Annotated in this window: 53 protein-coding genes and 2 tRNA genes; 40 read left to right on the top strand and 15 right to left on the bottom strand. The window is 63.0% G+C overall.

Annotation, left to right across the window (positions count from 1 at the left end; all coding sequences use genetic code 11):
- Window positions 1-325 precede the first annotated feature (325 nt).
- From HMPREF3170_RS05860 to HMPREF3170_RS05840, 5 genes are all read left to right on the top strand, one after another.
- On the top strand, window positions 326-2344 hold the full coding sequence (locus HMPREF3170_RS05860) for a bifunctional copper resistance protein CopD/cytochrome c oxidase assembly protein (RefSeq protein WP_070478430.1): 2019 nt from the start codon (window positions 326-328) through the stop codon (window positions 2342-2344).
- 134 nt (window positions 2345-2478) lie between these two features.
- On the top strand, window positions 2479-3087 hold the full coding sequence (locus HMPREF3170_RS05855; RefSeq protein WP_070478429.1) for a single-stranded DNA-binding protein: 609 nt from the start codon (window positions 2479-2481) through the stop codon (window positions 3085-3087).
- Between the two features lie 106 nt (window positions 3088-3193).
- The gene (ettA, locus tag HMPREF3170_RS05850) at window positions 3194-4864 is read left to right on the top strand and encodes an energy-dependent translational throttle protein EttA (RefSeq protein ID WP_070478427.1); all 1671 of its coding nucleotides are present in this window, start codon (window positions 3194-3196) and stop codon (window positions 4862-4864) included.
- Window positions 4865-4888: 24 nt separating this feature from the next.
- A complete protein-coding gene (locus HMPREF3170_RS05845; RefSeq protein ID WP_070362015.1) occupies window positions 4889-5341 on the top strand; it encodes an acyl-CoA thioesterase in 453 nt (150 codons plus the stop codon).
- The gene (locus HMPREF3170_RS05840) at window positions 5342-5980 is read left to right on the top strand and encodes a DUF8185 domain-containing protein (RefSeq protein ID WP_070362016.1); all 639 of its coding nucleotides are present in this window, start codon (window positions 5342-5344) and stop codon (window positions 5978-5980) included.
- Here HMPREF3170_RS05840 and HMPREF3170_RS05835 read toward each other — a convergent pair.
- Both HMPREF3170_RS05835 and HMPREF3170_RS05830 read right to left on the bottom strand, forming a co-directional pair.
- The gene (locus HMPREF3170_RS05835; RefSeq protein WP_070478425.1) at window positions 5969-6391 is read right to left on the bottom strand and encodes a globin; all 423 of its coding nucleotides are present in this window, start codon (window positions 6389-6391) and stop codon (window positions 5969-5971) included. The genes HMPREF3170_RS05840 and HMPREF3170_RS05835 overlap by 12 nt on opposite strands.
- Entirely contained in the window at window positions 6375-7403 is a 1029-nt protein-coding gene (locus HMPREF3170_RS05830) for a mechanosensitive ion channel family protein (RefSeq protein WP_070478424.1), read from the bottom strand. Before HMPREF3170_RS05830 ends, HMPREF3170_RS05835 begins: the two co-directional genes overlap by 17 nt.
- Before the next feature lie 336 nt (window positions 7404-7739).
- Here HMPREF3170_RS05830 and HMPREF3170_RS05825 point away from each other — a divergent pair, with 336 nt between their 5' ends.
- Complete coding sequence (locus HMPREF3170_RS05825) at window positions 7740-8453, top strand: GntR family transcriptional regulator (RefSeq protein WP_070478422.1); 714 nt, start codon at window positions 7740-7742, stop codon at window positions 8451-8453.
- Window positions 8454-8456: 3 nt separating this feature from the next.
- On the opposite strand, the gene pepN is transcribed toward HMPREF3170_RS05825, so the two are convergent.
- Entirely contained in the window at window positions 8457-10865 is a 2409-nt protein-coding gene (gene pepN / locus HMPREF3170_RS05820) for an aminopeptidase N (protein WP_070478484.1), read from the bottom strand.
- A gap of 82 nt (window positions 10866-10947) precedes the next feature.
- Between pepN and HMPREF3170_RS05815 the strand changes: the two genes are divergently transcribed.
- Together HMPREF3170_RS05815 and HMPREF3170_RS05810 are read left to right on the top strand one after the other, a co-directional pair.
- Window positions 10948-11565, top strand: a complete 618-nt coding sequence (locus HMPREF3170_RS05815) for a mycothiol-dependent nitroreductase Rv2466c family protein (RefSeq protein WP_070362020.1) — start codon at window positions 10948-10950, stop codon at window positions 11563-11565.
- A gap of 21 nt (window positions 11566-11586) precedes the next feature.
- Entirely contained in the window at window positions 11587-12051 is a 465-nt protein-coding gene (locus tag HMPREF3170_RS05810; RefSeq protein WP_070362021.1) for a ribose-5-phosphate isomerase, read from the top strand.
- Here HMPREF3170_RS05810 and HMPREF3170_RS05805 read toward each other — a convergent pair.
- From HMPREF3170_RS05805 to HMPREF3170_RS05785, 5 genes are read right to left on the bottom strand one after another with little or no spacing between them, the layout of a single operon-like run.
- The gene (locus HMPREF3170_RS05805) at window positions 12048-12881 is read right to left on the bottom strand and encodes an aldo/keto reductase (protein ID WP_070362022.1); all 834 of its coding nucleotides are present in this window, start codon (window positions 12879-12881) and stop codon (window positions 12048-12050) included. The two genes, HMPREF3170_RS05810 and HMPREF3170_RS05805, sit on opposite strands and share 4 nt — an antisense overlap.
- Before the next feature lie 10 nt (window positions 12882-12891).
- Window positions 12892-14310 (bottom strand): cytochrome b/b6 domain-containing protein, encoded by a 1419-nt coding sequence (locus HMPREF3170_RS05800; protein ID WP_083290889.1) that lies wholly within the window; start codon window positions 14308-14310, stop codon window positions 12892-12894.
- Entirely contained in the window at window positions 14310-15290 is a 981-nt protein-coding gene (locus HMPREF3170_RS05795) for an electron transfer flavoprotein subunit alpha/FixB family protein (RefSeq protein WP_070478421.1), read from the bottom strand. The genes HMPREF3170_RS05800 and HMPREF3170_RS05795 overlap by 1 nt, the downstream gene beginning before the upstream one ends.
- A gap of 23 nt (window positions 15291-15313) precedes the next feature.
- Complete coding sequence (locus tag HMPREF3170_RS05790; protein ID WP_070478419.1) at window positions 15314-16093, bottom strand: electron transfer flavoprotein subunit beta/FixA family protein; 780 nt, start codon at window positions 16091-16093, stop codon at window positions 15314-15316.
- A gap of 59 nt (window positions 16094-16152) precedes the next feature.
- A complete protein-coding gene (locus HMPREF3170_RS05785; protein WP_070478417.1) occupies window positions 16153-16962 on the bottom strand; it encodes a hypothetical protein in 810 nt (269 codons plus the stop codon).
- Between the two features lie 152 nt (window positions 16963-17114).
- Here HMPREF3170_RS05785 and HMPREF3170_RS05780 point away from each other — a divergent pair.
- The 6 genes from HMPREF3170_RS05780 to HMPREF3170_RS05755 all read left to right on the top strand — a co-directional run bounded on the left by HMPREF3170_RS05780 (window position 17115) and on the right by HMPREF3170_RS05755 (window position 21742).
- Window positions 17115-17189, top strand: a tRNA-Gly gene (locus tag HMPREF3170_RS05780).
- A 149-nt stretch (window positions 17190-17338) separates the two neighbouring features.
- Window positions 17339-17412, top strand: a tRNA-Pro gene (locus tag HMPREF3170_RS05775).
- A 77-nt stretch (window positions 17413-17489) separates the two neighbouring features.
- Window positions 17490-18842, top strand: coding sequence for a trigger factor (tig, locus tag HMPREF3170_RS05770; protein WP_070362026.1), 1353 nt, complete (start codon window positions 17490-17492; stop codon window positions 18840-18842).
- 191 nt (window positions 18843-19033) lie between these two features.
- Complete coding sequence (locus HMPREF3170_RS05765) at window positions 19034-19615, top strand: ATP-dependent Clp protease proteolytic subunit (protein WP_070362027.1); 582 nt, start codon at window positions 19034-19036, stop codon at window positions 19613-19615.
- Between the two features lie 20 nt (window positions 19616-19635).
- Entirely contained in the window at window positions 19636-20256 is a 621-nt protein-coding gene (locus HMPREF3170_RS05760) for an ATP-dependent Clp protease proteolytic subunit (RefSeq protein WP_070478415.1), read from the top strand.
- Between the two features lie 157 nt (window positions 20257-20413).
- Complete coding sequence (locus tag HMPREF3170_RS05755) at window positions 20414-21742, top strand: MFS transporter (protein WP_070478413.1); 1329 nt, start codon at window positions 20414-20416, stop codon at window positions 21740-21742.
- On the opposite strand, the gene HMPREF3170_RS11830 is transcribed toward HMPREF3170_RS05755, so the two are convergent.
- Window positions 21739-22326 carry a hypothetical protein gene (locus HMPREF3170_RS11830; RefSeq protein WP_176754779.1) on the bottom strand — a complete coding sequence of 196 codons (588 nt, stop codon included), beginning with the start codon at window positions 22324-22326 and terminating at the stop codon, window positions 21739-21741. The genes HMPREF3170_RS05755 and HMPREF3170_RS11830 overlap by 4 nt on opposite strands.
- 49 nt (window positions 22327-22375) lie before the next feature.
- Entirely contained in the window at window positions 22376-23185 is an 810-nt protein-coding gene (locus HMPREF3170_RS05745) for an alpha/beta fold hydrolase (protein ID WP_246814927.1), read from the bottom strand.
- Window positions 23186-23272: 87 nt separating this feature from the next.
- Here HMPREF3170_RS05745 and clpX point away from each other — a divergent pair, with 87 nt between their 5' ends.
- Complete coding sequence (gene clpX, locus HMPREF3170_RS05740) at window positions 23273-24550, top strand: ATP-dependent Clp protease ATP-binding subunit ClpX (protein WP_070478409.1); 1278 nt, start codon at window positions 23273-23275, stop codon at window positions 24548-24550.
- A 16-nt stretch (window positions 24551-24566) separates the two neighbouring features.
- Here clpX and HMPREF3170_RS05735 read toward each other — a convergent pair whose 3' ends face one another.
- The gene (locus tag HMPREF3170_RS05735; RefSeq protein ID WP_083290888.1) at window positions 24567-25364 is read right to left on the bottom strand and encodes a TetR/AcrR family transcriptional regulator; all 798 of its coding nucleotides are present in this window, start codon (window positions 25362-25364) and stop codon (window positions 24567-24569) included.
- 193 nt (window positions 25365-25557) lie between these two features.
- On the opposite strand from HMPREF3170_RS05735, the gene HMPREF3170_RS05730 reads away from it, so the two are divergent.
- From HMPREF3170_RS05730 to HMPREF3170_RS05715, 4 genes are read left to right on the top strand one after another with little or no spacing between them, the layout of a single operon-like run.
- Complete coding sequence (locus tag HMPREF3170_RS05730) at window positions 25558-26544, top strand: malate dehydrogenase (protein ID WP_070362033.1); 987 nt, start codon at window positions 25558-25560, stop codon at window positions 26542-26544.
- Window positions 26545-26586: 42 nt separating this feature from the next.
- A complete protein-coding gene (locus tag HMPREF3170_RS05725) occupies window positions 26587-29295 on the top strand; it encodes a valine--tRNA ligase (RefSeq protein ID WP_070478408.1) in 2709 nt (902 codons plus the stop codon).
- Window positions 29296-30792, top strand: a complete 1497-nt coding sequence (locus HMPREF3170_RS05720) for a bifunctional tetrahydrofolate synthase/dihydrofolate synthase (protein WP_070362035.1) — start codon at window positions 29296-29298, stop codon at window positions 30790-30792.
- Window positions 30789-31223 (top strand): DUF4233 domain-containing protein, encoded by a 435-nt coding sequence (locus HMPREF3170_RS05715; protein ID WP_070362036.1) that lies wholly within the window; start codon window positions 30789-30791, stop codon window positions 31221-31223. Before HMPREF3170_RS05720 ends, HMPREF3170_RS05715 begins: the two co-directional genes overlap by 4 nt.
- Here HMPREF3170_RS05715 and HMPREF3170_RS05710 read toward each other — a convergent pair.
- The gene (locus HMPREF3170_RS05710) at window positions 31220-32686 is read right to left on the bottom strand and encodes an AMP-binding protein (protein WP_070478406.1); all 1467 of its coding nucleotides are present in this window, start codon (window positions 32684-32686) and stop codon (window positions 31220-31222) included. The two genes, HMPREF3170_RS05715 and HMPREF3170_RS05710, sit on opposite strands and share 4 nt — an antisense overlap.
- A 72-nt stretch (window positions 32687-32758) precedes the next feature.
- Between HMPREF3170_RS05710 and ndk the strand changes: the two genes are divergently transcribed.
- From ndk to HMPREF3170_RS05615, 19 genes are all read left to right on the top strand, one after another.
- Complete coding sequence (gene ndk / locus HMPREF3170_RS05705; RefSeq protein WP_070478404.1) at window positions 32759-33169, top strand: nucleoside-diphosphate kinase; 411 nt, start codon at window positions 32759-32761, stop codon at window positions 33167-33169.
- A gap of 195 nt (window positions 33170-33364) precedes the next feature.
- Window positions 33365-36112: a translation initiation factor IF-2 N-terminal domain-containing protein gene (locus HMPREF3170_RS05700; RefSeq protein ID WP_083290887.1), complete on the top strand. Its 2748-nt coding sequence runs from the start codon at window positions 33365-33367 to the stop codon at window positions 36110-36112.
- Between the two features lie 200 nt (window positions 36113-36312).
- Window positions 36313-36618, top strand: coding sequence for a 50S ribosomal protein L21 (gene rplU, locus HMPREF3170_RS05695; protein ID WP_070478400.1), 306 nt, complete (start codon window positions 36313-36315; stop codon window positions 36616-36618).
- A 25-nt stretch (window positions 36619-36643) separates the two neighbouring features.
- On the top strand, window positions 36644-36964 hold the full coding sequence (gene rpmA / locus HMPREF3170_RS05690) for a 50S ribosomal protein L27 (protein ID WP_070478398.1): 321 nt from the start codon (window positions 36644-36646) through the stop codon (window positions 36962-36964).
- Between the two features lie 112 nt (window positions 36965-37076).
- On the top strand, window positions 37077-38597 hold the full coding sequence (gene obgE / locus HMPREF3170_RS05685; RefSeq protein WP_070362042.1) for a GTPase ObgE: 1521 nt from the start codon (window positions 37077-37079) through the stop codon (window positions 38595-38597).
- Between the two features lie 17 nt (window positions 38598-38614).
- Window positions 38615-39751, top strand: a complete 1137-nt coding sequence (gene proB / locus HMPREF3170_RS05680; protein WP_070478397.1) for a glutamate 5-kinase — start codon at window positions 38615-38617, stop codon at window positions 39749-39751.
- Between the two features lie 21 nt (window positions 39752-39772).
- Window positions 39773-40681 (top strand): D-isomer specific 2-hydroxyacid dehydrogenase family protein, encoded by a 909-nt coding sequence (locus tag HMPREF3170_RS05675; RefSeq protein ID WP_070478395.1) that lies wholly within the window; start codon window positions 39773-39775, stop codon window positions 40679-40681.
- Window positions 40681-41946 (top strand): glutamate-5-semialdehyde dehydrogenase, encoded by a 1266-nt coding sequence (locus HMPREF3170_RS05670; RefSeq protein WP_070478393.1) that lies wholly within the window; start codon window positions 40681-40683, stop codon window positions 41944-41946. Before HMPREF3170_RS05675 ends, HMPREF3170_RS05670 begins: the two co-directional genes overlap by 1 nt.
- A 98-nt stretch (window positions 41947-42044) precedes the next feature.
- Window positions 42045-42974, top strand: a complete 930-nt coding sequence (locus HMPREF3170_RS05665; protein WP_070478481.1) for a cutinase family protein — start codon at window positions 42045-42047, stop codon at window positions 42972-42974.
- Window positions 42975-43002: 28 nt separating this feature from the next.
- Window positions 43003-43419, top strand: a complete 417-nt coding sequence (locus HMPREF3170_RS05660; RefSeq protein ID WP_070362046.1) for a hypothetical protein — start codon at window positions 43003-43005, stop codon at window positions 43417-43419.
- Between the two features lie 4 nt (window positions 43420-43423).
- Window positions 43424-44065 (top strand): nicotinate-nucleotide adenylyltransferase, encoded by a 642-nt coding sequence (nadD, locus tag HMPREF3170_RS05655; protein WP_371327490.1) that lies wholly within the window; start codon window positions 43424-43426, stop codon window positions 44063-44065.
- A gap of 56 nt (window positions 44066-44121) precedes the next feature.
- Window positions 44122-44592, top strand: a complete 471-nt coding sequence (gene rsfS / locus HMPREF3170_RS05650) for a ribosome silencing factor (protein ID WP_070478390.1) — start codon at window positions 44122-44124, stop codon at window positions 44590-44592.
- Between the two features lie 4 nt (window positions 44593-44596).
- Window positions 44597-45235 (top strand): histidine phosphatase family protein, encoded by a 639-nt coding sequence (locus HMPREF3170_RS05645; RefSeq protein ID WP_070478388.1) that lies wholly within the window; start codon window positions 44597-44599, stop codon window positions 45233-45235.
- A complete protein-coding gene (locus tag HMPREF3170_RS05640; RefSeq protein WP_070478387.1) occupies window positions 45236-46033 on the top strand; it encodes a DegV family protein in 798 nt (265 codons plus the stop codon).
- Window positions 46034-46160: 127 nt separating this feature from the next.
- Window positions 46161-46817, top strand: coding sequence for a ComEA family DNA-binding protein (locus tag HMPREF3170_RS05635; protein WP_070478385.1), 657 nt, complete (start codon window positions 46161-46163; stop codon window positions 46815-46817).
- Window positions 46818-46820: 3 nt separating this feature from the next.
- Window positions 46821-48455 (top strand): ComEC/Rec2 family competence protein, encoded by a 1635-nt coding sequence (locus HMPREF3170_RS05630; RefSeq protein ID WP_070478384.1) that lies wholly within the window; start codon window positions 46821-46823, stop codon window positions 48453-48455.
- Window positions 48456-48460: 5 nt separating this feature from the next.
- Window positions 48461-49387: a DNA polymerase III subunit delta gene (gene holA, locus HMPREF3170_RS05625; protein WP_070362053.1), complete on the top strand. Its 927-nt coding sequence runs from the start codon at window positions 48461-48463 to the stop codon at window positions 49385-49387.
- Window positions 49388-49402: 15 nt separating this feature from the next.
- Window positions 49403-49807 carry an ankyrin repeat domain-containing protein gene (locus tag HMPREF3170_RS05620; RefSeq protein WP_070478382.1) on the top strand — a complete coding sequence of 135 codons (405 nt, stop codon included), beginning with the start codon at window positions 49403-49405 and terminating at the stop codon, window positions 49805-49807.
- A complete protein-coding gene (locus HMPREF3170_RS05615) occupies window positions 49807-50451 on the top strand; it encodes a LysE family translocator (protein WP_070478479.1) in 645 nt (214 codons plus the stop codon). The genes HMPREF3170_RS05620 and HMPREF3170_RS05615 overlap by 1 nt, the downstream gene beginning before the upstream one ends.
- Here HMPREF3170_RS05615 and HMPREF3170_RS05610 read toward each other — a convergent pair.
- The 3 genes from HMPREF3170_RS05610 to HMPREF3170_RS05600 all read right to left on the bottom strand — a co-directional run bounded on the left by HMPREF3170_RS05610 (window position 50438) and on the right by HMPREF3170_RS05600 (window position 52522).
- Window positions 50438-51454 carry a CE1 family esterase gene (locus HMPREF3170_RS05610; RefSeq protein WP_141742220.1) on the bottom strand — a complete coding sequence of 339 codons (1017 nt, stop codon included), beginning with the start codon at window positions 51452-51454 and terminating at the stop codon, window positions 50438-50440. The two genes, HMPREF3170_RS05615 and HMPREF3170_RS05610, sit on opposite strands and share 14 nt — an antisense overlap.
- Before the next feature lie 98 nt (window positions 51455-51552).
- Window positions 51553-51816: a 30S ribosomal protein S20 gene (rpsT, locus tag HMPREF3170_RS05605; protein ID WP_070362056.1), complete on the bottom strand. Its 264-nt coding sequence runs from the start codon at window positions 51814-51816 to the stop codon at window positions 51553-51555.
- Window positions 51817-52006: 190 nt separating this feature from the next.
- Window positions 52007-52522 carry a type II toxin-antitoxin system PemK/MazF family toxin gene (locus HMPREF3170_RS05600; protein ID WP_070362057.1) on the bottom strand — a complete coding sequence of 172 codons (516 nt, stop codon included), beginning with the start codon at window positions 52520-52522 and terminating at the stop codon, window positions 52007-52009.
- Between the two features lie 81 nt (window positions 52523-52603).
- Here HMPREF3170_RS05600 and lepA point away from each other — a divergent pair, with 81 nt between their 5' ends.
- Together lepA and HMPREF3170_RS05590 are read left to right on the top strand one after the other, a co-directional pair.
- Window positions 52604-54460 (top strand): translation elongation factor 4, encoded by a 1857-nt coding sequence (gene lepA / locus HMPREF3170_RS05595; protein ID WP_070362058.1) that lies wholly within the window; start codon window positions 52604-52606, stop codon window positions 54458-54460.
- Between the two features lie 310 nt (window positions 54461-54770).
- Window positions 54771-56953 (top strand): Rib/alpha-like domain-containing protein (locus HMPREF3170_RS05590; RefSeq protein ID WP_141742219.1); only part of this gene is annotated, 2183 nt, incomplete at its 3' end.

The raw sequence follows: 56953 nt of genomic DNA, 5'->3' as shown, positions 1-56953 counted from the left end.
GTTGAGACATCATCGGGTGAGTGTCCGCGAGGCGGACAGCAGAACGCAGTCCGAGTGTCCGCGGGGCGGACAGGGTAAATGGTTGGTTCTGCTCAATCCGCCAGGTAGGAGGGGCGCCGCGGACAGACTGTGGCAAGCCGAGTGTCCGCGGGGCGGAATCGGCGAACGGTGGATGGCAGCGTTCTTTTAAGTGAACTGTCCCCGACAGGTCAGAGTCCTGGTGGGGCAGAGCAGGAAGCTATTGCTCACACTTGTGACGTGGAGGTGGAGAAGTAGGCGTCGAAAAACTTGGGAACAGGCAGATTTCGAACGTAGGGTAGTGAGCATGTCAAATGCGCAGGTTGCCTCAAAGTCGGCGGTGAAAGCGGCGTTTCCGTTGTATCTTGCGGCGGGGCTCGTCGCGGCGCTCATCGCCGGGGTGATTTCGGAGATGTTCGCGGGCGCCTCGCTCGCGGCGTTGGGCATTCCGGATCCGGGGGCGTTGACGACGTTCGGTCTGCCGGCGCTGCGGGGCGCAGCGTGGGTGCTGGCCGCGCTGGCTGCCGGGTCCTTCCTCTTTTCTGCGTGGTTGCTGCCGCCGAAGCAGACGGGCTCTGACCTCAACGGCGCGCGCCTGACCGTTGATGGGGTGATTGCGTCGCGGACGGGGGCGGCATCATCCGCGGGGTTGGCGCTGATCGGTGTGGTGATGGTGCCGCTGGTGCTTTCCGACGTCTCAGGCCAGCCGCTGAGCACCGTGATGTTTGAGGTCGACGCCTGGGCCCTGGCGCTGGACAAGGTTGCTGACGCCCGCGTCTGGCTGATTGTCGCGGCAATCGCGGCGTGTGTGGCCGTGGCGGGGTACCGGGTGTCGTGCTGGTGGTCGCAAGTGGCTTTGTTCATCGGCTCGTTGTTGGCGATTATGCCGCTGGCGCTGACTGGTCACTCCGCGACCGGTGGCGATCACGACTTCGGCACGAACTCCTTCATCTGGCACCTGGTATTCCTGCTGGTGTGGGTTGGTGCCCTGATGGCGCTGGTGGCGCACGGTTTCAGGTTGGGGCCGAACTTGGCGCCAGCGGTGCGCAGATATTCGCGCATCGCGCTGTTCGCGTTCGTAGCGATGGCGGTGTCGGGCGTGATTAACGGCGCGATCCGCGTGCACCTGGACGACATCACCCGCTACGCCTACGGCTGGGTGCTGGTGGGCAAGCTGGTCGGCATCCTGGTGCTTGGCTTTATGGGGTATGCGCACCGCGAGCGCACGATTCCGGCGCTTGAGGCGGAGGGGCCGTCGCAACGCAGAGCGTTCGTACGGCTCGGCGCGGTGGAAGTGCTGGTGATGGCCGCTGTGACCGGCCTAGCGGTGACGCTCGGGCGCACTCCGCCGCCACCGCCGCGGGACCCGAACCTCACCCCGATGCAGATCCAGATGGGCTACAACCTCGAGGACCCACTGACCTGGTCGAACTGGGTCGGGCTGTGGCGTTTCGAGCTGCTCTACAGCGTGATCGCGATCCTGCTGGCCGTCTACTACCTGCACCTGACGCGCCGGGTGAGCGGATGGTCGAAGGGGCGCACGGCGTGGTGGCTGCTGGGTTGCGCGACCGTCGTAGTCACGATGTGCTCCGGCATTGGGCTGCACATGCCAGCCTCCTACTCGGCGCACATGACGGTCCACATGATTCTGTCGATGGGGGTGCCGGTGTTCCTCGTGCTGGGCGCGCCGCTGTCGCTCATTATCGACGCCTACCCGTCCGGCGAGTTCAACCCCCGGCTGTGGGCGCAGTCCTTCCAGCGCAGTAAGTTCCTGCGCATCGTGACGTACCCGCCGGTGTCCGCGGTGCAGTTCCTGGTGTTCTTCTACGTCATGTACGTGTTCACTGATCTCTACGAACTGATGATTTCGGAGCACGCCGGCCACGTCATCATGAACGCGGTGTTCCTGGTGTCGGGCTACTTTTACTTCTGGGAGCTCATCGGCCCGGACTACATCGAGGGGCGCGTGACGGCGAAGACGCGTCTGCTGTGGCTGTGGATCTCCATGCCAGTGCACCTCTTTATGGGCGTGTACCTCATGCAGCTCAACACCGTGATGGGCGAGGAGTTCTACCGCTCGCTGCTGCTGCCGTGGGACCCGGATCTGCTGGCGGACCAGAAGGTGGGCGGCGGTATCGCCTGGGCGTCGGGCTCGTTCCCGCTGGTCATCGTGTTCGGTGTGCTGTTCATCCTGTGGTGGCGCGAGGACCGCGCAGAAACCGCGGAGGTCGACCGCATCGCGGACGAGACTGACGACGCCGAGTGGCGCGCCTACAACGAAATGCTCGCACAGTACACGTCGGATACCCCGCAGCACAAGGGCTAATCGACGATTCCCTGGGATCTGTGGAATTCCAAAAATCAATCCACAGGCTGCAAGGCCGCATCCTTTCTTTTCTGTTTCTGCACTGGAAAGCTCCGAGTTGTACCAGTTCAGCAAACAATTGAAAGGACACAACAATGAGCCAGATGAACGTCACCGTATGCGGAAACTTGACGGCAGCACCGTACTTTAAGTGGTTCCCGGCGTCGGGAAACTCGGTGTGCAAGATGCGCATCGCGTCCTCCCGCAGGCGGCGCACGGGCGAGCAGGACAACCAAGGCCGCGACATTTGGGAGGACACGGACCAGCTCTACATCGACGTCGAGTGTTGGAACCAGCTCGCCATCAACGCGCGCACCTCACTGTTCCGTGGCGCGCCGGTGATGGTCTCCGGCCGGTTGGTCACGGAGACCTGGGTAGAAACTAACGACGCGGGCGAGAAACTCAACCGGTACCGCACCGTGCTGAAAGCCGACAAGGTCGCGTTCGAGCTCGGCATGCACCAGATCTCCTCCTGGAAGATCACCGAGAACGGCCACACACTCGAGGGTCAGCCCGCGGTGAAGATCAAGACGGCGGTCGACTTCATGACGGAAGAGGAGCGCGAGTTCTACTTCGAGCAAATGAAGATGCAGGCGTCGGACTCGGCGGCGGCTACGGAACCACAACCGCAGTCGCCTGAACTCGAGCCGGTAGCTGTGGGTGCTGGCAGCGGCGAAAGTGACGACGGCCCCGCGCCGTTCTGACGCCCGCGGTTGCGCTCCCGCTCGGCGCCGGGGAAGCGCACGTTCACCTTTCGCTGATGTACCCTGTGAAACGATGTATGTCCGCTTCAGTTAAAGGGGTTTTTACGTGGCTGAGTTCATCTACACGATGAAAAACGTTCGCAGGGCCATCGGTGACAAGGTCATTTTGGACAATGTCACCATGGCCTTTTATCCCGGCGCCAAGATTGGTGTCGTTGGGCCAAACGGCGCAGGTAAGTCCTCGCTACTCAAGATCATGGCGGGGATTGACCAGCCAAACAACGGCGAAGCATTCCTGGATCCCGGCGCAACGGTCGGCATCCTCCTGCAGGAGCCACCGCTGAACGAGGAAAAGACCGTTCGCGAGAACGTCGAAGAGGGCCTCGGCGACATCTTCGATAAGAAGCAGCGCTTCGAAGAAATCGCTGAAGAGATGGCGACGAACTACACCGACGAGCTCATGGAAGAAATGGGCAAGCTCCAGGAGGAGCTCGACGCCGCTGACGCCTGGGAGGTCGATTCCAAGATTGAGCAGGCGATGGAAGCACTGCGCTGCCCGCCATCCGATAGCCCGGTGACCAAGCTTTCCGGTGGTGAGCGCCGCCGCGTCGCGCTGGCGAAGCTGCTGCTGTCCGAACCGGACCTGCTACTGCTCGACGAGCCAACGAACCACCTGGACGCCGAGTCCGTCCTGTGGCTGGAGAAGCACCTGCAGAACTACCCGGGCGCCGTCCTGGCAATTACCCACGACCGCTACTTCCTGGACAACGTTGCCGAGTGGATCTGTGAGGTCGACCGCGGCAAGCTCTACCCATACGAGGGCAACTACTCCACCTACCTGGAGAAGAAGGCCGAGCGCCTCGAGGTTGCTGGCAAGAAGGACCAGAAACTGCAGAAGCGTCTGAAGAACGAGCTCGAGTGGGTACGATCCTCGCCGAAGGCGCGCCAGGCGAAGAACAAAGCGCGTCTGGAACGCTACGAGGAAATGGCTGCCGAGGCAGAGCAGTACAAGAAGCTGGACTTCGAAGAAATCCAGATCCCGACGCCTCCACGCCTGGGCAACAAGGTCGTCGAGGTCGAGCACCTGGACAAGGGCTTCGACGGCCGCGTCCTGATCAAGGACCTGTCCTTCACGCTGCCGCGCAACGGCATCGTGGGCGTGATCGGCCCGAACGGTGTGGGTAAGTCCACCCTGTTCAAGACCATCGTTGGGCTGGAAGAGCCAGACGCAGGCACCGTCGTGGTCGGTGAGACCGTGAAGCTGTCCTACGTCGACCAGAACCGCGAAAACATCGACCCGGAAAAGACGGTGTGGGAAGTAGTCTCGGACGGCCTCGACTACATCGTGGTCGGCCAGAACGAAATGCCGTCGCGGGCCTACCTCTCGGCGTTCGGTTTCAAGGGCGCTGACCAGCAGAAGCCGTCCAAGGTGCTCTCCGGTGGTGAGCGTAACCGCCTGAACCTGGCGCTGACGCTGAAGCAGGGCGGCAACCTGATCCTGCTCGACGAGCCGACCAACGACTTGGACGTCGAAACCCTTGGCTCGCTTGAGAATGCGCTGCAAAAGTTCCCAGGTTGCGCTGTTGTGATTTCGCACGACCGCTGGTTCCTGGACCGCACCTGTACCCACATCCTCGCCTGGGAAGGCAACGTTGAGGAAGGCAAGTGGTACTGGTTCGAGGGCAACTTCGGCGACTACGAGAAGAACAAGGTTGAGCGCCTCGGTGAGGAAGCGGCGAAGCCGTCGCGCGTCACCCACCGCAAGCTCAGCCGCTAACAGCGGAAAAGGTAGGAATTGGCTATGTCGGAACAGAATATGCGCGGCAGGATTCACACGCACTCCATCTCGCTGAGGTGGAACGATTTTGACCGGTACGGCCATGTGACAAACTCGGCTTACATCGAGATCGCTCAGCAGGCACGACTCGCGTTTGCCCAGGAGTTCTTCGAGTCTCAGGGGTACGAGTTTGTGGTGTTCGTTCGGCGCATCGAAGCGGACTACGTTCGCCCGGTGCTGCCGAACACGCAGGCAGTGACCGTTGATACGCAGGTGATCCACCTCGGCAACACGTCGTTTACGACGCGTCAGGAGATCAAGGACGCACAAGGCAGCGTCTGTTGCGTGATTGATTGCGTGCAGGTCACCGTGGATAAGCGGACGGCGACCCCGCGAGCAATCACCTCGCAGGAGCTCGGCATCCTTGCCCGCGCCTACACAACGCTCGACGGAGACGACGAGCTGGGGCAGGCATAGGTGGCTACCACCGAAACGCTGACTGTTGAGCAGGGGGAGCGCGGACTGCGCGCCTTGCTGCAGCGCGCCCTCGCACTCCAGGATGACGCCTACGCGCGGTTCCAACGAGTCGGGGAACACGATGTCGACGTCTTCGTCACCACCCCGTTCGACTGCGTCGTCTCGCGCCGGGTCCGGGGTACCGTCTCCCGCGACGGCGCGGTGGTGCCTGCGCGCCGGGTTCTCGAGGCACTCGATACGGCGCCGGGAACACTTGGCGCGGCGCAGGATCAGAACTGGCCCGGGGCACTGCCACCGGCGGAGGGATTTACGCTGCGCGAAGAGGTGCCGATTTCTACAGCGCGCCAGCTTGCCGACGAAGGCCGCAACCTCACGCGTCAGTTCGCGGGCCCGCTCGGCCCGCCGGTTTCACTTCTCGACGCCGTGGTCATCACCGTCGACGCGGACGACCGCGGCCCGAAACTTGAAATACCCATGCGTGCGGTGTTTACCTGCACCTCGCTTGGGCTCATTCCGGGGTTCGAAGCCCCGGTCGAAGTGCCTCGCTACCTGCGGGTTTCGAGCGCAGGCAGGTGGGTGCGTATCGACGCCCCCTTCGGCACCGTCTACCACAGCAAGTCGCTGAGCCTATTCGTATGACCGCGGGCCCTGGTTGATCATCATGTACGCGACTCGCTGCATGTGATTCCACATGGCGGCGCGGTAGGGCTGGGGCAGGGTGGCGTCGTCAAACTCGGCCATTGCCTTGCCCATCAGCTCGAGCCAGCGGTCCGCCTCAGCCTCCCCGATTGCAAACGGGAAGTGGCGGCGGCGCAGCATTGGGTTGCCACGGCGCTCCTGGTAGGTGCGTGGCCCGCCCCAGTATTGGGTGAGGAACCAACGCAAGCGGGATTCGGCGCCTTCCCAGTCCTCGTCGGGGTACATGGGGCCGATGAGGTCATCTTCTTTGACCTGGGCGTAGAAGCGGTGCACGAGCGTGTGGAAGAACTCCTCGCCGCCGACGGCTTCGTAGAGCGTTTGCTGTGCCTCGTTGCTATTGCTGATCTGCATCGTTGTTCTCGCCTCCAGGGGTGCGGTCCAGGTGTCGGATGTAGGTCGGCTCCGTGCCAGGCAGCGGCACGCCGTGCGTGTGAAGCGCCTCGAGGATGACCGCGGTCATGAAACGGGAGACGCCCCACTGCTCGCCAGGCAGCGTATTGACCATCACGCGCAGGGTTGCGCACTCCGGGTCGAACTTGGAAATGCCCAGCATGGTGGCCTCACCGACGAGTTTGTCCTTGATCTCGGGGCGCGTCACTGCGTCCTGCATTGCGGCCTCGACGACGCTGGCTGCCTGCTCCGGATCAGCCTGGATGGAAACAGGGATCTCGAGGCGGGCAACGGAGAAGACGTCGCTCTGGTTGCCAAGCAGATCGATGTTACCGTTTCGGACGTACCAGAGGGTGCCGTCAATATCGCGGACGGTGGTGATGCGCATCGTGACGTGCTCTACAGTGCCCTCAATGTCGTTGACCGCGATGACGTCACCGACACCGTACTGGTTTTCCAGCAACATGAAGATGCCGCTGAGGAAGTCTTTCACAAGGGACTGCGCGCCGAAGCCGAGGGCGACGCCGACGACGCCCGCAGAGGCCACGAGCGGGGCGACGTTGACCCCGAGTTGGTCGAGCACCGCGAGGACCGCCCACACCCAAATCACAATTGCTGCCGCGGAGCGTCCTACGTTCGCCAGCGTGAGGATGCGCTGCTGGCGGCGCTGCTCCCGCGAGCGCGAATGCGCAGTGTCGGGTTTCACGGCGCCAGCGCGGCGGCGGAAGGGGAGAGCCGCGCTGGAGGAGTTGATGGCGTTGTTCGCGGCCTTCGTAATGATTCTGCGCACCACGATGTGCAACACAAGGGCAATGGCCAGGATGACCAGGATCCACAGGGGGCGGGTCACAAAGATGTCTCGCGTGGCGGGGTCATTCCACCACGAGGTGACGGAGTCGACGGCTTCGTCGACATCTGGAACGCTCACGGATTTGGCTAAGACTGATGGAGAAAACTGCGTAAGAGAAAACATTGTGCTCTAGTTTACGCGCTACGTCTCGAGCAGCCGTCGAGCACCCGGGTTACCGCAAATGGGGGTATTGGCCGTGGCTTGGGCGATGTTGTAATTGGCGTTGGAGATTCCTGAATTTGGCACGTCGATAGGGTTCAACTGAAAGTATGACTTTGCAATTTATGGACGTGTCAAGTGTCGCGCACTTTGTTCAAATTTATTGTTAGGTACTTTTATGGTCCAATGAACTATATTAGAAACAACTGAGATTTTGGTGTTGTACCTTTTGGCGTCACACCTGGAGTTATGGGCGGGCGGCAGTGAACCTAAACGTAGCCGCAAAAATAGGAGGAATTTATGGCGAAAAAGCCAGCGTATGTAGCGATTGCTGATGCTCTGCGGAGCCAGATCGAATCGCGCGAGCTCGAACCCGGCGACAAGCTACCGCCAGAACGCGAACTTGTAGACATGTACGGGGTGGCACGCATGACCGTGCGCCATGCACTGGACCTATTGCAGCTCGAAGGAATTATTGAGCGTAAGCGTGGCCGCACCGGTGGCACATTCGTTCGCGCGCTGCCTCCGATCATCGACTTGACGGGCAAGGTATCGCTGACGGAGCAGCTTATCGCGCATGGTCTGGACGTCTCTTCCGAACTGATTTCGGAGACCGCTGCGCCCGCACCGCAGATCGTCGTCTCTGCATTCGGCGTAGACTCCCGCGATAAGTTGCTCACCAGCGAGCTCGTTCACTTTGCCAACGGTAACCCGGTGTTCGCTGAAACCACGTACGTTCGCCCCGGTTATGAGTCCAAGTACAGCCGTAGCTCCGACGACTACGCATGTGGCCAGCGTACCGACCTGGGTGGCGTGACTCCTCACCTGCGCCGCGAGGACATCCTGTTCCCGGCCAACCCGACCGATAAGGAGCGCGAGAGCCTCTCCTTGGCGGCGAACACCCCGGTGCACCGCATCACGCGCAAGCTCTTTGAGGGTGACACGCTGGTCATGTTCGCCTCTATCGTGGCTCGCACGGATGCGGCGCAGATCCGCATCGTCGAGGAGCTCTAGCCTCTAGCGCAGCGTTTTCGCTGCGCCTTCCGCGCCTGCGTCACCAACACGGTTGCGCAGCGCGCGCTCCACGCGGGCCTTACCCTCCGAAACGATGCGGCGCAGGCCCGCCGGAATGTCCTCCCGCGCAAGGAGCGCCTCGGCGCGCTCGACTGTAGCAATCGAAATATCCCACAGCGGGAACAGGCCCTCGAGCGTGTTCTGAGCCATCTCGTTGGTCAGTTTGTCCCACAGCTCTGGCGCGATCTCGAAGTAGCGCTCGGCCAAGCCGTCCATGCCTTCGGAGGTGAAGGTGAGGCCGTCGATAAGGAAGCGCACCTCAAGGTTTGTGCGTGTACCGCTGACGATCTCATCCCACGCCCACTGTTTGTTCGTGACGGCGTCGATGCGCAGGCGCGACAGCGCACCCTCGGAGGACGGATCCTCCTCGTTCTTGGCGGTCTTGGCCAGCATGGCGCCGCCTGCGACAAGGTTCGTGAGCACGAGCCAGCGAATCTCCTGGTTATCCAGCGACTGTAGGAGTTCGTGGAAGTACGTCGTGTTCTGCTTCGAAGGCTGCAGGCGGGCGAGCGCGCGCTGGTAGATACCTGCAGGCTCCTGGCCGCGGAATGCCTCGCTGAGCATGTAGAAGCCGGTGCGCTGCCAGGACCATGCCACGTACTGCTTGACCGCCAGCGTCGCCTGCGCGAGGAGGCGCTCCTGCACACTCGGCTGGTCTTCGAGGCGGCTGAAGTTTGCCACGGCCATCACGAACTTGCGAGCCGGAAGCAGCGTGTCGCGGACGGCCTCCCACAGGGATGACCAGCACAGGGTGCGCGCAAGCGGGTCCTCGATCTGCCCGATGTGCTCCAGAACGAACTCAGTGTGTTCCGGCGTGAGGCGCATCTTGCAGTACGTGAGGTCCTCGTCGTTGACCAGCGCGAGGTCGTGGTCGATGCCGGCGAGCTCGGGAACCTCAGTGCGAGCCCCCTCGATGTCCACCTTCACGTGGTGGGTGCGCACGACCTTGTCGCCGTCCAACTTGTACAAGCCGATTCCGACACGGTGGGTGCGCATGACGTCGGATTCCTGCACGACTGCGAAGGAATCCTCAGTGATTTCGGGGCGAAGGGTGGACACACCAGTGGTGCGCAGCCACTGCTGGGACCACTCGCTCAAATCGCGGCCCGACGACTTCTCCAACGCGCCCAGCAGGTCGTCGAAGGTAGCGTTGCTGAACTTATGGTTGTTGAAGTGATCGCGCACGCCCGCGAAGAACTCGTCGCGGCCAACGTATGCCTGCAGCTGCTTCAGCACGGACGCGCCCTTGGCGTAGGTGATCCCGTCGAAGTTCTGCTCGGCGGTCTCGATGTCCGGGGCGTCAGCGGCGATTGGGTGGGTCGTCGGTAGCTGATCTTGCTGGTAGGCCCATGCCTTCTCGACGGCCGCGAACGTCGTCCACGCATTCGGGTACTCGCCGATCTCGGTCTGGGCAATGGCTGCGGACCAGGTTGCGAAGGACTCGTTGAGCCACAAGTCGTCCCACCACTGCATCGTGACGAGGTCGCCGAACCACATGTGCGCCATCTCGTGCAGGATCGTGTCGTTGCGGCGCTCGAGGCGATACGGGGTTGGCTCGGAAGTAAAGACGTACTCATCGCGGAACGTCACCGCGCCGGCGTTCTCCATTGCGCCCATGTTGTACTCGGGGCAGAAAATCTGGTCGTACTTGCCGAACGGGTACGCAATCGCAAAATTCTTGTGGTAGTACGCGAAGCCGTCTTTCGTCTGGCGGAACAAGCGTTCCGCGTCGAGGTGCTCCATGAGTGAGGCGCGGGCAAAGATGCGAAGCGGGATACGCTTCAGATCGTCGACGTACTCGTCTTCGACGAACTCGTACTCGCCGGCGCAGATTGCCACCAGGTACGTCGACAGTGGGTAATCAATGGTGCAGGACCACACGTTGCCCTCATGGGTCGCCTCCTCGTTGAGTACGACCGTGTAGGCCTCTGGCGCGTCGACGGCAATCTTATACGTGGCCTTGATGTCCGGCTGGTCGAAGCAAGCAAACACCTTCATCGCCATCGCGGGTTCGAACTGGGTGTAGAGGTAATCTTTGTTGTCCACCGGGTCGACGAACTTGTGCAGGCCTTCTCCGGTGTGGTTGTAGGTAATGGTGGCGTCGACAACTAAGGTGTGCTCGCCCTCGGTGAGCGTGAGGGTGCGGCCGTCGACGGGGCGGCCGTCGAGCGTTGCGGAGAACTCGTCGGCGACCAGGTCGAAGAAGGTCTCGCCTGCGCCCGAGCGGAACGTGACCGTGGTGGTCGACGTGAACTGCTCTGCTCCGTTGACATCGAGCGCAATATCGTAATGGACATCTGAGATAAGTTGTGCGCGAAATTGTGCGTCGCTGCGCTTGAGGTTTGTCTTCATGTCCTCCAACATACTCGCCGTACCTGTGTGTTTTTCGCTATGGTGGCTGCATAATTTCCGGAACAAATGGAGGAATGATTCTGTGACTGCACCAGTTACCTTTTGGTTCGACGTAAGCTGCCCATTTTGCTGGCTCACTTCGCGCTGGATGAAGGAAGTAGAAAAGGTCCGCGACATCACGGTCGAGTGGGTGCCGATGTCACTGTCCATTCTTAACGACGGCCGTGACATCCCCGCCGACTACGCCAAGATGATGGAGGCTAACTGGGGTCCCGCGCGCGTGTTCGCAGCGGTGAAGCGCGACCACCCAGAGAAGATCGACGCGCTCTACACCGCGATGGGCACCGCCATTCACGCCGGGGAGCAGGGCGGCAAAAAGGGCTACGGCGCCTACGACGAGATCATCGCGGCAGCACTCGAAGAGGTAGGTCTCGACGCCAGCTACGCCGACCTTGCCAACACGAACGAGATGGACGAGCTGCTTGGCACCTACCACCAGGGTGCGATGGACGCCGTCGGTGACGAGGTGGGCACCCCGGTGGTCAAGCTAGGAGACACCGCATTCTTTGGGCCGGTCATCACCCGCGTCCCAACGGGTGAGGAGGCAGGCAAGCTTTTCGACGCCTCCCTGGCACTGAGCGAATACCCCTACTTCTTCGAACTGAAGCGTTCCCGCACGGAACCGCCGCAGGTGAGCTAGCAGGAAGGTAGGGTAGAGCGCATGCGAATTTACCTTGGGGCAGATCATGCCGGTTTCGAACGAAAGAATCAGATTAAGGCCCACCTGGAAAAGCAGGGCCATGAAGTCATCGACTGTGGTGCGCACGAGTATGACGCCCTCGACGACTACCCAGCGTTCTGCATCGCCGCAGCTGAGCGGACGGTAGCGGACGAAGGCTCCCTCGGCATCGTGCTGGGCGGCTCTGGCAATGGTGAGCAGATCGCCGCGAACAAGGTGAAGGGCGCTCGCTGCGCCTTGGCGTGGTCTGAGGAGACCGCGCGCCTGGCACGCGAGCACAACAACGCGCAGCTCATCGGTATCGGTGGGCGCATGCACACCGAGGAAGAAGCGCTGAAGATCGTCGACGCGTTCATTGGTCAGGAGTGGAGCAACGAGGAGCGCCACCAGCGCCGCATCGACATCCTGTCCAAGTACGAGGAGACGGGCGAAGCCCCGGCTATCTAGCCCAGTTCTTCGTAGTCCGCGGGGTGCGGGCCGTGGCGCCCAAACTCCTCCTCGTCGAGCGCGACGATGGCGGACATTTCTTCGGGGCTGAGCGTGAAGTCGAAAATGTCCATGTTTTCACGCATGCGCTCCGCGGACGTGGTTTTGGGGAACACGATCACGTCGTTTTGTAGATGCCAGCGCAGCACCACCTGCGCTGGCGTTTTGCCGTGTGCCTCGGCGGCGTCAGTAATTTCGGGGAAGTCCGTGAGGTCGTAGGCGCCGCCACCGAGCGGAGCCCAGCCCTCGATTGCGATATTGTGCACACGCATCGCGTCGAGCTCTTTCCAGTTCTGGAACAGCGGGTGCAGCTCAACCTGGTTGACCACGGGGGTGACGTCGGTGTGCATCTCAATCTGCTCAATGTGCTCTGGCAGGAAGTTTGAGACGCCGATGGAGGTCGTGAGTTTAGCCTCGCGGAGTCCAATGAGGGATTTCCACGCATCCACGTATGCGCCCTGTCCGGGCAGAGGCCAGTGAATGAGGTAAAGATCCACGTGGTCAAGCCCGAGTTTCTCCAGTGACTCCTCGAGCGCCGCCGGGGCATCGTGGTGGCGGTTGTTCCACAGCTTCGTGGTGATGTACAGCTCCTCGCGCGGGATCCCCGACTTCGCGATTGCCTTGCCGACGCCCTCTTCGTTCCCATAAATGTGGGCGGTGTCGAAGTGTCTGTAACCTGCCTCCAGCGCTTCGCTGACCAACCGCTCGGCCTCCTGCGGATCTACGCGGTGGAGGCCGTAGCCGAGCTGGGGGATTGATGTGCCGTCGTGAAGCGCAAACATGGGTACCATGCGCTTTACTTTAGCGGCTTGTCACCTTGCCAGTCGCTTGCGCCACCGGGGCTACCAGTGCGGGGCGAGCCAGCCTGCACACCACCGCGATCACGGCTGCCGCAACGAGGAACACGATGACGCCAGTCCAGCTCGTACCGTACACGTCTGGGTCGACGTCGCCGGAGGCAGCGAACATCGCGTTCATGTTCCTGCGCAGACCCGTGGTGAGCACCAGGAAGACGTGTACCACGGTGAACAGGACGAAGAACAGCATGGTGGGGAAGTGAATAGCGCGTGCAGCCTTCAGCGAGAAGAAGGACCAGGACTTCGGCCACCACTCGCTCATGCGAGCGCCGGAGAGGATCGCCAGCGGGGCAGCGATGAACACCACCGCAAAGTACGACAGCTCCTGCAGCGCGTTGTAGTGCACCCACGGGTTCTCCGTCGGCCAGTCCAGGCTGAGGTACTGGATCCCCGCGGAGACCGCTTGCGGGATGACCTCCCAGCTCGTGGGCACGATTCGCATCCACTGGCCAGTGGCGAACAGGACGATGTAGAACGCCACGCCGAGCGCCACCCACAGCACGTCAATAGTGAGGTGCAGCCACAGGGTAAGAGAAATCTTCTTCTTGGGGTTTGTGCGCGGCGCCCAATACGCCTCGGGTTTGCGCTCGTGGCGCACGGTCATACCAGTCTTGATGATGAGCGCCATGAACAGCATGTTGAAGAAGTGCGACCACCCCAACCATGCGGGCAGCCCAACAGGTGCGCCTTCCGGCAGGGGCTGCTGGCCGGTGTAGCGCTCGATGAAGCTGCTGCCCGTCGGGGTGCTGACGAACCAGCGCGCCACCAGGACCGCGACTACGACCGCAGCGAGCAGCGCGACGCCACCGTACGCCCACCAGCGACGCGATGGAGTTTGAGTCGGCGCAGGCACGGGCTGTGCCGCCGGCTCCGGCCGCTCGGGCTGTGCCGGCTCCGGCGTGGACTCGACTGCCGGTACCTGTTCCGGTGCCTGTTCTGCAGTCTGCGCCGCTGCGCCGTAAAGCGGAGGAACCGCCACAGCGGGGTCCTCTGGGATGTCGACACTGGCGACAGGCGGGAACGGGCCAGCCCCGGTAGTACGCGGAAGGCCCTGACGCACGGCGACCGTGGTGAGCGGGCCAGCTGGTTGCTCTGCAGCCGCTGGGAGCACCTGCTGCACGGCAGGGTCCGTAGCGACTGTGACCGAGTCGGTAGGAGGCCATGGCTGGCCGCTCGGGATACGAGGCAGGCCGCGACGGAGGGACGTCGATAGGCCTTCGGGTTGTGCTGGGGCCGGAGCCGCTTGAGCGCCGACCAGATCACCGGTTACGGCCGGGTCGGGTTCGAGCGCGACCTCATCAACTGGTGGCCACGGCTGGCCGCTCGCTACGCGGGGCAGGCCACGACGAAGGTGCACCTGCATTACTCGGACGCCTCCGTGCCGCGGCGAGCTGCGATCTGCTCGATGAGTTCCGGCACCACGTCGAAGAGATCGCCAATGATGCCGAAGTCCGCGATATCGAACAGCGGAGCGTCCTCATCGTTGTTGATCGCGATGATGGTGTCCGCTGTCTGCATGCCCACGAGGTGCTGCACAGCGCCGGAAATGCCGATGCCGATGTAGAGCTTCGGGCTGACCACGATGCCGGTCTGCCCAATCTGGGCGTCGTGGCTGATTTGGTCCTCGTCCGCAGCGGAGCGGGTCGCGCCGACTGCGGCGCCGAGCTCGTCGGCAAGCCCGCCCACGAGCTGCTCGAACATGTCCGCGTCACCCAAAGCAACGCCTCCTGCAACCACGCGATCTGCGGTGAGCAGCTCCGGGCGCGTCGAGGTGCGCACCACCGGGGTCACCGAAGTCACCGTCGCGGCGCGCATCCCGGAGGCGGTGACATCCAACTCGTGGACCTCGGGCGTCGTCGCATCCGCGCGGCGATCGATCGCGCCGATGCGCACCGTAATAATTGGCGCCGAGTGGGTCGCTGCAGCGGTTGCGGTGTAGGCGCCGCCGTAGTTCTCGTGGTCCGTCACAATGCCCTGGTCGTCTCGGCGGACATCAATCGCGTCGGTGAGCAGGGCCTTGCCCTTGCGCACGGCCAGGCGCGACGCGACGTCGCGGCCGCGGACGGAGTGGGCGAGGATCACGGCTGCCGGGTCGATGGCGTTGAACGCGGCCTCGGCGGCGTCGACAAGTGGGACTGCCTGCTGCTGCGCGTCAACGTTAGTGGTCAGCACCACGGCTGCGCCGAGCTCGCCGAGCGCTTCGGCGTGTGCTGGGTTGGTGGTCAGCACCACCGGGGTACCCAGAGGCGCGGCTGCGCCGATGAGTTCGGCGGCGGTGGAGTCGAGCTGGTCGTCGTGCGTCGCATCGAGCACGACCAAAACTGTGCGGGGAGAGGTTGCCATGTCAGTATCCTTCGTTCGGCGGGTTAGATGTAGTGCTTCTCTGCAAGGAAGTCGACCAGCTGGCCCACAGCGTTCGGGCCGTAGTCAATGATCTCGCCACGCTCACGCGCAGGACGCTTTTCGACGTCCACCATGATCGCCCGCGGCCGTGCAAAATCCGCCGCGTCGACACCGAGCTCCGCCAGCGTCAGCGTGTGCAGTTCCTTCTTCTTCGCCGCCATCAGACCCTTGAAGTTCGGGAAGCGGGCATCCGGGTACTCGTCCGAGACCGCGACCAGCGCCGGGAGCTGCGCCTCCAGGGTGAGCGTGGCGTGATCGCTGACCTGCGTCGCAGTCACCATGTCGTTGTTGAGCGTGACCTCGGTCGCGTTGGCGATGGCGGGCCAGCCGAGCATCTCTGCGAGCAGCCCAGCCATGACGCCGCCACCGCCGTCAGAGGACGCGGTACCGAGCACAACCAGGTCGTAGTCCTTGTTGCGCAGCGCCGCCGCGAGCACTTCTGCCGTCAGTGTCACGTCCGCGCCGAGGAGCGCGTCGTCGGCAATGATGTAGGCATCATCCGCGCCCATCGCAATGCCCTTGCGCACGCTGGCATGCGCTGTTTCTGGCCCTACCGTAATGAGGTCGACGATGGTTTCCTCGTCGCCGCGGGCCTCCTTGAGTCGCATCGCGGCTTCGACGGCGCGTTCGCAGACCTCGTCAGCGACGACATCACCGGAGCGATCGGTCAGGCCGGTTTCCAGATTCAGGTCGCGGTCGCCGTACGTATCCGGGACTTCCTTGAGCAACACTGCAATATTCACGAAACGCTCCTTATACGGTGGGGTGCTAAACGGTAGGCATTCTAGCGCACTGGCCTGGACTAAAAGTCAAATCCCCCGAAGTCGAAGCCGCCGCCATCCCCAAAGAGGCCGCCGTCACCGAACAGGCCCTCGCCGCCGGCGTCGCCCATATCGCCCATCTCCCCGGCATCGCCGATGTCTCCAGCATCTCCCATATCGCCGAAGTCGCCTGCGCCGGCGTCCCCGAAGTCACCCGCTGCGAAGGCCTCAGGCGATGGCGTGCCGGCCATACCTGCGAACATCGCGGAGTAGAACATCATCGAACTTGCAGCCCACATGCCAGTCATCATCGCTGGCGCCCACCAGGCGGTGGAGTACCAGCCGGCCGGTACTGGGCGGCCGGCGACAACGCCGCCAGGGTAGTAGTTTGGGGTGCGCTCAGAAGCGTACGGGGATGCGGTGACGGTGGTGCCGTCTTCCTGGCGGATCGTTCGCTCTTCGGTCACCCGGCCCGCGCGACGCTGGCCTTCCAGTTCCGGAAGCTCTGGGCCCGCGGGCATGCCCATGATTTCGCGTGCTGCGTTGACATAGTGCAGCCCCTCCAGGGCAGATTCGCGAGCGAGCATGGCCTGCTTCGGTGTGGTCGCCTGGCCCAGCGCGCCACTTGCTGCGTTGTAGCGTTCAGAGGCGTCGGCCATCGCCTGGGTCGAAGCGGCGTCGGTACCGGAGATAGTAAGGACTTGCGAACCAAGTCGCTCTGTCCAGCGGCGTGCGTCCGCAATCGCATCCTCGAGCTGGAGCTGTTCGCGCTGGTTGGTCGCGCCATTCTGGCGGCTCTTTATCAGGTACACCGCGGCGCCAACGATAGCGAGGATCAAAATGAGGTTCATAGTGAGGGAAAGCTCCTTCGGGATCGGCCACAAATTATCAGTACTTACAACGTGCAACGCACGTGGTCGGAAGAAAGTTCCACGCTAAGCGGGTGGTTTTGTCTCAAAGTGGGCGGTGGGTTACACTTGCGCCCATCACCTTTTGGTGAAGTGGGAATGTCGTATAGTGGCTAATACCTCAGCCTTCCAAGCTGAAGACGCGGGTTCGATTCCCGTCATTCCCTCCAAATGTTAGAGTAGAAGACGCGGTTGCACGAGATGTGTAGCCGCGTTTTTGTTTCTGTGAATATAGCCCAAAAGTAGTGTTGAACTGTCGATTTGCGTATTGCTCTGGGGCATGGTTATAGTTGCCAACGTCGCAATGAGCAATCATTCGCGGGGCGTGGCGCAGTTTGGTAGCGCACCTGCTTTGGGAGCAGGGGGTCGCAGGTTCAAATCCTGTCGCCCCGACATCAACAAGCCCGCTAGAAATAGCGGGCTTGTTTACATATCCGTACAATTTACCCGATTAATTACAGGAGTAATCCGTGAAGACTTCCGTCGACAAGCTCAGTGAGACTCGTGTCAAGTTGGACGTCAGCGTTCCTTTCGATGAGCTCGGCAAGGAAATCGACCAGGCGTACAAGTCAATTGCGCAGCAGGTCAACATTCCTGGCTTCCGTCGCGGTAAGGCTCCTCGCCAGCTGATCGACGCCCGCTTCGGCCGTGGCCCGATCCTGGAGCAGGTTGTCAACGACATGCTGCCAACCCGCTACGAGAAGGCTGTCCTGGAAAATGGCCTGAACCCGATCGGTCAGCCAGAGATCAACATCACCAAGATCGAGGACAACGACGTCGTCGAGTTCACCGCTGAGGTCGACGTTCGCCCAGAGATTACTGTCCCTGACTTCTCCAAGATTGACGTCACTGTTCCGGCCCTCGAGGTCAGCGACGAGGACGTCGACAAGGAGATCGACCAGCTCCGCGAGCGCTTCGGCGAGCTCAAGGACACCAAGCGCAAGATGAAGACCGACGACTTCGCAGTCATCGACCTGCACGCTGAGGTTGACGGCGAGAAGGTCGAGGAGGCTTCCACCGAGGGCCTGACCTACCAGATCGGCTCGGACGACCTGATCAAGGGCCTCGACACCGCGCTGCGCGGCATGAAGACCGGCGAGGACAACGAGTTCACAGCGACGATCGAGTTCGGCGAGCACAAGGGCAAGGAAGCCACCATCAAGGTACACGTCCAGCAGTCGAAGGAGCGCAAGCTTCCTGACTTTGACGACGAGTTCGCTCAGATGGCCTCCGAGTTCGACACCGCTGAGGAGCTGCGTGAATCCACCAAGGAGCAGCTCGCTGAGGACAAGAAGACCCAGCAGGCAGCTGACATCCGCGACGAGGTACTGAAGGCAGCGCTCGAGGAGACCAAGTTCGAGCTTCCGAAGTCCATCGTCGAGGAGCAGGAGCACAACATGCTCCACCAGATGCTCGGCCAGCTGGCGCACGACGAGGCTGCTGTCGCACAGTTCCTCGAGGCACAGGGCATGACCCGCGAGGAGTTCGACAAGAAGAACCACGAGCAGGCTGAGTCCGCTGTCCGTACCCAGCTGTTCCTGGACGCTGTTGCTGACCAGGAGGAGCCTGAGGTTTCCCAGCAGGAGATGACCGACCACATCCTGTTCACCGCGCAGTCCTACGGCATGGACCCGAACCAGTTCGTGGCGCAGCTGCAGCAGGCAGGCCAGATCGGTAACCTCTTCGCAGACGTCCGCCGTGGCAAGGCACTCGCTACCGCGATCTGCCGCGTGTCCGTGAAGGACGACAAGGGCGAGACCGTCGACCCGAACGATTACTTCGGTGAGGTTGAAGAGGAAGAAGCAGAGGCTTCCGAAGACTAAATCGTGAGTTGAAACGCCCCGGCGATGCGCACGCGTTGCGCCTACGCCGGGGCGTTTCGCCATTCACTACGGGTTCACAACGTACGTGTACGCCATCAGCGAACAACCCCGTGCAAAGTGGACTATCGGAGTAGGGTGGTGGCATTGTTGACGCTACATAAAAGAGTTTGAACCACGAAGGAGCCATTTTTATGACATCCCCATCGCAGGGCATGAACTTGGGTGATTCTGTCTATGAGCGCCTGCTGCGCGAGCGCATTATTTTCCTGGGACAGCAGGTTGACGACGAAATTGCGAACAAGCTGTGCGCGCAGATCTTGCTGCTGTCCGCGGAGGATCCAACTCGCGACATCTCGCTGTACATTAACTCCCCGGGTGGTTCCGTGACTGCCGGCATGGCGATTTATGACACGATGAAGTACTCGCCGTGCGATATTGCTACGTACGGCATGGGCTTGGCGGCGTCGATGGGGCAGTTCCTGCTCTCTGGCGGCACGAAGGGCAAGCGTTACGCGCTTCCGCACGCTCGGATTATGATGCACCAGCCGTCCGCAGGCGTTGGCGGTACTGCTGCCGACATTGCTATTCAGGCTGAGCAGTTCGCAGCGACGAAGCGCGAGATGGCCCAGCTTATCGCTGAGCATACCGGCCAGACTTTCGAGCAGATTACGAAGGATTCCGACCGTGACCGTTGGTTCACGGCCCAAGAGGCGATGGAGTACGGCATCGTGGACCACGTTATTGAGAGCGCTCAGGGCTCGATCAGCAACTAAGTAGACAGGAGAATTTACGTATGTCTTTCCAAATGCTTTCCTCCCGCTACGTGCTGCCACAGTTCTTGGAGGAGACTTCCTTCGGCACGAAGCAGATCGACCCATACGGCAAGCTTTTCGAGGAGCGCATCGTCTTCCTGGGCACCCAGGTCGATGACACCTCCGCGAATGACATCATGGCGCAGCTGCTGGTGCTGGAGTCCCAGGACCCGGACCGCGACATTACGATGTACATCAACTCGCCGGGTGGCTCGTTTACCGCGCTGATGGCGATTTACGACACGATGCAGTACGTCCGCCCGGACGTGCAAACGGTGTGCCTCGGCCAGGCTGCGTCCGCTGCGGCGGTCATCCTTGCCGCTGGTGCGCCGGGGAAGCGCGCTGCGCTGCCGAACTCGCGGGTGCTGATCCACCAGCCCGCGACGCAGGGTACCCAGGGCCAGGTTTCTGACCTTGAGATCCAGGCCAATGAGATCGAGCGCATGCGCCGCCTGATGGAGGACACACTCGCGCACCACACCGGTCGCACTGCGGAGCAGGTCCGTATTGATACGGATCGCGACAAGATCCTTACCGCGCAGGAAGCTGTTGAGTACGGCATCATCGACCAGGTCTTTGATTACCGCAAGCTGAACGGCTAACTTCTGATCGCTTGTCGACGCCACCACGGGTAACCGGGTGGCGTCTTTTTGTGTGCTTGACAAAGCGTGAATAAAAGGGCGCGAATAGACAGACCGTGCGGTACATTCTTCACACATCTGCGAAAACACGACACGTGAAGATAAAGGAAAGAGCGCGGTGGATATTAGAACCTCCATTAACACCCGGCCGATGAGCCCGTACCAGTGGCTGATCATTGCCGTCATTACCTATTTGAACGCCCTTGACGGCTATGACCTCGTCGCAACCGCATTTGCGGCGCCGCACCTGGCGGAGGAGTTCGCGATCGGCTCGTCGCTGCTGGGCTGGGTACTGTCGGCAGCGCTGCTCGGCGTTGGTGTCGGCGCGGCGGTCTTTGGGCCGGCGGGGGATCGATGGGGGCGTCGAAACGTGATTCTTGTGGCGCTGCTGATTGACACCGTGGGCCTGCTCCTGTCGGGATTCGCGGGGAGTACCGCGGCGTTTATCGCGTGGCGCTTCGTCACTGGTGTGGGCGTGGGCGGCGTGCTCGCGTGCGTGACCGTGCTGGTCAGTGAGTATTCAAACGACCGGTTCCGTGGGCTGGCGATGGCGGTCTACGCGTCGGGGTACGGTGTCGGTGCGACGCTGTGCGGCGTGCTGGCGTCCAAGGTTGTGGAGAGCCACGGCTGGCACTGGATCTTCTTCGTGGGCGCGGCACTGTCTGCCGTGGCGCTGGTGCTTGCAACGGCGTTGCTGCCGGAATCGGTGGACGTGCTCGCGAGTCGCGGGGATGCGGCGCGCGTTGAGCGCATCGCACGCCGTATTGGACACGGGGGAGCAGTGGTTCCGGCCCAGACGAGCGCCCCGGCTTCCGCTTCGGGCGCACTGCGCGCAATCGTCTCCCCAGTATGGCTGTCGACGACTGTACGGATCTGGATTGCATTCTCGCTGATCAGCTTTGGTTTTGCCTTTGCTAATTCCTGGACGCCCAAGTTGCTCAATGAACTGGGACTGTCCGCGCAGCAGGGTATTTTCGGCGGCATCATGATCGCGTTCGGCGGCACGATCGGCTCGCTGATCTTCGGAGTGATTACCACGCGTGTTGACGCCCGCGTGCTGCTCATCGCCTTCGCCATCGGTGGCGCGGGCGCGTTGGTGGCCTTCATCTTCTCCGCGGGCGCGTCGTTCGTGGCGTTCCCGCTAGGCGTACTGGTTGGTATGTTGCTGAACGCGTGCGTTACTGGCATGTACACCGTGACCCCGGCGTCCTACCCGACGCACTTGCGGGCGACCGGCGTTGGAGTGGCGTTGGCTGTGGGGCGAGTTGGTTCGGTCTGCGGACCACTGCTCATCGGCTATCTCGCCGAGGCCGGGCTGGGGCCACGTGGACTCTACATCGTTGCAGCATGCGTGTTCGTGCTGAGTGCGGTCGCCCTGGTAGGGCTGCGAGCGCCGGCCGCGAAGCCGGTCGTCGTCAAGAAGCCAGCGGAGGTGCTGCAGGCCTAAGGGCAGTACGGGACCGCGTCGCGCACCGCGGCCGGCGCGGAGGTGAAGTCCTTGCGATCCCAGCAGGCGTTGCCTTCGTGCTCGCCGACGGGGTCAACGGATGCCCAAGAGTTGCCGTTGGAAGCCCAGAAGTACTCCTGGCCGTTCGGCATCACGGTGCGGGCCCAGTCGCCGTCGCAGAAGGTGCTGTATTCGTCGCTCGCTGACTGCTGGCCCTGCTTCGGCCACGCGCACGTCGCGCCGTTCTGTGGGGCGGGCTCGGCAGGCTGTACCGGCGCGGGCTCGTCGCTGTCATCATCGCTAGAGGAGGCAGAAGAGCTCGACTTTTTCGAAGAACTCGAGGAGCTAGACGAGCTTGAGCTCTTCTTCGACGTGCTCGTTGAGGTCTTCGTCGAGGTGGACGTCTCGGTCTCGGTCGCGTCCTCGTCATCATCGTCGGGCGCCGGGCTTGTCGACGTCTCCTTCGCCGGGAACGAGATCTCAGGCTCCGCCAAACGATCCTCCGGCGACGAGTTACACCCGGCCAACAGCGTCGTGCACGTCAAGAGTGCGGCAAGCACAAGTTTGGGCCGGGTGTTCATCACTAGGGGATCCTTTCTGACAGACTTCTGCGTCTAGCGTAGCCGACAAATCTTAGCCCAAAAACTTCAGCAGCGCTTCATTGAACGGAGCAGGGTTCTCGATGGGCACCTGGTGCGAGCCCGGCTCAATGACCACAGACTCCACGGGGCCTGCGACGCCGTCGGCGATTTCGGCCAGTTTGTCCGGGCCGGTACCGGCGTCGCCGGCGGCCGCGATGGTCAGCACTGGGCAGGTGATCTGATCCAGGTGGGAAGCGAAGTCCCACTTTGCCAAGGCATCGCCGTTTTGGGCGTAACCCTCGGGGTCGATGGCGCTGACCATGTCGTGGATGCGCTCGACTTCCCCTGGGTGGGCGTCGATAAATGCTGGGGTGAACCAGTTAGGAATGAGCATGTCGGCGATGGGGCCCATGCCTTCCTCCCGTGCGATGCGCGTGCGCTCGTCCCACTGCTCATTGCCACCGAGGTAAGTCGCGGTGCAAGCGAAGACAGCCTTCTCCACGCGCCCGCTGTACGCCGCAAGATACTGCGCAATGGCGCCGCCGAGGGAGAGGCCGACAACGCTGAAGCGGTCGACCCCCTCACGGTTGAGCGCGCTCAAGATATCCTGCGCAAGCAGCTTCACGGTTGCGGAACCGGGAGCCACCTGGGCGACGTCGGAGCCGCCGTGCCCGCGATGATCGACCGCGATGACACGGTGGTGCTTCGCCAGTTCAGGAATCTGCTTCGACCAGGATTCGTGCGTCGTCGCGATGGAGGAGAGCAGCACCACGGTGCTGGTGTTGTCTTTATTGCCGTATTCCACAGTATGTATATGCGTCATGCGCTCCATTGTGCCCTTGATCGCCACAATGCGCGACAACGTGCGAGAGTGTGTGAGTTTGACGCACCCGCTAAGCTCTAAGGTCAACCCTTAGGCGAGACGAAGAAGCTGGAGTCCAACGCATCTATGGCAACATCCCAAAACACCTCAAACCTGTTGAAGTGCTCCTTTTGCGGCAAGACGCAGAAGCAGGTTCGCAAGCTCATTGCCGGTGGCGGAGTCTACATTTGTGATGAGTGCATCGAACTGTGCAACGAAATCATCGAGGAAGAACTCGGCGGGGCGCAGGCTGATCAGGATGAGGCTGCGGATCGGCTGCCGAAGCCAAGTGAGATCACCAAGTTTTTGGACCAGTACGTCATCGGGCAGGACTCGGCGAAGCGCACGCTCGCGGTGGCGGTGTACAACCACTACAAACGCATCCGAGCGGAGTCGGAGAATGTAACGAACCGCAAGCGTGATGAGGAAGTGGAGATCGCGAAGTCGAATATTTTGCTGCTGGGGCCGACGGGCTCCGGCAAGACGTACCTCGCGCAGTCGCTTGCCAGGATGCTCAACGTGCCATTCGCAATTGCCGACGCCACCAGTCTCACCGAGGCGGGGTACGTCGGAGAGGACGTCGAAAACATCTTGCTGAAGTTGCTGCAGGCCGCGGACTTCGACGTTAACCGGGCGCAGCACGGCATCATCTACGTCGACGAGGTAGACAAGATCTCCCGCAAGTCCGAGAATCCCTCGATTACCCGCGACGTGTCCGGCGAAGGCGTGCAGCAGGCACTGCTGAAAATCCTGGAGGGCACGGTCGCGTCCGTGCCGCCGCAGGGCGGGCGCAAGCACCCGAACCAGGAGTTCATCCAGATTGATACGACGAACATCCTGTTCATCGTCGCCGGTGCGTTCGCGGGCTTGGACAAGGTGATTGCGGAGCGCGTGGGCAAGAAGGGCATCGGCTTCGGGGCGGAGATTGACTCGAAGCAGGAGCGCGACGAAGCCAACATGCTGGCGCAGGTGCAGCCGGGTGACCTGGTGAAGTTCGGCCTCATCCCTGAGTTCATTGGGCGCCTGCCGATCATTGCGAACGTGGAGAACCTCGACCGCGACGCCATGGTGCGCGTACTCACCGAGCCTAAGAACTCACTGGTGAAGCAGTACAGCCGCCTCTTTTCGATGGACGGCGCCCAGCTCACGCTCACCGAGGACGCCCTCGAGGAGATCGCGGACCGCGCTGCCGAGCGCAACACTGGCGCCCGTGGCCTGCGCGCCATCATGGAGGAAGTGCTCGTGCCCATCATGTACGACCTGCCCGACCGCGAGAACGTCAGCGAAGTCGTCATCAACGGCGACGTGGTGCGGGGCGCTGCAGAGCCGCAGTTCGTGGAAGCGGAAGGGCAGCGCTCGGCGTAAGGCTGCCGAGTCGCAGCTAGTAGATGTCGTAGAGGTCGTCGCTGGCGCCGGTGCCTTCGCTGTCCGGCAGGGGAGTGGCCTCGAGGTAGCTTTCGTAGCCCGAAGGCGCGATGTTGGATGTCAAAAACGCCAGCACGGTATCAATAACCATGCGCCGCATCCCTTCGACGTTTCGCGGCTCGTCGAGGTCGAGGTGGCTCGTAATTATCGACGCCGCGTTGCCCGATACCCGCAGCGTGCTCAGCGCCGTGAGCAGCGCGAGTACGTCATCGGCGGAGATCCCCGGCCGGAAGGCGCCGGCGTCCTGGCCCACGAGCAGGAGGCGCTCGACGTGCAGCGTGATCTCGCTGCGGCCGTGCACAATGTCCGCTGAGGCGTCCTCGAGGACCGGCTCGAGCCGCTCACGAATGAGCAGCTGAACTGCCTCGGGGTTTTCCTGGAAGGAGTGGAACATGCTGTCTACGAAGCGGCGCATGCCGTCAACCGGGACTGCGTAGGAGCGCTGCAGGATCTCTTCGGGTGGAGCCAGGCGGTCGAGCGCGCGCCTGATCGTTTTTGCGTAGAGGCCCTTTTTGTCGCTGAAGTGGTAATGGATCATCCTTTTCGACATGCCGGTTTCCTTCGCGATGGCACCCAGCTTTGTTTGGGAGAAGCCACCGCGGGCGAACATGTCGAGGGCGATGTCAACAACACTGTCGATTTCTGCGTTGATATCTGGTTCAGGTGCTTTGATACTCGCCGAGGTGGGGTCGGTGGGGAAATCCATCGTTGTATCCGCTCCTGAATTACTACGCATGCGTGAATGTTGGCTCATTGGTGACATCTACTTTTCTCTATGATGCCCCCATTTGAGAATTTGCACCGTGCAAAACGGGAATTTGTCTGCCTTACTATGCCTTTTAGGACTAAAGGGGGGAGGGTATGCACGATTTCGGGGGTAGTGCGTCGGTTGTACTACCTATACTTTGAATGTCAGGTACCGCACACTATTGACCCGAGGTTTTTCTATGTCACACCATTCTTCCACTCCCGTTAAAGTCGTTGTCACCGGCGCAGCAGGCAACATTGCGTACTCCCTGCTGTGGCGTATTGCCTCCGGCGATGTCTTCGGTGCGGATCAGCCGGTCGAGCTGACGTTGCTAGAGATCCCGGCAGCTGTCCGCGCGGCGGAGGGTACCGCGATGGAGCTGCACGACTCTGCCTTCCCACTGGTGACTGGCATCAACGTTTCCGATGACCAGTTCAAGGCGTTCGAGGGCGCAAACGCCGCGTTCCTGGTTGGCGCGAAGCCACGCGGTAAGGGGGAGTCCCGCGCGGACATGCTCACCGCGAACGGCAAGATCTTCGTCGAGCAGGGCAAGGCCATCAACGCTGGCGCTGCGGACGATATCCGGGTGCTCGTCGTGGGCAACCCGGCGAACACCAACGCGCGTATCGCTGCGAAGGCCGCGGCGGATGTCCCTGCCGAGCGCTTCAACGCCTTGATGCGACTGGACCAGAATCGCGCACTGTCCATGCTGGGCCAGAAGCTGGAGGTGCCGTCGTCGACAATTGAAAAGATGGTGGTGTGGGGCAACCACTCGGATACTCAGTTCCCGGATGTGACCTTCGCTGAGGTCGGCGGCGAGAAGATTGCCGACAAGCTAGACCGCGATTGGTACGTCGACGAGTTCATCCCGCGCGTTGCCAAGCGCGGCGGAGAGATCATCGAGGTTCGCGGTAAGTCCTCGGCGGCCTCGGCTGCTTCGGCGGCAGTTGACCACATGCGTGACTGGGTCAACGGCACCGACGGCAAGTGGACGACGGCAGCGCTGCCTTCCACCGGCCAGTACGGTGTCGAGGAGGGGCTGCTTTTCGGCTTCCCGGTGATCGGCCGCGATGGCAAGTGGGAGGTCGTCGAGGGGCTGGAGATCAGCGACTTCCAGCGCGAGCGCATCGACAAGAACGTCGAAGCGATGCGCGGCGAGTGGGAGATTGCGTCCAAGCTTTTCTAACCGGTCGCGCCTACCGGAGGTTGATGGCTAAGATAGTCAACCGTGACTGACGCGACTGAACATTTGGTAGGCAAGAACCGAGCCGATGCGCTCCCGAAGTCTTGGGAGCCCGGCGAACACGAGCAGGCTTTGTACGAGGGCTGGGTGGAGAAGGGATACTTCACCGCCGACGCTTCCTCGGACAAGCCTGCTTATTCTGTGGTGCTGCCCCCGCCGAATGTGACGGGCCAGCTGCACATGGGCCATGCCCTGGACCACACGCTCATTGATGTTATGGTGCGCCGCAAGCGCATGCAGGGCTACGAGGTGTTGTGGCTGCCGGGTATGGACCACGCGGGCATCGCTACGCAGACGAAGGTCGAGGCGAAGCTGAAAGCCGAGGAAGGCAAGGACCGCTACGACTACGGCCGCGAAGAGTTCGTGGACAAGGTGTGGGAGTGGAAGCACCAGTACGGTGGCACGATTACCACGCAGATGCGTGCGATTGGTGACTCCGTGGATTGGTCGCGCGAGCGCTTCACGCTTGACGACGGCCTCTCGCGCGCAGTGCAGACCATCTTTAAGCAGCTGTATGACGCTGGAATGATCTACCGCGACTACCGCCTGGTGAACTGGTCACCGGTGCTGGAGACCGCGGTATCCGACATTGAGGTCGTCTATAAGGATGTTGAGGGCGAGTTCGTCTCCATCCGTTACGGCTCGCTCAACGACGACGAGCCGCACCTGGTCGTCGCGACGACCCGTGTTGAGACCATGCTTGGCGACGTCGCTATTGCCGTCCACCCGGACGACGAGCGCTACACGGATCTGGTTGGCCAGGAGTTCGACCACCCGTTCCGCGATGACCTGAAGATTCAGGTGATCGCCGACGATTACGTCGATATGGAACTGGGCACCGGCGCGGTGAAGATCACGCCTGCACACGACCCGAACGACTACGAGATGGGCCTGCGCCACAACCTGGACATGCCGATCATCATGGACGAGACCGGCCACATCGCCGATACCGGCACCAAGTTCGACGGTATGAGCCGCGAAGAGGCGCGCGTCGCGGTGCGCGAGGCGCTGGCAGAGCAGGGGCGCATCGTCAAGGAAGTGCGCCCGTACGTGCACTCGGTGGGCCACTCGGAGCGCTCCGGCGAACCGATTGAGCCACGCCTGAGCCTGCAGTGGTTCGTCAAGGTTGAAGAGCTGGCGAAGATGTCCGGCGACGCGATCCGTAATGGCGATACGAAGATTCACCCGGCGTCGATGGAGAAGCGCTACTTCGACTGGGTGGACAACATGCACGACTGGACGATTTCGCGCCAGCTGTGGTGGGGCCACCGCATCCCGATCTGGTACGGCCCGAACGACGAAGTGGTCTGCGTCGGCCCTGACGAGGAGCCGCCGGCTGGCTACACCCAGGACCCGGACGTGCTGGATACCTGGTTCTCCTCTGCGCTGTGGCCGTTCTCGACGCTCGGCTGGCCGGAAAAGACGCCGGATCTGGAGAAGTTCTACCCGACGTCCGTGCTGGTCACCGCGTATGACATTTTGTTCTTCTGGGTTGCCCGCATGATGATGTTCGGCACCTTTGCTGGAAAGAACACCCCGGAGATCCTCGGCGAGGGGGTTGACGGCCGCCCGATCATCCCGTTCACGGACCTGTACCTGCACGGCCTGGTGCGCGACGAGAAGGGCCGCAAGATGTCGAAGTCCCTGGGCAACGGCATCGACCCGATGGATTGGGTCGAGCACTACGGCGCTGACGCGCTGCGCTTCGCCCTTGCGCGCGGCGCGAACCCGGGCGTGGACTTGCCGATCGGTGAGGACAACGCCACGTCCGCGCGTAACTTCGCCACCAAGCTGTACAACGCGACCCGCTTCGCTCTGATGAACGGCGCAGCGGTTGGTCCGCTGCCGGCCCGCGAGGAGCTGACGGACGCCGACCGCTGGATCCTGGACCGCGCGGAAGAAGTCCGCGCGAAGGTCGACGCCTACTTGGACGACTACCAGTTCGCGAAGGCGAACGAGGATCTCTACCACTTCGCGTGGGATGAGCTGTGCGACTGGTACCTGGAGATCGCAAAGACCCAAATCCCGCGCGAGGGCGAGACCGCGCAGGGGCGCAACACGCAGATCGTGCTCGGCCGCGTGCTCGACGTGGTGCTGCGCCTGCTGCACCCGACCATGCCGTTCATCACCGAGGTCCTGTGGACCGCGTTGACGCAGCAGCCTTCGGTGACGCAGGCGCCATGGCCGACTGCGGAGGACATCAATGGTGGCGTCGAAACGGATGATGTGGCGCGCCGCAGGATCCAGGATGCAATCAAGCTGATTACCGAACTGCGTCGCTTCCGCGCTGACCAGGGTGTGAAGCCGAACCAGAAGGTGCCGGCGAAGCTTGACTTTGCCAAGGCGGACCTGGCTGGGCTGGAAAACGTTATCCGCGATATCGCGCGGGTGGAGGCGCCTGCTGAGGACTTTGCGGCGTCGGCAAGCATTGAGATGCGCCTGAGCCAGGCGACGCTCGACGTGGCGCTGGACACCTCCGGCACTGTCGACGTTGCGGCCGAGCGCAAGCGCCTGGAGAAGGAACTCGCGGCGGCGGAGAAGGAGCTCGATACCACTGGCCGTCAGCTTGGCAACGAGCAGTTCCTGGCGAACGCGCCGGAGCAGGTCGTTGAGAAGATCAAGGTGCGCCAGCAGGTTGCGAAGGAAGAGTTCGCACGTGTGACCGCGCGCCTGGCGCAGCTGCCGGAGGCGTAGATGGCCGACAATGCTGACCTGCCGGAACTTCCGGAGCTACCCGAGCAGTTCGATATCTCCGTCGAGGAGTCCGGGCTACGCCTGAACCTCGGTGCGCCGCAGGCGGAGGAGGCGGAAGACGTCGTCGCGCGCGAGGTCACGCCTGAAGACCTTGCAGCGTTGCGCGAAGTCCAGCAGCAGCTCGAGGAGCGCTGGGGCGAAACGCAGATCGATCCGACGCTCGAGCGCGTCGAGTACGTCATGGATCTGCTGGGTTCCCCGCAGCGTTCGTTCAAAGCGATTCACGTCGCGGGGACGAACGGGAAGACGTCGACAACCCGGATGATCGAGTCGCTGCTGCGTAGCCTCGGGCACCGGGTGGGGCGCACGACGAGCCCGCATCTGCAGTTGATCACCGAGCGCATCGGGATCGACGGCCAACCAATCCACCCCGCGGACTTTGTGCGCATTTACGAGGAAATTCAGCCGTACCTCGCGATGGCTGACGACCACTTCGGCCAGCCGCTGAGCTTCTTCGAAGCCATGGTGTGCATCGCCTACGCCGCGTTTGCCGACGCCCCGGTGGACATCGCCGTGGTGGAAGTCGGCATGGGTGGCCGCTGGGACGCAACCAACGTGATCGACGCGGACGTCAACGTGATCATGCCGATCGGCATCGACCACACGCAGTACCTCGGCGACACCATCGAGCAGATCGCGGGCGAGAAGGCCGGCATCATCACGAATCCGGACTCCGTCACGGTCATCGCCGACCAGCAGCCGGAGGCCATGCGCGTAGTGCTGGAGCAGACCGTCCAGGTCGGTAGCGCCGTCGCGCGCCTCGGCTCCGAGTTCGGCGTTGAGGAAGCCGGGGTGGCCGTCGGAGGCCAGCAGCTACGGCTGCGCGGGCTCGCCGGCAGCTACGACGACATCTTCCTGCCGCTGTCCGGCCCACACCAGGCCCGCAACGCGGCCGTCGCGCTCGCGGCGGTCGAGGCATTCCACGGTGCACACGCCGAGCACCCGCTCAACATCGAGGCGGTGCGGGAAGGCTTTGCGGCGGTCCGCTCTCCGGGCAGGCTCGAGCGAGTGCGCGCCACACCCACCACGTTTATCGACGCCACCCACAACCCACACGGCGCAACCGCCCTCGCGGAGGCGCTGCAGCACGACTTCGACTTCACCCGACTCATTGGCGTGCTGGGCATCCTCGGTGACAAGGACGCCGCTGGCATTTTCCAGGCGCTAGAGCCGGCGCTCACGGAAGTCGTGATTACGCAGAACTCCTCGCCACGCGCGATGGAGGCCGAAGACCTTGCCGAGATCGCCCGCTCCATCTTCGGCGATGAGCGCGTGCACGTGCAGCCGCACCTGCCGTCCGCCTACGAGCTGGCCGTTGAGCTTGCCGAGGACGCCCTTGCGGAAGTCGGCGTGCAGTCCGGCTCCGGTGTGATCATCACCGGCTCTGTCGTGACCGCGGGGGAGGCCCGCACCATGTTTGGAAAGGACCCAGAGTGAGCAGAGAAAAACGCCAACCGCCGATCAGCCCGCTCGGGCTCGGGCACGAGCCGGTCAAGGACCCAATCGCAGGACTGCGCGGAGTGCTCTCCGGCACGCTGATCATGGAATCGATCACCGTGCTGCTCATCCTGCTCGTGATTCTTAAAGTCGACGGTGGCGCCTACTGGACCACGTTCAACTGGGTGTACATCGTGGTCATCGGCGTCGCCCACGCGGTGATGGCGTTCGCGCAGAAGATTCCGGGCGCGATGTGGATTAACTTGGCCCTGCAGGTGCCGCTCATCTTTGGGTTCTTCGTGCACTGGTCGGTCACGGTGGTTGGCCTGATGTTCGGCCTGGTGTGGTTCTTCATCGTGAAGCTGCGCTCCGACATTGTGCAGCGCATGCGTGGCGGCTACCTGACCACGCAGCACCTGGACGCCGACTAGAGTTCGCGCCGCAGAATTTTCCCCGCCGCGTTGCGGGGGATGTGATCCGTGAAGGTGACTTCACGGATCTTTTTGTATCCGGCCACGCGCTCGGCAACCCACTCCATGATTTCCTCGCGGCTCAACGTAGCGCCGTCGGCGACGACGATGCAGGCGCGCGGGACCTCGCAATCGACACCGTGGGTGCGCACGATATGGCGGACGACGGCGGCGTCGGCAACCGCGGGGTGGGTGCGCAGCAGTGCCTCGAGCTCAGCGGGGGCGACGTGGAAGCCCTTGTACTTAATCACTTCTTTTGCCCGGTCGACGATGTAGACGGTGCCGTCCTCAGCCAGCGTGACGATATCCCCGGTGTGCAGCCACCCACCAGTGATCGTTGCCTGGGTTGCCTCAGGGTCGTTGCGGTAGCCCCGCATCACCTGCGGGCCCCGGATGAGCATCTCACCGGGTTCGCCGGGGGCGACGTCGTGGCCGTCGCGAAGGTCGATGATGCGGAACTGCGTGTTCGGCACCGCGAACCCAATCGAGCCCGGCTTCGACCTCCCAGCGATGCCCACGTGGGTCACCGGGGACGTCTCCGTGGTGCCGTAGCCCTGCAGGATCACCGTGCCGAGCCGCTGCTCAACGCTGTCCGCCAACGCAGCATCCAGCGGGGCGGCACCGCACACCATGAACCGGGAGTCCGCGAACGCCTCCGCGGTCGCCTCCGGGGGTCGTGAGAGCGCAAGCGCGATCGGCGGGGCAATAAAGCTCAGCTCAATACGGTGGCTTCGCTGCGCCTCAATGAATACGTTCAAGTCAAACGCCGCCATCGTGTGAATATGGTGGCGCGCGTAGAGCGACGACAGCAGCAGCGTGTTCAGCCCGTAGATGTGGGCGAACGGCAGCGGCGCCAGTGTCGGGGTGCCCGCGCCGATACCGCTTGCGCGCAGCGCGGCCGAAAACTGCAGCATGTTCGCGCACAGGTTGCGGTGGGTCAGCTCGACGGCCTTCGGCAAACCGGTGGTACCGGAGGAAAAGGCAACCGCGGCGATATCTTCCGGCCCGGCTGGGGAGGCGCTGCGCTCGGGTGGTTCGGTGGGGGCGATGGGGGCGTCGAGAAGAACTTTGGCCTCGGCGAGCGCGCAGAGGTGGTCACGTTCGGTCGCGGTGAGACTCGTCCCCAACAAGCTTGCCGACGCCCCCACCTGCACCAACGCGAGGAAAGTGACGGCGAAGTCGATGCCGTTGGGCAGCTGCACTGCGACGCAATCCCCGGGACCGATGCCGCGGCTGCGCAACGTGGCGGCGAGCGCCAGCACCTCCTGGTGAAGCTGCGCATAGGTCACGCTGCGCCCCGTCTCGACCTCCGTGAGCGCCGGCGCCGACGCATGCTCGCCGAGGTTGCCGAAGAGCAGATCGGTGATGGAGCGCGCTCGCGTGCCGACGTCCGGAATTGGCGGCAGGGGACTCTCATATGTCATGGAGCAAACTTTAATCACCCCCACATCAAGATGTTCGCACCCGGTGGTTGTTGTTTAGTAGGGTATGGAGACATGACTGAACGTACACTGATTTTGATTAAGCCAGACGGCGTTGCAAACGGCCACGTCGGAGAGATCATCTCCCGCATTGAGCGTAAGGGCCTCAAGCTGGTCGAGATGGACCTGCGCACCGCAGACCGCGAGACCGCAGAGAAGCACTACGCAGAGCACAAGGACAAGCCGTTCTTCGGTGAACTCGTTGACTTCATCACCTCTGCTCCGCTGGTAGCAGGCATCGTCGAGGGCGAGCGCGCTATCGAGGCTTGGCGCCAGCTCGCCGGCGGCACCGACCCGGTTGCCAAGGCAACCCCTGGTACTATCCGCGGCGACTTCGCCCTCACTGTCGGCGAGAACGTCGTCCACGGTTCCGACTCCCCAGAGTCCGCCGAGCGCGAGATCGCAATCTGGTTCCCGAACAAGTAAGAACCACGCTTCAATCGCCCATCCTGCTGTACATGGCAGGGTGGGCGGTTTTGTTGTGTTGACAGCGATGCTGAAATAGGCGCAGTCGGCGTCGTGTGTCACAATGGAGGCAAGCTTTTTACAACTTTCTGTAGGAACGTGTGTCAGCCGTGTGGCAGCGGCAACGGCTTCGCGCCCGGTTGACGCAGCTTGCAGATGCAAAAATATAGGAGCACGTACGTGGCGAAAAAATCTCATACCGAAATTCAGGACTTTGATCGATCAACCCTGAAAGACAAAATGCGGGTGTTCCAGCTCGCGAAGGCGTTGGGGGTGGCGTCGAAGGACGTTGTCGTCGCGCTGACTGAGTTGGGAATTACAAAGGTTGCGCAGTCCTCGGTTACTCGGGAGGAAGCCGAGAAGGTCATCGATGCGCTGCAGCAGCCCGCGGATAAGGCTGAGGCGAAGAAGTCGAAGGATAGCAGCGACGAAAAGATCCGCGAGCGGGTGCGCAAGGACGTAGAAAACGAAATCCACCAGATCGAGGAGAAAGTCGACGCCACCTTCGAGGTCGCCGACGAGCCGGAGCCGGAACCAACACCAGAGCCGGAACCAGAACCGGAGCCCGAACAAGAGCCGGAGCCCGATCCTGAAGAGGAAGCAACGGTCGAATACGCGCCGATCTTCAAGGCGCCGACGCGTCCAAAGCGCCGCCGAGCAGTGCGCACCTCCGAACCGAAGGAAGCGGATGAGGATGCCGCACCGAAGGGTGAAGTTGAGGAGCCCAAGGAGGAAGAACCTAAGGTCGAGGTTATTGACGAGCCGAAGGGGATCAGCGGTTCCGCCCGTCTGGAGGCGCAGCGTCGTCGGCGGAGTGAGCGTCGAGAAGCGGAGCGCCAGCGCTCCCGTATTGTTTCTGAGGCGGAATTCCTTGCGCGGCGCGAGTCGGTGCACCGCACGATGGTGGTGCGCGAGCGCGACCGCAACGACGGCCCAGGCCGCATCACGCAGGTAGCGGTCCTGGAAGACGGGCTGCTTGCGGAGCACTTTGTGTCCACGGACGATAACGCGTCGATCATCGGCAATATTTACATGGGCCGTGTCCAGAACGTGCTGCCGGGCATGGAAGCGGCGTTCATCGACATCGGAACCGGGCGCAACGCGGTGCTCTACGCCAGCGAGGTTGACTGGAAGGCTGCGAAGCTTGGCGGAAAGAAGCGCAGGATTGAGCACGCACTGAAGTCCGGCGACCAGGTGATGGTGCAGGTCTCGAAGGATATTAACGGGCACAAGGGTGCTCGCCTGACAACGCACATTTCGCTGGCCGGACGTTTCCTCGTGTACGTGCCGGGTGGCCGTAACGCTGGGATCTCCCGCAAGCTGCCCGTCACCGAACGCAAGCGCCTCAAGGGCATCCTCAACGAGGTTGTGCCTGGCAAGGGTGGGGCGATTATTCGTACGGCTGCCGAGGGCATGTCGAAGGAAGCGATTGCTGAGGACGTCCAGCGCCTGCACAAACAGTGGGAAATGGTGCAGGAAAAGGCAGAAGCCGCGAAGAACGGGAAGGGCTCGCGCCCGGTGCTGCTCTACGAAGAGCCGCGCCTGATCGTCCGCGTCGTCCGCGACGTCTTCAACGAGGACTTCTCTGAGTTGATCATCGACGGCAAGAAGTCCTACAACATTGCGCACGCTTACCTGCAGTCCGTCGCGCCTGACCTGTTGGACCGCGTGACCAAGTTTGACCGCTCCGAACACGACGGTGCCGACGCCTTTGCGGAGCATCGCATCGACGAGCAGGTCCAGAAGGCGCTTGCCCGCGTGGTGTGGCTGCCGTCGGGCGGCACGCTCGTTATTGAGCGCACCGAGGCCATGACGGTGATTGACGTCAACACCGGCAAATTCACTGGCTCCGGCGGCAACCTCGAGGAGACGGTCACCGCGAACAATTTGGAGGCCGCGGAGGAAGTCGTCCGCCAGCTGCGCCTGCGCGACATCGGCGGCATGGTGGTCATCGACTTCATTGACATGATCCTGGATGAAAACAAGGAGCTGGTGCTGCGTCGCCTGAAGGAAACGCTGGGCCGTGATCGCTCCCGCCACCAGGTCTCCGAGGTCACCTCGCTCGGCCTGGTGCAGCTGACCCGCAAGAAGCTCGGCGATGGTCTGCTTGAGACCTACTCCAAGCCGTGCGAGTGCTGTGGTGGCCGCGGTGTGATCATCACCGAGGAGCCTGTAGAGCACGCGACGTACAACCCGGAGGAAGACGACCTGCAGCACCGCGGTGGCCGCGGCAAGCGTCGCGGGAAGTCGAACGGCGAGCGTTCCAACAAGAAAGCGGAGGAGAAGCGCCGCAGCAAGCTGGACGAAAAGGCTATCGACGAGCTGGTCGGCTCGGTTGTGTCCGAAGACAATGAAGCACACGAGGACAACGACGAGCCGAAGCCGCCTACAGTAGGTGAATCCTCCAAGCGCGAGTCCGGTTCGCGCCGCCGTGGACGTCGAGGCACGAGCCGCGGGCGTGGGCGCGCGCAGGAACAGGACAAGCCACAGGACAAACCGCAGGAGCAGGCTCAGGAGAAAGGCAAGTCCGAGCAGACGTACGAGGAGGCCGTCGACGCCTTCGAGCGCTCCCCGCGCCGGAAGCGAGCGACCCGCGGTAACTCCCGTTCGGACCACAAGCCAAAGCGCGAAGATTTCGAACGCCAGGAGCACGTTAAGGAACCTGTGAAGGAAGCTCCACGCGAGGAAGCGCAAGAGCAGCCGAAGGCGAAGGTGACGGAGTCTCCTCGCCGGCGCGGGCGTCGGCGCGCAGTGCGCAAGACGTCCCAGCCGCAGCAGCAGGAGCAGCCGAAGGCGAAGGAAACGAAGCAGAAGGCAACCAAGCCTGCGACGAAGAAACAGGAGTCGAAGGCGAGTGCGCGGCGCAGGCGGCGACGCGCGACACGCCGAACCTCTTCCAAATAGAGGAGCAGTGGGGTGCGGTTTGATAATCGCACCCGCTTCTGTGTAGTATTTGACAGTCGCTGTTTTGGGCTGTGAAGCCGCGCCGTTTACGCATGCAGGCACGGTGGAACGCGAAAGGCCACAAAGCGCTAGAGAACTGTACCAACTGTCTTCTGTGCATGCGGGGAGACACAACGAGTTTAGATAAGGGGTAACCCTCTATGTACGCGATCGTCAAGACTGGCGGCAAGCAGTACAAGGTTGCCGAAGGCGACCTCGTCAAGGTCGAGAAGATCGAGGGTGAAGCGGGCGACAAGGTTGCCCTCACCCCGGTTCTGCTCGTCGATGGCGTGGATGTCACCGCAGGCCCTGATGCTTTGTCCAAGGTTTCTGTTGAGGCTGAGATTGTCGAGCACGGCAAAGGCAAGAAGGTCGACATTCTGAAGTACAAGAACAAGACCGGCTACAAGGTCCGCCAGGGCCACCGTCAGCCACAGACAACCATCAAGATCACTGGTATCAAGTAAGACTTCCATCTAAGGAGATTCAGACATGGCACACAAGAAGGGTGCATCCAGCTCCACGAACGGTCGTGACTCAGAGTCGAAGCGCCTCGGTGTGAAGCGTTTCGGTGGTCAGCAGGTAAAGGCGGGCGAGATCCTCGTTCGTCAGCGCGGCACCAAGTTCCACCCAGGCGACAACGTCGGCCGCGGTGGCGACGACACGCTGTTCGCACTGGCAGCTGGCGCAGTCCAGTTCGGCATTAAGCGCAACCGTCGCATCGTCAACATCATCCCAGCGGACGGCGAAGGCGTTTCGGCAGAGGTGCTCGAGGCCGCAGAGGCAGCTGGCGTCGCACAGGAAACTGCGTAACCCGTAGCAATACTTGAAACACCGCACACCCCGACCGGGTGCGCGGTGTTTTTCTTTCCCACAACCCGGTACCCTCCACTACTAGAACTCTTTTGCAAGGAAGGCGGAAATAATGGCCCAATTTGTTGACCGCGCGGTGCTGCACCTCCAGGCCGGTGACGGCGGACATGGCTGTGTCTCTGTCCACCGCGAAAAATTCAAACCCCTCGGCGGGCCGGATGGTGGCAACGGCGGCCACGGCGGCGATATCGTGCTGGAGGTATCCAACCAGGTGCACACGCTGCTGGACTTCCAATACCGCCCGCACGTCAAAGCGAAGCGCGGCGGCAACGGAGAGGGCGATCACCGCAACGGCGCCCGCGGAGAGGACCTTATCTTGGAGGTCCCAGTCGGAACCGTTGTGCGTAGTGAGGATGGCGAAATCCTCGCCGACTTGACGGTGCCGGGCACCCGTTTCCTTGCGGCTGAAGGCGGCTTCGGTGGGTTGGGCAACGCGGCTCTTGCCACCGCGAAGCGTAAGGCCCCGGGCTTCGCGCTCAAGGGTGAGCCTGGCGAAGCACATGACTTGATCCTCGAGCTGAAGTCCATGGCGGATGTGGGGCTAGTGGGGTTCCCGTCGGCGGGTAAGTCCTCGCTGATTTCGGTGCTTTCGGCCGCGAAGCCGAAGATCGCGGATTACCCCTTTACGACGCTCGCTCCGAACCTTGGCGTGGTCAACGTCGGCGACGATACGTACACTATCGCGGACGTGCCAGGCCTGATCCCGGGGGCGAGCCAGGGCAAGGGTCTGGGGCTGGACTTCTTGCGCCATATTGAACGCACTGCTGTGCTGGCGCACATCGTGGACGTTGCCACGATGGAGCCAGGGCGCGACCCGATTTCTGACATTGAGGCGCTCGAGCACGAGCTTGACTCCTACGCCGACCAGCTTGACCTGGACTCTGGTCTCGGTGACCTGCGTGAGCGCCCTCGCATCGTTGTGCTGAACAAGATGGACGTTCCGGAGGCCCGGGAGCTCGCGGAGTTCTTGGAGGACGACATCAAGGAAAAGTTCGGCTGGGATGTATACATGATCTCCACCGCGACCCGCGAGGGCCTTGACCCGCTGAAGTGGGCGCTGTGGAACATCGTGGAGCGTGCCAGGAAGCGACGCGTGAAAGCCGAGAAGGCAACTCCTACGGAGGTGCTGCGACCGAAGGCGGTTGCGCCAAGGCGCCGTGGGCACGCGCAGGAGGGCGGCATCGAAGTTGTTCCTGACCCGATGTGGCCGGGCGGCTGGCTGGTCACTGGTGAGAAAGCAGAGCGCTGGATTCGCCAGACCGACTTCGAAAACGACGAGGCGGTCGGCTACCTCTCGGACCGCCTGAACAAGGCCGGCGTGGAGGACCAGTTGCGCAAGATCGGCGCGAAGGAGGGTGACACCGTCACCATCGGCGAGATCTCGTTTGATTGGGAGCCATCGCGAGCGGGTGACCCAACCATGGCGGGACGTGGCCAGGACGCCCGACTCTACGACACCACGCGCGCGTCCGCATCAGAGCGCAAGCGCGCGTCCCAGGCGCGCCGCGGCCTTATCGACGAGTTCGATTTCGGCGACGGGGAGACAGCCGACCGGGAACGTTGGCAGGGTTAGCGCTACACTGAGCTGCTATGAACGCAGCAACAACTACGGAGGCGCAGCTTCGCGAGCACATTGCTGGTGCGAAGCGGGTCGTCGTCAAGCTTGGTACCTCCTCACTGGTCAATGAGTATTCCTCGGTGAGCAGGGTCAAGATTGACCGCCTCGTTGATGCGCTGGTGGACCGCATGGATGCGGGCACAGACGTCGTGGTGGTGTCCTCCGGTGCGATCGCGGCGGGCATGAGCCCGCTGGGGCTGCGCACGCGCCCGCGCGACCTTGCGACGAAGCAGGCGGCTGCAGCGGTGGGGCAGGTGCACCTCGCACAGGAGTGGGGTGCTTCCTTTGCTCGGCATGGCCGCACGGTGGGCCAGGTGCTGCTGACGCAGGCCGATGCCGGCGTGCGGGAGCGCGCGCGGAACGCCCAGCGCACGATCGACAGGCTGCGACAGCTGGGCACTGTGCCGATCGTGAACGAGAACGACACGGTGGCAACCTCCGAGATGCGCTTCGGCGATAACGACAGGCTCTCGGCGATTGTGGCGACGCTCATCGGAGCCGATGCGCTCGTGTTGCTTTCAGACGTCGACGGCCTCTACGACCGCAACCCGGCCGACCCGGAGGCGCGCTTTGTCTCTGAGGTCCGCACTGGCGCTGACCTCGAAGGCGTCGTGGCCGGTGACGGTGGTGCGCTCGGGACTGGGGGAATGGCGGCGAAGGTGTCGGCGGCGCGGCTCGCAGCCCGCGGCGGAGTGCCAGTGCTGCTGACCAGCGCGACCAAAATCTCGCAGGCGCTACAGGGCGCAAGCTGCGGGACCGTCTTCCACACCCGTGAGCAGTCAACGCTTAGGGCATGGAAATTCTGGGCGCTCTACGCCGCGGACGCCGAAGGCGTGCTGCGCCTGGATAAAGGCGCCGTGCAGGCCGTCACCAGCGGGGGCACGAGCTTACTCGCGGTGGGTATCACCGACATCGAGGGGGACTTCCACGCCGGTGACATCGTGGAGATCCTGGGGCCCGACTCGGAAGCCGTCGGGCGCGGCGAGGTTGCGTATGATGCCGCGGAGCTTGCCGGCATGCTGGGCAAGCACACGGATGAGCTGCCGGAAGGGCAGCGCAAACCCGTCGTGCACGCCGACTATTTATCAAATTTCGCCACCCGTCTGTAAATACACGCTAGGTTGGGGTGCATGAAATTTGCATTCTTACCGAAACCTTGGGACGCAGTCGTCGATGACCTGACAGATCACGGCCACACGTTTGTGGACCTCGACGAGTCTCCAGACGTGTTGGTGTTTCGCGGGAATCCGGAAGATTTCCCAGAGGAATTACCGCCGAGCGTGAAGCTTGTGCAGGTGGCGTATGCGGGCGTCGAAAAGCTGGTAGAGGCAGGGGTGCTCGATGTCGATGTGCCGGTGGCTAATGCCGCCGGGATATACGACGACACTGTGGCCGAGGCGGCACTGGCGCTGCTGTTGGGGGTGCTGCACCGGCACAAGGCGGTGACGCCGCAGTGGAACGACAGGCAGCTCAACGAGGAGACGGACTACCTGTTCGACAACAAGAAGGTCGCGGTGATTGGGGCGGGTGGCATCGGTAAGATGCTGATCCGCTTCCTCGAGCCGTTCGGGCCGGAGATTATCGCAGTGAACCGCTCCGGCAACCCGGTGCCGGGGGCCAAACGCACCGTGGCGATGTCCGAGGCGCAGGATGTGTGGTCGGAGGCGGACTACTTCGTGCTCATCGCGCCACTGACGAAGCAGACGCACCACCTCGTCAACGCGGAGGTGCTGCGCGCGATGAAGCCGAACGCGGTGGTGGTCAACGTTGGCCGTGGCCCACTGATTGATACGGAGGCGCTGACCAAGGCCCTGCAGGATGGCACGATTGCTGGCGCTGGCCTGGACGTGACGGACCCTGAGCCGCTGCCGGAGGATCACCCGCTGTGGCAGATGGACCGCTGCCTGATTACCCCGCACACCGCGAACATCCCGCGCTACATGCAAGCGCGCGTGGGTGAACTGACACGCCGAAACTGGGAGGCACTGCAAGAGGGCCGCCCGTTGCCGACGCAGATTGATGTGGAGGAAGGATACTAATGACGACTATCGAAGCTCAGGTACTGCAGTTGGCGAAGGCTGCGAAGCAGGTGGCGCCGGTGATCGCGACGCTACCGACCGTCCGCAAAAACGCTGTGCTGCAGCACGCGGCGCAGGCGCTGGAAGCACGTACTGCGGAGATTCTGCAGGCCAACGCCCGCGACATCGAGGAAGGCCGCGCGGCTGGCATGGACGAAGCGTTGGTAGACAGGCTCGCCCTGGATGAGCAACGCATCGCGGGCATCGCGGACGGACTGCGTCAGGTCGCGAGCCTCCACGACCCAGTTGGGGATGTGGTGCGCGGCGGCACGATGTACAACGGGATCCGGATGCGCCAGGTTCGCGTGCCGCTCGGCGTGATGGGCATGGTCTACGAGGCCCGCCCGAACGTCACGGTCGATGCGTTTGGCCTGGCGCTGAAGTCAGGCAACGTGGCACTGCTGCGTGGTTCGAAGTCGGCGGCGCATTCGAACGCGGCGCTGGTCGCGGTGCTGCAGGGCGTGCTGGCGAAGGAGGGGCTGCCAACCGAGGCGGTCCAGCTGCTGCCGAGCGACTCGCACGACTCCGTCACCGCGCTCATCACGGCACGCGGCCTCGTCGATGTGGTCATTCCGCGCGGCAGCGCCCGGCTTATCGACGCCGTCGTTACCCAAGCAACCGTGCCAACCATCGAGACCGGCACCGGCAACTGCCACGTATACGTGGATGCTTCAGCGGACATTCAGCAGGCGACCGACATTGTCGTCAATGGCAAGACGCGCCGGGTGTCGGTGTGCAACGCGACCGAAACGGTGCTGCTTGACGCGGCGTTGCCGGATGCGGACAAGCTGGCCGTCGTAAAGGCACTGCAGGACGCCGACGTGACCGTCCACGGGGACCCGGCAGCACTTGGTGCGTTCGGGGCTTGCGACGTAGTCGAGGCCGACGAGCACGATTGGGCGGAGGAGTACCTTTCGATGGACGTTGCCGTCGCCGTCGCCGACGGCGTTGAGGGGGCCGCGAAGCACATCGCACGCTACTCCTCGGGGCACACAGAAGCCGTGGTCGCCACCGATGCGCGCGTGCTGCAGTACTTCGCGGACCACGTGGATTCGGCAGCCATCATGCTCAATGCCTCGACCGCGTTTACGGATGGCGAGCAATACGGCATGGGTGCAGAGATCGGGATCTCTACCCAGAAACTGCACGCACGTGGACCAATGGCGCTGCCTGAACTGACAAGCACGAAGTGGATCCTGGAGGGCAGCGGGCAGACTCGAAGTTAGGAAAATGGTGTGGGCGGGCTACACTAATGCGCAGTTTCTTCACACCCGGAGTCCAAGGTGTGACTCATCCATAGAGAAGGTGCATAGTGTTCCGCAAAATGCGTACGTTTTTCCGTCGTCGGCTACCCGTGACTGCAGTTGCGTTCGCCGCAGCAGCAGCTGCGGTGGTTACCCCCGTGCTGCCGACGGAGGAAGCGACCGCCCAGCAGCGGTGCCCTTCGGTCGCGGTAATCGCTGCACGCGGCTCCGGTCAGAATAACCAGATTTACCGAACACGCTATGCCGGGGAAGCCCCGTGGACCTCGAATGGTTGGGAGGGGGAGACCATTCGCGCTTTCCTTCGCTATTCGGAGTCGCGCTACCGTGCCACTCACGGCGGGAACTCCCTGATGAAGGACGTGGAAGTCCTCGGTATGGAGCCGCGCTACTACCCAGCGATTTACCCGGATTATGATGTCCCTTCCGTCGCAGCACCCGCGACGCTGCTGCAGGCGCTGGGTTTGGCTATCCAGTACGCGGTCCCGTTGTTTACGATGGCGCGACAGGCTGGCACGGACTTTATGGACTCCGTCAACATTGGGCGCACTGGCGTGATGGCGCTGGTGAACGACTACGAACGCGCGAGCGGGTGCCATCCGAAGTACGTGCTGTCCGGCTACTCACAGGGCGCGATGATCCTGCTGGAGCACGAGCGTGAGCTGGCACGCCGCGGCAAGCTGGCGGGCGTTGTCTACTTTGGCAACCCGATGACTGCCGCGCGTGATGCTGGCACGGTGGGCGTGGCAAACGGCGGTGCAGGCGGCATGCTTGGCTTCCTGCCGTTTAACACCCGCACCGCGGGTGCGACCCGCAACAAGGTCAACTACTGCTTGCCGCTGGACGCAGTGTGCGATCTTTCCGTCCAGGTCCTGCGGGCCGCTGCCCCGACGGGCGGTACCCACGGCCAGTACTTCCTGCGGTGGAACCGTTGGGATGACCAGGTGGCAGACTCTTTTGGTCGCTTTGTTGATCAGGTTCGGTACCGCTAAGAGTTGAAGGAAGGACAAGGACACAGTCATGGTTTCGTGGAAGCGGGCAGCGTGTAGCGCTCTTGTAACAGCGACGCTGTTGACCAGTGGGGTGTCGGTTGCGCAGGCTCAGGAGACTGAAGCAGGCGTGGCGGTGCCGACGCCGTCACGCGGGGTATACATCCAGTCGCAGAAGTGCCAGTTCCGGACGGATGGCAAGGGCAACGTACTTGTCGACGCCAACGGGCAGCGCATCCCAGTGCTTGACGAGCATGGCAAGCCGGTGTGTGAAGACCTCAACGCCAGCTCGATGTCATCGAAGAAGCAGCGCCCAGATTCATCCGCAGAAGGCAAGGAGAAGTTGCCGTGGTGGGGCATCCTGCTCATTGTGCTTGGCTCAATTGTTGGCGTGGGGCTTACAGCGTTCTGGCTCGCTTTCGAGCAGGCGAACGTCTGGATCGGGTAAGCACGTGGCAGAGGCCGTAGCAGCATCATTGCGCGACGCCCGACGAGTGGGCGTCATGGGCGGTACTTTCGACCCGATCCACAACGGCCACCTCGTGGCCGCGAGCGAGGTCGCCGACCGTTTTGACCTTGACGAGGTCGTGTTTGTGCCGACGGGTCAGTCCTGGCAGAAGGCGGATCGGCAGATCACCGACTCTGAAGATCGCTACCTCATGACGGTCATCGCGACTGCCTCGAATCCGAGGTTCTCGGTCTCTCGGGTAGACATTGACAGAGAGGGGCCGACCTACACCCTGGACACGCTGCGGGATTTGCGCGCCCTGTTGCCGCAGGCGGAACTGTTCTTTATCACGGGCGCGGATGCGTTGGCGTCGATAATGTCGTGGCGCGACTGGGACCTGATGTTTGACCTGGCGCAGTTTGTCGGCGTGACGCGCCCCGGCTACGAGCTGAGCGAATCCTTCCTGCCCGAAGACGTGCAGGAGCAGGTGCATTTGATTGAGATTCCTGCGATGGCGATCTCGTCCACGGGGTGCCGCGAGCGCGCCAAAGAAGGCCGCCCGGTGTGGTACCTGGTGCCAGATGGCGTGGTGCAGTACATTGCGAAAAACGACCTATATCGTTCAAGTGGCGAACAGCGCCCTTAGCGTGGGACAATAGGCGCGTTACTGCTATTTTTCATTACTGACGAAGGACTGAGTACTTGACTGCTCTGCAGATCTCTCTTGATCAGGCCGCGATCGCCGCGAAGGCCGCCGACGAAAAGCTCGGCGAGAACATCGGCGTCATCGATGTGTCGAACGTGATCGGCATTACCGATATTTTTGTGATTGTCTCCGCGGACAACGAACGCAAGGTAAACGCGATCGTCCAGGAGATTGAGGACGACATGACCGACGCCGGCTTCGAGCCGAAGCGCCGCGAGGGCGTTCGCGAAAACCGCTGGGTGTTGCTGGACTACGGCAACATCGTGGTGCACGTGCAGCGCAGCCCGGAGCGCGATTTCTACGGCCTGGACCGCCTGTACGCAGACTGCCCGGCAATTAGCGTGGAGGGCTTGCCAGCCTACGAACGCCCGGGTGCGTTTGCGGACGGCGAGAGTGTGCGTTCGGCGCAGCAGATTGAAGACCTTCCGTTGGCAGGCGATGCCCCTGAGGACGAGGACGAGTTCTAACACCATGGCGCGACGACTCATCTTGCTGCGACACGGCCAAACCACGTATAACGCCACGTCGAGGATGCAGGGGCAACTCGACACGGAGTTGTCGGAAGAGGGGAGGCAGCAGGCGCGCAACATTGCGCCGGTGTTGACGGAAATGGGTGTCGCCAAGATTGTGGCTTCGGACCTGAGCAGGGCTGCAGTCACGGCGCAGATCGTTGCGGAGCACCTCGAGCTGCCGGTGACGTATGATGCGCGCCTGCGCGAGACGCACCTCGGGCAGTGGCAGGGCAAGACACACGCCGAGGTCGATGGTGCCGACGGCAGCGTTCGCGCCCACTGGCGCAATACCCCAACGTGGGCGCCGCCGGAAGGCGAGAGCCGGATTGACGTCGCGCAACGGGCACGCCCGGTTGTTGACGAGTTGATGGAGCACTTCGACGAGTGGGATGACGCGGCGGTGCTGCTTGTCGCCCACGGAGGTACGATCGCGGCGCTGACGTCGAGCCTGCTGGACCTGGAGATTTCGCAGTACCCGATGATGAAGAGCCTGCGTAACGCGAACTTTGCGCAGCTGCAGGCGTTGCCGCGCTACGGCGAGCCGGACACTGGCGTGCAGTGGTACCTCGAGGCGTGGAACCAGGGGTTGACGGTCTAGATGGCGGTACGGGTTGTTATTGATTCCTCGGCGGGTTTGCCAGCTGATATTGCCAGTGAGCTCGACATTACGGTGCTCCCGCTGCACGTCATGGAACAGTCTGAGGACGACGAGGTGTCGACGAGCGGGCTGTCCGCAGTCGAGCTCGCCGCCGCGTACGGGCGCCAGATCGAGCGCTCTGGGGACGATGGCGTGGTAGCCCTACACCTGTCGAAGCACTTTTCTTCCACCTGGTCCGCGGCGGTCTCTGCATCGGGGGTGTTCCCGGGGACCGTGCGGGTGCTCGACACCAGTACCGTCGGCATGGCGGTCGGAGCGGCAGCGATGGCGGCGGCCACCGTGGCGCGTGAGGGCGCGAGCCTCGACGAGGTAGAAGCGATGGCGTCGTCCACGTTGAAGCGCTCGGAGACGTGGTGCTACCTGCACCAGCTGGACTGGTTGCGCAAGTCTGGCAGGATTTCCACGGGGACTGCGGTGTTGTCGGCGGCGTTGCTGGCAACGAAGCCGATTCTGCGGATGCACAACGGCAAGCTCGAGTTAGCAGGCAAGACTCGCACCCAGACGAAGGCGTTTTCCAAGCTCACGGAGCTTGTTTTGGAGCGTGCGGATTCCCAGCCGGTGTTTGCTGCGGTGCAGCATGCGGACGCGGAAGAGTCCGCGCAGCAGCTGGCGGGCATGCTTGATGAGGTGCTGCCGCGGCACTCGCGGGTGCTGGTGGAGCCAATGGTCGATGTGCTTGCTGCGCACACCGGGCCCGGCGCGATCGGGCTGTCGGTCGTGTTTGGTTCGCGCACGTAGCGGCGCTGTCAAGGGGGTTGGCTGCGGCTGTGGAGAAGTAGCCTGCACGGGGTGTGCGGTTTGGGGGTTGTCCACAGCGGGTTTGCTTGGTCTGTTGGGGCGAGAACGCCGGTTTTAGCCTGTGGTTATGCAGGTCAGTGAACGGATTCAAGAGCTTACGCGCCCGACTGGTGAGGAGGCGCTGCTGCAGGTGAAGTACCCGACTCCTCGCGTGCACGTTCCGGTGAAGCCGGCGGCCACGGTGATGGGGGTTGTGATGAGCCTACTGGTGCTGTGGGCGGTGGTGCAGGTCCGCGGCCCGGACGTTGCGGAGGAGGATGCGCCTGTTTGGGAGAACGTTGCTACTGCGACCGATGTGCCGGAGCGCGTGGTGGTTGCGGTGGTGGGGGAGGTGGCAAATCCTGGGCTGGTGACGCTGAACCAGGGTTCCCGCGTGGCGGATGCGCTGGATATTGCGCAGCCGCTCGACCACGCGGACTTGCTGCAGTTGAACCTCGCTCAAGTGCTTGTCGACGGCCAACAGCTCCACGTCGTCGCAATCGGTGAAGGGCCCGCCGCACCGACTGGGGATGGCGCACCTGCGGGGGCGAGCGGCCAGCTTTCACTCAACGGGGCGTCGGCCGCGGAGCTGGTCACGCTGCCCGGGGTTGGGGAGGCGACCGCGGCGGCGATTATCGCGCACAGGGAGGCGAACGGCCCGTTCCAGAAGGTCGAGGATCTGATGCAGGTCAAGGGGATCGGCCCTGCGAAGTTTGAGGCGATTGCGCCGCTGGTGGGGCTGTAAGCGGTGCAGGAGCTTCGGCTGGTGCCCACGGCGCTGTGCGTCTGGATAGCGACGATCGTGACTGTTGCCCTCGCGCCGTGGGCGGGGTTCGCTGTAGTCGCCGCGGCGGTAGTGCTGTGCGGGTGTGCGCGTGCGGTGGGCCAGGCGGTGCTGGTCGGTTCCGGTGGTGTGGCGACCGTCGTGGTGGCCTGGGTCCGCATCACGGTGGCGCGGGCGGGAACGCTGCGCCTGCCGGTGGAGGCCACCGTGACCGCTGCCCCAAAGGAGCTTGACTCTGGCGGGATGCTGGTACGTGTGCGCGCCGGGAGCGGTGGCGCGGAGCTGCCGGTGTTTGTCCGCGGTGGTGTCCCCGATGGGGTGGTCAGTGGTGCGACGGTGCGGGTGGACGGCACTGTGTCGGAGTCCTCGCGGGCGGGCGTGAACCCGTGGGCGGTCAATGGCACGGTCGAGCCGTTGAACGGGCCGACGGGTGCATCCGGGTGGGCGCAGCACGTGCGGGCAACGTTCGCCGATGCGGTGCGCGAGCACGTCGGGGAACACTCGCAGGGCCTCATCCCGGGCATGGTGCTGGGCGATACCTCGATGCAGGGGGCGTCGGAGCAGCAGGCGTACATCGCTACCGGGCTATCGCACCTCTCGGCGGTATCGGGTTCGAACGTTGCCATTGTGACGACGTTCGCCGTGGTAGTAGCTGCAGCGCTGCGCATCGGGCTCTATGGCAGGCTCGTTGCAGCGGGTGCTGCGTTGGCGGTGTTCGCCTTGCTCGTTGGGCCGGAGCCGAGCGTGCTGCGGGCATCGGTGATGGGGTTGGTGGGGCTCGTCGCGGTCGTCTCATCGAGCCAGACGGAGGTCATTCACGCGTTGTGCCTGGCGGTGATTGCGCTCATTTTCTTCGATACCGACCTGGCGCTGCACTACGGGTTTGCGCTGTCGGTGGCTGCGACCGTCGGCATCGTGGTGCTCTTCCCGCTGTTCTACAGGGCGCTCGCACCGACGGCGTTGCCGGACATCCTCGTACGCGCCGTAGCGGTCGCCATCGCCGCAGACGTTGCGACGATGCCGCTCGTGGCCGCGATGGCGGGCCAGGTCTCGCTGGTCTCTGTTGGCGCGAACGTGCTGGTGGCCCCCGTCACGCCCCTGGTGACGGTGCTTGGGCTGTGCGCGGTGGTGCTGGCGGTACTACCGGGAGGTCTTGAGTCGATCGTGCTGTGGGTGATCTCCCCGCTGACCTGGTGGGTCCACGCTGTGGCTGAACATGGAGCGGCGCTGCCCGCCGCCACAGTTGCTGCGAACCCGGTGACGGTGCTCATCGGCTACGGGTGGGTGGTCGCCGTGCTGTTGCTTGTGCCGTGGCGCCGCCGGACACTGGCGCTGTGCCTGACCTGCGCGGTGGTAGCAAGCGTTTGTATCGCGTGGCCACGAGGCGCCGTTGTGGATCCCGCGACGCTCCGCAGCCACGTCGTGGCCACCAAAGACGACATCCTTCCCATCCCGTCAGGCACCGAGCTCGTCGTGGTACTCGAGGAAGGCAGCGCACCCAAGCGCCCGGCAGCAACCCCGGACGGCATCCCCGTCATCTTCCCCAACCGGGGAGCAGTGCCCGTCCTCTACGCAGATGGGAGGCAACAGCTACGCTAAGAAGCATGCTCAACCCAGTGCACCTGGTCCTCGGGGAAGACGAGTTCCTCGCCGAACGCGCCACCAAAGCCATCATTGCCCAGCTCAGCCCAGCTGCGGAGCGCACCACCCTACGCGCAGGCGACGTCACCGAAGGCGAGCTGGCCATGGCGACCAGCCCGTCACTGTTCGCCGAGGAACGCATCGTGCTGATCAAGAACACCGAGCTGGCAGGCAAGGAACCGCTCGAGATCCTGCTGCGCGCCTGCGTGGACCCGGCGCCCGGTATGACGCTGATCATCGAGCACTCCGGAGGTGGGCGTCAAAAAGCCTATGTGAAGAAGTTCGAAAAAATTGCCGAGGTCCACCGCGCGAACCCGCTGCGCGACCGCGACCGGCACTCGTGGCTCACCCAGGAGTTTAGGCGCTACGGGCAGCGCCCAACCCCGGACACTGTCGCTGCGCTGCTCGAATCCGTCGGCTCTGACCTGCGGGAACTCGCCAGTGCGGTGAGCCAGCTCGTGGCGGACACCGACGGGGAAGTCGACGTAAACGCTGTGCGCAACTACTACACGGGCGTGGCGGAAGTCGCGGGCTTCGACATCGCGGAGCAGGCCATCGCCGGGCGCGCCGACCGCGCGCTCGCCTCCACGCGCCGGGCACTGCAGCTGGGCACGAGTCCGGTGGCGATCGCGGCGGCGCTTGCGCACAAGGTCGGGGACATCGCCAAGCTGTATGGGGTGCGCGGCAACCCGGACCAGCTCGCGCGGACGGTCGGGATGCACCCGTTTGTGGTGAAGAAGACCATGAACGTTGCGCGCCAGTGGTCGGGTGATGCGGTGTCGCAAGCCGTCATCATCGTCGCTGAGCTGGAGTCTACGGTGAAGGGCAATGGTGGGGAGCCGGAGTACGCGGTGGAAGAAGCAGTCCGCAGGATTGCCCAACTCGCGTGATAGCGTAGGAAAACTATGACGCAGCAACCAAACGAGATCCCCGAAGACGTTCAAGCCTTCGCCACCCGCCTCTTTCAGATGGCGCGTGGCGGCGAGGCAACCCTGCTCGATTACGTTGACCAGGGCGTCGACGTCAATCTGGCGAACCAGGACGGAAACTCGTTGTTGATGCTCGCCAGCTACTCCGGGCACCTCGCCCTGACCGAAGGGCTCATCGCGCGCGGCGCGGATGTCAACGCCCTGAACGCGCGCGGGCAAAGCCCGCTGGCAGGGACGATCTTCAAGAAGGAAGACGACATCGCCCGTGCACTTATCAACGCGGGTGCCGACGCCACCATCGGCACCCCAAACGCCATCGATACAGCGAGCATGTTCGGCCGTGAGGACCTCATCGACCTGCTTCAGGGCACGCAGCGGTGATCGCGCCGGCAGATCTCGCGGTCATTGTCGGTCTGAACTTGGTTGGTGCAGCCGCGCCTGGGCCCGACGTCATCCTGGTGACCCGTACCGCGACGCGCTCGCGGCCGCACGCGTGGGCAACGACGTGCGGAATCCAGCTCGGTGTGCTGTGGTGGTGCTCGCTGACCGTGTTCGGTGCGGCGGCGCTATTGACCGCCATGCCGCGCGCGCTGCAGGTAGTGCAGGTGATCGGTGGAGCGTACCTGGTATGGATGGGCATCAATGCGGTGCGCCAGGGTTGGCACGACCGGCGCAACCCACCGCTTTCCCTCGAGGAAGCAGAGCAGCGGCTCGGTAGCCTGCGCACGAGCTTTGTTCGGGGGCTGTCCACCAACCTGGCGAACCCGAAAATCGTGCTGGCGTTGTCCGCCATGATTGCGCCACTGCTGCCAGCCAGTCCGTCGTGGGCAACGCAGATTGTGGTGATCCTGTCGCTGTGGGCCAGCTCGTTCATCCTGTTCGGCGTGCTCACGCAGGTGGTGTCTACGAACCGGGTGCGGCGCAAATTACTAGCCGCCGGGCCCGCAATCGATATGGGCTCCGGCGGCTTCTTCTGCGTTGTTGGCGCGCTCCTCGTGGTGCGTGGTCTGCTTAGCGCAGGCTGAGCAGGAAGTCCACGGTGGCGGTACTTGCAGATGGATCCGTGAACCACGTGTGGCCGCCACCTTCGACGCGCTGCAGCTCAGTTCGAGCGCCACAGGCAGGGCTCAACGTGGTGACGTTGCCCAGGCGGGTCTCGGTGGCGGAGCCCGCGATGCAGCCGTTCTTGTCCATGAACAGGTTGAACACGTCGTTGACGGAACGGAACGGCTTGCCGTGGCGGTTACCGCCGTCGTAGCCGACGACGTTGTCGTTGGTGCCGTGCATGATGAGCGTCGGCACGGAACCGCTCTTGCAGCCCTCGACGGTCGGGTTGTAATAGGCGCCCGCCACAGAGGCGATACCGTTGACAAGCTCAGGGGCGTGGCAGGCGAGCGAGGCCACCATGCCACCGCCGTTGGAAAGTCCGACGGCGCTCACGCGGTTGCGGTCGGCGCCGAAGTTCTCGACGAGGTCGTCGATAATCGCGCGGGTGTATGCAATGTCCTCGCGCGTCGACGTACGTGCGTACGGTGCACCCGCCCAAGCCTGGGACTCGCCCTCGGCGTAGACGACGATGGCGCGGCCCGCAGCAGCGGACTCGAGGTGGGCGTAGCCCTGCATCTGGTCGGCGGTGTGCTGCCACCCGCCGTAGCCGATGATGACGGGGTAGGACTTTCCTTCCTCATAGCCCGAAGGCAACACCACATTGTAGGAGCGCGACAGGCCATCAGCGTTGACGGTGCGGCGCTCCTGGGAACCGCGGCGGCCCGGCTCGTGCGAGGAGCCGATCGTGCCGGTGACCGGGCCCAAAATCACAATGGCCGCGACAAGGCCGACGAGCAGCGCCAGCCGGTCCAACCGAATGTTTTGCGGGTTCAACATCTTCTGGAGCTGACGCAAGTCAGGCATCTGCTGCGCCTGAGCGGTAGGGGTGACGGCGGACTGCTCAGGGGCCACCGCTACGGCGCCCAACGTCAGAGTTGTAGCTGTTACTGCTGCGCAAAGCGCACGACGATAGTTCTTCACAAATTCAGTATCGTAGAGCAGATCCAGCAATGTTACGAATGCAAAAAATCCTGCGCACCGGACGGAGCCGGGGCACAGGATTGCTATGCGCGAAAAGCTTAGGCCATCTTGTTCAGAGCGCGAGCCATGTTCGACTTCTTGTTCGCCGCGTTGTTGCGGTGGAACACGCCCTTGGACACAGCCTTGTCCAGCTTGCGGGAAGCGAAACGGAGCTGCTTCTCAGCGGCAGCCTTGTCGCCGGACTCAACAGCCTCACGGAACTTACGGATCTCCGTGCGGACAGCGGAACGGACGGACTTGTTGCGAACGCGACGCTTCTCGTTGGTGAGAACGCGCTTCTTCTGCTGCTTGATGTTAGCCATAATGTGCACCTCTTAAATAAGTTGGTATCGATTGCAATGTCGAAGATTCGGCAACGGGCTGTTACTGCGTAATGCTTTGAACTTGACGCGAACCCAAGGTCCTGCCCGCGTAGATCACGCACCCGAAACCGGATACAAACAACTCGACTAAGATACCCCACCACGAGAAACGGGGCAAGTGGCAGGCTTACTAGGTCCAGTGGTACGTGTCGCGCAGCCGGTTCGCCACGCGATCGAAGCGCCGGGCGGGGAGGGTGGCGCCTCGCCGGTGGATACTTGCCTCCGGCACGACAAGCAGCAGGTCCAGGCGCAGCCAGCCGGGTTGGCCGGAGGCGTCCCAGTCCCCAGTGCCGATGCCGAGCCACTCCTCAGTGGCAGACGCAGGGTCCGACACCGGCTCCTCGCCGCAGTGGATGAGCAGGGCAAGAACATCGTGGTGGTCGCGTCCGACGACGAGCATCGCGCGTTCCTCCGGGGGAGTCGACGGCACGAGCGCCCACACGACCTCGCCAGGCTCGGCGTTGCCATCCATGTCCGGACCGTAATACAGGTTCCGGGCGTGCTGTTCCGTAGGTTGGACGTCGATACGCGTGGCGGTGGTGCGGGTCTTGGTGCCGGGGGTGAGCCCGAGGCGCTCGTTGAGCAGCGCGAGCCCCTCCTCGAGGGAGGCACGTCGTTGCTGTTGAAGCTTGCGCCAGAAAACCATGGTGCAAACTTTAAGTGTTTTGCCTGGCCTGGGCAAGGTTGTGTTTCGAAATGGGGCACTGCGAGGTAGAGTGGCACAATTATGGCTGCCCAAAAACGAAATTTCGCGGAAACCACGTTCACCGACCCGGAGCGGATCCGAAACTTCTGCATTATTGCCCACATTGACCACGGAAAATCCACGCTCGCGGACCGCATTTTGCAGCTGTCTGATGTCGTCGAGGCCCGTGAGATGCGTGATCAGTACCTGGACAATATGGATATTGAGCGCGAGCGCGGCATTACTATTAAGGCCCAGAACGTCCGCCTGCCATGGACGCCCCGCTCCGGCGAGTACGAGGGCCAGGAGATGGTCCTGCAGATGATTGACACGCCGGGCCACGTCGACTTCTCCTACGAGGTCTCGCGCGCACTCGAGGCGTGTGAGGGCGCAATCTTGCTTGTCGACGCCGCCCAGGGCATCGAAGCCCAAACCCTCGCGAATCTGTACATGGCCATGGACAATGACCTGGAAATCATCCCGGTCCTCAACAAAATCGACCTACCGGCAGCCGACCCGGAGAAATACGCGCTGGAGATCGCCAACATTATCGGCTGCGAGCCGGAAGACGTGCTGCGCGTGTCCGGCAAGACAGGTGAGGGCGTCCCGGAGCTTCTGGATAAGGTCGTCGAACTAATCCCGGCACCATCGTCAGAGTTCGACGCCGATGCGCCGGCCCGCGCCTTGATCTTCGACTCCGTCTACGACACGTACCGGGGCGTCGTTACTTACATCCGCATGATGGACGGCAAGCTGCTGCCGAACCAGCAGGTGCAGATGATGAATACCGGCGTGCGCCACGAGATCCTCGAGATCGGCGTGGTCTCTCCAACCATGAAGAAGACAAAGGGGCTCGGCCCCGGCGAGGTCGGCTACCTGATTACCGGCGTGAAGGATGTGCGCGAAACCCGCGTCGGCGACACCGTGACCTGGGCTAACAAGGGCGCAGAGGAGCCACTCGACGGCTTCGAAGAGGTCAAGCCGATGGTGTACTCGGGCCTGTTCCCGGTCTCGCAGGAGGACTTCCCGGCGCTGCGCGAGTCGCTGGAGAAGCTGCAGCTTAACGACGCCTCCCTGACCTGGGAGCCAGAGACCTCCGTGGCGCTGGGCTTCGGTTTTCGCTGCGGCTTCCTGGGGCTGCTCCACATGGAGATCACCCGCGACCGCCTCGAGCGCGAGTTCGACCTGGACCTGATTTCCACCGCGCCGTCGGTCACCTACCGCGTGATCGCCGAGGACGGCTCAGAGCAGATGGTGCACAACCCATCCGACTGGCCGGGAGGCAAGCTGCAGGCGGTGTACGAGCCGATCGTCAACATGACGATCATCGTCCCGCAGGAGTTCGTCGGCACCACGATGGAGCTGTGCCAGTCGAAGCGCGGCACCATGAAGAACATGGAGTACCTCTCGGAGGACCGCGTCGAGCTGCGCTACTACATGCCACTCGGCGAGATCATCTTCGACTTCTTCGATATGTTGAAGTCCCGCACCAAGGGCTACGCCTCCCTGAACTACGAGGACGCCGGCGAGCAGGAAGCGGACCTGGTCAAGGTGGACATCCTGCTGCAGGGCGACCCTGTGGACGCGTTCTCCGCGATCGTGCACAAGGACTCCGCGCAGTGGTACGGCAACAAGATGACCAAGAAGCTCAAGGAGCTCATCCCACGCCAGCAGTTCGAGGTCCCCGTGCAGGCGGCGATTGGCTCGAAGATCATCTCGCGCGAAAACATCCGTGCGCTGCGTAAGGACGTGTTGTCCAAGTGCTACGGCGGCGATATTTCGCGTAAGCGCAAGCTGCTGGAGAAGCAGAAGGCCGGCAAGAAGCGTATGAAGGCGATCGGCTCGGTCACCGTGCCGCAGGAGGCATTCGTGGCGGCGCTGTCGACCGACGAGGCGTAGCCCCTCAGCGCCGAGTGTGGTGGAAATCACCACGCCATTTACGGTCTATATTCTTTGTGAGACATCCGCCGCGTGAGTGCGTGGTGGATGCTTTTGTGACCTTGAAGTTTCGTTAGTGTGCGGCGCCTGTTTGTGGCCAGGTGCTGAAAATGTACTGAATGGGCTACGGTGTGACAGCTCGTAAACGTGCAGGCAGGGTAATTGTCTACCGTGTTTCATATGTTTTTGTCGGGCTAATTAGGATGCGTGTTTTCGGGAAACTTTGAAGTAGCATCAGGGCGATTTTATTGCCTCCGAAAGGACACCCCTCATGCGAAACTTTGGAGCGTCCCGCGCCGTCCGTCGACGTGCGCTGATCGCCGGAACCATCATCTGCTCACTCGTGCTTAACGACGTGCCCGTTCTCGCGGCGGACCCGCACCCCGCTGTCGAGCAGGCACAATCTGCAAATGACGCCATTGCCGCCGGCCGCGTCACCTCGCTGGAGCAGATCGAGCAGCAGCAGGTGCAGGGAGTCGTGCAGGGCCGCGCAGTGCTGGCCACGGACGCCTACTCGCTGAATGCGCAACAGCAGGGACTCGGAAACGGCTACACCGTCTACCTGCAGTGGATGGACAACACGTCCCCGGCGTCACCAGTGTTTACTGCGAGCACCCACACACTTGCCGACGGCACCCCTCCGGGAGAAGGCTACTTCGTCTTCGACAACCTCGACTGGGTTGACTCCGAAGGCACCCTGCACCGCTTCGCCCCGGAATCTGGAGGCAAGCGGACCCGCTACAAGCTGTGGCTGCGCCCCAACCAACAAGGCCCTGCCGGCAACACCCTGGTCACGCTGCGTCAGGGACCAGGCTCCGGTGTCGGATTCATGAGCCCCGACACCGACGAACTACTCGGCGCCAAAGTCATCGAAGGCTCCGCACTGACGCACGCCCACATCTACGCCGCCGAACAACCCGCCACCGCCGACGCCCCCTTTGCGTTCGCCCGCCCGCGCGCTGAGTGGAAACTCGACGAGCAAGGCCCTGCCGCAGATCGGCCGCAGTACTCAGTCTCCGGCGCGGTGTACTGGTCCAGCATCAACCAGGAAGACGGATTCCCACGCAAAACCGAAGGCCAAAATGGCGACGGCCACTACGTGGTGATGAACCGCTTGAGCGAAGAGGGCGTCGAAAAGCTGAGGGAGGCCACCGGCGACGTCGCAGACCCTGCCGAGCTTTCCCGCGCACAGGCGGCATACCTGCGCGAACACCCCGAAGCGATCGCTGAAACCGTGATGGCAAAGGTCGAGCACGGCCACTACACCGTGCGATTCAGCGGACGCGTAACCGAAGACTCGCTGTACGGCTTCGTCGTCGCAGGCTCGAAGCACTCCGGGCCAACGCAGCAGGTGCTCCCGGCGTACTCGGGATGGTCCGTGCCGATGTTTGGCCCCGCCGGCGAACACTCCGTACTCCCCGCAGCCCAGTACCGCGCGGAAGGCATCTTCGCCGCCGACGGCGTCCACTTCGCCCTCGTCCCCGACGCCTCCGACCCCCGCCTCCACCTCAGCGCCTCCACCGGCCTGCACCGCGCCGCGCCTGGGGCCGACGTGCACCCCTTCGTAGAAATGGTTTCCGCACTTGGCCAGTCCGCCGACATCGAGTGGACCAACGCGCGAGGCGAAATCGTCGGCGCCTGCAACGACGACAACCTCAACACCTGCACCTTCACCGTCCCCGATGACACCCCCGACGGCGCCACCTTCCAGGGGCGCTTGATGCTCGAGTCCCAAATTGTGGACTCCGCACAATTCGCAGTCAGCGCCAAACCAATCGCCGAGGACTACCAGCCGGAATGGCAGCCAATCACCGTCGAAGCAGGGAAGCGCACCACGGCGCCGGCACCCACACTCGCGCCCACAGGTCGTCCCGCGCCTGACGACATCAGCTTCGCCCGCGACGCCCACACACAAGATTGGGTCACCGTGTCCGCCGATGGATCCCTCACCGTAACCCCGCCCGCCGGGACAAAAGCCGGGCGCCACGACGTCCCGGTTTTGGTCACCTACCCGGACCAGTCCACCGAGACGGTTACTGTCGCTGTGACAGTGTCCGCGGCTGAGGCTGAGGCCACGCCGTCGAGTTCGGCGCCGAGCGTGGCGCCGAGTGTAGCGCCTAGTTCGACGTCTACTCCGAAGTCGAAGCCGTCCGCGCCGCGGACAACTACGTCTGCTCCGTCGAGTGCTGAAAGTTCCGCCCCGCGGACAACCACGAAGCCGAAGCCTTCAACTGCAACGTCTGCTCCGAAGACCTCTCCGCGGACAACCGCAACCACCAAACCGTCCGCCCCGCGGACAACCACGCAGGTTCCGTCGAGCGTTGAAAGTTCCGCGCCGCGGACAACCGCAACCACCAAGCCGTCCGCGCCGCGGACAACCGCAACCACCAAGCCGTCCGCCCCGCGGACAACCACGACCGCCAAACCGTCCGCCCCGCGGACAACCACGAAGCC

Source organism: Corynebacterium sp. HMSC08D02, from assembly GCF_001807505.1.
Taxonomy (GTDB): domain Bacteria; phylum Actinomycetota; class Actinomycetes; order Mycobacteriales; family Mycobacteriaceae; genus Corynebacterium; species Corynebacterium pseudogenitalium.
Note: the sequence above shows the minus strand (reverse complement) of the source record. Positions and strands in the feature narration are given on the sequence as shown.

Excerpts from the sequence above, each read along its gene's own strand:
- HMPREF3170_RS05835 (WP_070478425.1), bottom strand. The coding sequence starts at position 6,391 with ATGCAGATCAGCAATAGCAACGAGGCACAGCAAACGCTCTACGAAGCC.
- rpsT (WP_070362056.1), bottom strand. The coding sequence starts at position 51,816 with ATGGCTAACATCAAGCAGCAGAAGAAGCGCGTTCTCACCAACGAGAAG.
- HMPREF3170_RS05845 (WP_070362015.1), top strand. The coding sequence starts at position 4,889 with ATGTCGGAACAGAATATGCGCGGCAGGATTCACACGCACTCCATCTCG.
- holA (WP_070362053.1), top strand. The coding sequence starts at position 48,461 with ATGCTCAACCCAGTGCACCTGGTCCTCGGGGAAGACGAGTTCCTCGCC.
- HMPREF3170_RS05730 (WP_070362033.1), top strand. The coding sequence starts at position 25,558 with ATGTCACACCATTCTTCCACTCCCGTTAAAGTCGTTGTCACCGGCGCA.
- HMPREF3170_RS05765 (WP_070362027.1), top strand. The coding sequence starts at position 19,034 with ATGACATCCCCATCGCAGGGCATGAACTTGGGTGATTCTGTCTATGAG.
- HMPREF3170_RS05720 (WP_070362035.1), top strand. The coding sequence starts at position 29,296 with ATGGCCGACAATGCTGACCTGCCGGAACTTCCGGAGCTACCCGAGCAG.
- obgE (WP_070362042.1), top strand. The coding sequence starts at position 37,077 with ATGGCCCAATTTGTTGACCGCGCGGTGCTGCACCTCCAGGCCGGTGAC.
- proB (WP_070478397.1), top strand. The coding sequence starts at position 38,615 with ATGAACGCAGCAACAACTACGGAGGCGCAGCTTCGCGAGCACATTGCT.
- HMPREF3170_RS05760 (WP_070478415.1), top strand. The coding sequence starts at position 19,636 with ATGTCTTTCCAAATGCTTTCCTCCCGCTACGTGCTGCCACAGTTCTTG.
- HMPREF3170_RS05665 (WP_070478481.1), top strand. The coding sequence starts at position 42,045 with ATGCGTACGTTTTTCCGTCGTCGGCTACCCGTGACTGCAGTTGCGTTC.
- lepA (WP_070362058.1), top strand. The coding sequence starts at position 52,604 with ATGGCTGCCCAAAAACGAAATTTCGCGGAAACCACGTTCACCGACCCG.
- HMPREF3170_RS05700 (WP_083290887.1), top strand. The coding sequence starts at position 33,365 with ATGCAAAAATATAGGAGCACGTACGTGGCGAAAAAATCTCATACCGAA.
- HMPREF3170_RS05640 (WP_070478387.1), top strand. The coding sequence starts at position 45,236 with ATGGCGGTACGGGTTGTTATTGATTCCTCGGCGGGTTTGCCAGCTGAT.
- ndk (WP_070478404.1), top strand. The coding sequence starts at position 32,759 with ATGACTGAACGTACACTGATTTTGATTAAGCCAGACGGCGTTGCAAAC.
- HMPREF3170_RS05805 (WP_070362022.1), bottom strand. The coding sequence starts at position 12,881 with ATGGTACCCATGTTTGCGCTTCACGACGGCACATCAATCCCCCAGCTC.
- HMPREF3170_RS05810 (WP_070362021.1), top strand. The coding sequence starts at position 11,587 with ATGCGAATTTACCTTGGGGCAGATCATGCCGGTTTCGAACGAAAGAAT.
- HMPREF3170_RS05735 (WP_083290888.1), bottom strand. The coding sequence starts at position 25,364 with ATGAGCCAACATTCACGCATGCGTAGTAATTCAGGAGCGGATACAACG.
- HMPREF3170_RS05660 (WP_070362046.1), top strand. The coding sequence starts at position 43,003 with ATGGTTTCGTGGAAGCGGGCAGCGTGTAGCGCTCTTGTAACAGCGACG.
- rpmA (WP_070478398.1), top strand. The coding sequence starts at position 36,644 with ATGGCACACAAGAAGGGTGCATCCAGCTCCACGAACGGTCGTGACTCA.
- HMPREF3170_RS05795 (WP_070478421.1), bottom strand. The coding sequence starts at position 15,290 with ATGGCAACCTCTCCCCGCACAGTTTTGGTCGTGCTCGATGCGACGCAC.
- HMPREF3170_RS05675 (WP_070478395.1), top strand. The coding sequence starts at position 39,773 with ATGAAATTTGCATTCTTACCGAAACCTTGGGACGCAGTCGTCGATGAC.
- HMPREF3170_RS05785 (WP_070478417.1), bottom strand. The coding sequence starts at position 16,962 with ATGAACCTCATTTTGATCCTCGCTATCGTTGGCGCCGCGGTGTACCTG.
- HMPREF3170_RS05830 (WP_070478424.1), bottom strand. The coding sequence starts at position 7,403 with ATGTTTTCTCTTACGCAGTTTTCTCCATCAGTCTTAGCCAAATCCGTG.
- HMPREF3170_RS05645 (WP_070478388.1), top strand. The coding sequence starts at position 44,597 with ATGGCGCGACGACTCATCTTGCTGCGACACGGCCAAACCACGTATAAC.
- HMPREF3170_RS05800 (WP_083290889.1), bottom strand. The coding sequence starts at position 14,310 with ATGCAGGTGCACCTTCGTCGTGGCCTGCCCCGCGTAGCGAGCGGCCAG.
- HMPREF3170_RS05600 (WP_070362057.1), bottom strand. The coding sequence starts at position 52,522 with ATGGTTTTCTGGCGCAAGCTTCAACAGCAACGACGTGCCTCCCTCGAG.
- HMPREF3170_RS05710 (WP_070478406.1), bottom strand. The coding sequence starts at position 32,686 with ATGACATATGAGAGTCCCCTGCCGCCAATTCCGGACGTCGGCACGCGA.
- HMPREF3170_RS05670 (WP_070478393.1), top strand. The coding sequence starts at position 40,681 with ATGACGACTATCGAAGCTCAGGTACTGCAGTTGGCGAAGGCTGCGAAG.
- rplU (WP_070478400.1), top strand. The coding sequence starts at position 36,313 with ATGTACGCGATCGTCAAGACTGGCGGCAAGCAGTACAAGGTTGCCGAA.
- HMPREF3170_RS05825 (WP_070478422.1), top strand. The coding sequence starts at position 7,740 with ATGGCGAAAAAGCCAGCGTATGTAGCGATTGCTGATGCTCTGCGGAGC.
- HMPREF3170_RS05635 (WP_070478385.1), top strand. The coding sequence starts at position 46,161 with ATGCAGGTCAGTGAACGGATTCAAGAGCTTACGCGCCCGACTGGTGAG.
- HMPREF3170_RS05620 (WP_070478382.1), top strand. The coding sequence starts at position 49,403 with ATGACGCAGCAACCAAACGAGATCCCCGAAGACGTTCAAGCCTTCGCC.
- pepN (WP_070478484.1), bottom strand. The coding sequence starts at position 10,865 with ATGAAGACAAACCTCAAGCGCAGCGACGCACAATTTCGCGCACAACTT.
- HMPREF3170_RS05855 (WP_070478429.1), top strand. The coding sequence starts at position 2,479 with ATGAGCCAGATGAACGTCACCGTATGCGGAAACTTGACGGCAGCACCG.
- clpX (WP_070478409.1), top strand. The coding sequence starts at position 23,273 with ATGGCAACATCCCAAAACACCTCAAACCTGTTGAAGTGCTCCTTTTGC.
- HMPREF3170_RS05860 (WP_070478430.1), top strand. The coding sequence starts at position 326 with ATGTCAAATGCGCAGGTTGCCTCAAAGTCGGCGGTGAAAGCGGCGTTT.